51 protein-coding genes and 1 pseudogene (1 of these 52 only partly in view) are annotated in these 57468 nt (G+C 61.8%); 27 read left to right on the plus strand and 25 right to left on the minus strand.

The window, feature by feature from the left end:
* Window positions 1–92: 92 nt before the first annotated feature.
* Window positions 93–572: a GNAT family N-acetyltransferase gene (locus MF6394_RS27420; RefSeq protein ID WP_003193496.1), complete on the minus strand. Its 480-nt coding sequence runs from the start codon at window positions 570–572 to the stop codon at window positions 93–95.
* A 188-nt stretch (window positions 573–760) separates the two neighbouring features.
* On the opposite strand from MF6394_RS27420, the gene MF6394_RS27425 reads away from it, so the two are divergent.
* The 4 genes from MF6394_RS27425 to MF6394_RS27440 all read left to right on the plus strand — a co-directional run bounded on the left by MF6394_RS27425 (window position 761) and on the right by MF6394_RS27440 (window position 3128).
* The gene (locus MF6394_RS27425) at window positions 761–1957 is read left to right on the plus strand and encodes an MFS transporter (RefSeq protein ID WP_078467941.1); all 1197 of its coding nucleotides are present in this window, start codon (window positions 761–763) and stop codon (window positions 1955–1957) included.
* Window positions 1958–2042: 85 nt separating this feature from the next.
* Window positions 2043–2381, plus strand: coding sequence for a hypothetical protein (locus MF6394_RS27430; protein ID WP_003193500.1), 339 nt, complete (start codon window positions 2043–2045; stop codon window positions 2379–2381).
* Between the two features lie 51 nt (window positions 2382–2432).
* Window positions 2433–2699 (plus strand): hypothetical protein, encoded by a 267-nt coding sequence (locus tag MF6394_RS27435; RefSeq protein ID WP_032895690.1) that lies wholly within the window; start codon window positions 2433–2435, stop codon window positions 2697–2699.
* 48 nt (window positions 2700–2747) lie between these two features.
* Window positions 2748–3128, plus strand: coding sequence for a Rho termination factor N-terminal domain-containing protein (locus MF6394_RS27440; RefSeq protein ID WP_034135338.1), 381 nt, complete (start codon window positions 2748–2750; stop codon window positions 3126–3128).
* 117 nt (window positions 3129–3245) lie between these two features.
* Here the strand turns inward: MF6394_RS27440 and MF6394_RS27445 are convergent, their stop codons facing one another.
* From MF6394_RS27445 to MF6394_RS34370, 8 genes are all read right to left on the minus strand, one after another.
* Window positions 3246–4157: a PfkB family carbohydrate kinase gene (locus MF6394_RS27445; protein WP_069558678.1), complete on the minus strand. Its 912-nt coding sequence runs from the start codon at window positions 4155–4157 to the stop codon at window positions 3246–3248.
* Entirely contained in the window at window positions 4150–5616 is a 1467-nt protein-coding gene (locus MF6394_RS27450) for a purine-cytosine permease family protein (RefSeq protein WP_078467942.1), read from the minus strand. Before MF6394_RS27450 ends, MF6394_RS27445 begins: the two co-directional genes overlap by 8 nt.
* Before the next feature lie 188 nt (window positions 5617–5804).
* Entirely contained in the window at window positions 5805–6806 is a 1002-nt protein-coding gene (locus MF6394_RS27455; protein WP_078467943.1) for an ADP-ribosylglycohydrolase family protein, read from the minus strand.
* Entirely contained in the window at window positions 6803–7516 is a 714-nt protein-coding gene (locus MF6394_RS27460; protein WP_044267467.1) for a GntR family transcriptional regulator, read from the minus strand. Before MF6394_RS27460 ends, MF6394_RS27455 begins: the two co-directional genes overlap by 4 nt.
* 70 nt (window positions 7517–7586) lie before the next feature.
* Complete coding sequence (locus tag MF6394_RS27465) at window positions 7587–8147, minus strand: DUF1285 domain-containing protein (RefSeq protein ID WP_003193512.1); 561 nt, start codon at window positions 8145–8147, stop codon at window positions 7587–7589.
* Between the two features lie 15 nt (window positions 8148–8162).
* Window positions 8163–8768, minus strand: coding sequence for a DUF4823 domain-containing protein (locus MF6394_RS27470; protein WP_003193513.1), 606 nt, complete (start codon window positions 8766–8768; stop codon window positions 8163–8165).
* A 243-nt stretch (window positions 8769–9011) separates the two neighbouring features.
* Window positions 9012–9128 (minus strand): cytochrome c oxidase subunit CcoM, encoded by a 117-nt coding sequence (gene ccoM / locus MF6394_RS35060; protein WP_019817835.1) that lies wholly within the window; start codon window positions 9126–9128, stop codon window positions 9012–9014.
* Between the two features lie 143 nt (window positions 9129–9271).
* Window positions 9272–9433 carry a hypothetical protein gene (locus MF6394_RS34370; RefSeq protein ID WP_003193515.1) on the minus strand — a complete coding sequence of 54 codons (162 nt, stop codon included), beginning with the start codon at window positions 9431–9433 and terminating at the stop codon, window positions 9272–9274.
* A 133-nt stretch (window positions 9434–9566) separates the two neighbouring features.
* Between MF6394_RS34370 and MF6394_RS27475 the strand changes: the two genes are divergently transcribed.
* The 3 genes from MF6394_RS27475 to MF6394_RS27485 all read left to right on the plus strand — a co-directional run bounded on the left by MF6394_RS27475 (window position 9567) and on the right by MF6394_RS27485 (window position 12179).
* Window positions 9567–10439, plus strand: coding sequence for a LysR substrate-binding domain-containing protein (locus tag MF6394_RS27475; protein ID WP_078467944.1), 873 nt, complete (start codon window positions 9567–9569; stop codon window positions 10437–10439).
* Between the two features lie 91 nt (window positions 10440–10530).
* Window positions 10531–11001 (plus strand): RidA family protein, encoded by a 471-nt coding sequence (locus MF6394_RS27480; protein WP_044267479.1) that lies wholly within the window; start codon window positions 10531–10533, stop codon window positions 10999–11001.
* Window positions 10998–12179 (plus strand): aminotransferase class V-fold PLP-dependent enzyme, encoded by a 1182-nt coding sequence (locus tag MF6394_RS27485; RefSeq protein ID WP_078467945.1) that lies wholly within the window; start codon window positions 10998–11000, stop codon window positions 12177–12179. The genes MF6394_RS27480 and MF6394_RS27485 overlap by 4 nt, the downstream gene beginning before the upstream one ends.
* On the opposite strand, the gene MF6394_RS27490 is transcribed toward MF6394_RS27485, so the two are convergent.
* Window positions 12176–12517 carry a hypothetical protein gene (locus MF6394_RS27490; RefSeq protein WP_044267485.1) on the minus strand — a complete coding sequence of 114 codons (342 nt, stop codon included), beginning with the start codon at window positions 12515–12517 and terminating at the stop codon, window positions 12176–12178. The two genes, MF6394_RS27485 and MF6394_RS27490, sit on opposite strands and share 4 nt — an antisense overlap.
* Before the next feature lie 219 nt (window positions 12518–12736).
* Here MF6394_RS27490 and rapA point away from each other — a divergent pair, with 219 nt between their 5' ends.
* The 5 genes and pseudogenes from rapA (at window position 12737) to MF6394_RS27520 (ending at window position 19469) form a co-directional block, all read left to right on the plus strand.
* Window positions 12737–15583, plus strand: coding sequence for an RNA polymerase-associated protein RapA (gene rapA / locus MF6394_RS27495; RefSeq protein WP_069558674.1), 2847 nt, complete (start codon window positions 12737–12739; stop codon window positions 15581–15583).
* A 641-nt stretch (window positions 15584–16224) separates the two neighbouring features.
* Window positions 16225–17145, plus strand: coding sequence for a class I SAM-dependent methyltransferase (locus tag MF6394_RS27505; protein ID WP_047710767.1), 921 nt, complete (start codon window positions 16225–16227; stop codon window positions 17143–17145).
* 148 nt (window positions 17146–17293) lie between these two features.
* A complete protein-coding gene (pcsA, locus tag MF6394_RS27510; RefSeq protein ID WP_003191017.1) occupies window positions 17294–18010 on the plus strand; it encodes a phosphatidylcholine synthase in 717 nt (238 codons plus the stop codon).
* A 224-nt stretch (window positions 18011–18234) separates the two neighbouring features.
* A pseudogene (locus MF6394_RS34770) lies at window positions 18235–18327 on the plus strand (LysR family transcriptional regulator); the annotation flags it as partial.
* A 362-nt stretch (window positions 18328–18689) separates the two neighbouring features.
* A complete protein-coding gene (locus tag MF6394_RS27520; RefSeq protein ID WP_003191011.1) occupies window positions 18690–19469 on the plus strand; it encodes a TSUP family transporter in 780 nt (259 codons plus the stop codon).
* Here MF6394_RS27520 and nudC read toward each other — a convergent pair.
* On the minus strand, window positions 19437–20270 hold the full coding sequence (gene nudC / locus MF6394_RS27525; RefSeq protein ID WP_044273545.1) for an NAD(+) diphosphatase: 834 nt from the start codon (window positions 20268–20270) through the stop codon (window positions 19437–19439). The two genes, MF6394_RS27520 and nudC, sit on opposite strands and share 33 nt — an antisense overlap.
* 5 nt (window positions 20271–20275) lie before the next feature.
* The gene (locus MF6394_RS27530; RefSeq protein ID WP_003191008.1) at window positions 20276–21088 is read right to left on the minus strand and encodes a crotonase/enoyl-CoA hydratase family protein; all 813 of its coding nucleotides are present in this window, start codon (window positions 21086–21088) and stop codon (window positions 20276–20278) included.
* A gap of 184 nt (window positions 21089–21272) precedes the next feature.
* Between MF6394_RS27530 and MF6394_RS27535 the strand changes: the two genes are divergently transcribed.
* From MF6394_RS27535 to MF6394_RS27545, 3 genes are all read left to right on the plus strand, one after another.
* On the plus strand, window positions 21273–21827 hold the full coding sequence (locus tag MF6394_RS27535) for a UPF0149 family protein (protein ID WP_044273543.1): 555 nt from the start codon (window positions 21273–21275) through the stop codon (window positions 21825–21827).
* A gap of 252 nt (window positions 21828–22079) precedes the next feature.
* Window positions 22080–23336 (plus strand): 3-phosphoshikimate 1-carboxyvinyltransferase, encoded by a 1257-nt coding sequence (locus tag MF6394_RS27540; RefSeq protein ID WP_069557190.1) that lies wholly within the window; start codon window positions 22080–22082, stop codon window positions 23334–23336.
* 139 nt (window positions 23337–23475) lie between these two features.
* Window positions 23476–23865 carry a hypothetical protein gene (locus MF6394_RS27545; protein ID WP_078467947.1) on the plus strand — a complete coding sequence of 130 codons (390 nt, stop codon included), beginning with the start codon at window positions 23476–23478 and terminating at the stop codon, window positions 23863–23865.
* A 1-nt stretch (window position 23866) separates the two neighbouring features.
* Here the strand turns inward: MF6394_RS27545 and MF6394_RS27550 are convergent, their stop codons facing one another.
* Entirely contained in the window at window positions 23867–24466 is a 600-nt protein-coding gene (locus tag MF6394_RS27550) for an NAD(P)H-dependent oxidoreductase (RefSeq protein ID WP_078467948.1), read from the minus strand.
* 72 nt (window positions 24467–24538) lie between these two features.
* Here MF6394_RS27550 and MF6394_RS27555 point away from each other — a divergent pair, with 72 nt between their 5' ends.
* Window positions 24539–25141, plus strand: coding sequence for a TetR/AcrR family transcriptional regulator (locus MF6394_RS27555; RefSeq protein WP_078467949.1), 603 nt, complete (start codon window positions 24539–24541; stop codon window positions 25139–25141).
* Here the strand turns inward: MF6394_RS27555 and MF6394_RS27560 are convergent.
* Both MF6394_RS27560 and MF6394_RS27565 read right to left on the minus strand, forming a co-directional pair.
* Window positions 25131–25808 (minus strand): GNAT family N-acetyltransferase, encoded by a 678-nt coding sequence (locus tag MF6394_RS27560; RefSeq protein ID WP_078467950.1) that lies wholly within the window; start codon window positions 25806–25808, stop codon window positions 25131–25133. The genes MF6394_RS27555 and MF6394_RS27560 overlap by 11 nt on opposite strands.
* A 56-nt stretch (window positions 25809–25864) precedes the next feature.
* Window positions 25865–26749 (minus strand): LysR family transcriptional regulator, encoded by an 885-nt coding sequence (locus tag MF6394_RS27565; protein ID WP_078467951.1) that lies wholly within the window; start codon window positions 26747–26749, stop codon window positions 25865–25867.
* 113 nt (window positions 26750–26862) lie between these two features.
* On the opposite strand from MF6394_RS27565, the gene MF6394_RS27570 reads away from it, so the two are divergent.
* From MF6394_RS27570 to MF6394_RS27595, 6 genes are all read left to right on the plus strand, one after another.
* Window positions 26863–28095 carry an MFS transporter gene (locus MF6394_RS27570; protein ID WP_078467952.1) on the plus strand — a complete coding sequence of 411 codons (1233 nt, stop codon included), beginning with the start codon at window positions 26863–26865 and terminating at the stop codon, window positions 28093–28095.
* A gap of 38 nt (window positions 28096–28133) precedes the next feature.
* Window positions 28134–28844, plus strand: coding sequence for a FadR/GntR family transcriptional regulator (locus MF6394_RS27575; RefSeq protein WP_044273535.1), 711 nt, complete (start codon window positions 28134–28136; stop codon window positions 28842–28844).
* A 107-nt stretch (window positions 28845–28951) separates the two neighbouring features.
* Window positions 28952–30145, plus strand: coding sequence for an L-2-hydroxyglutarate oxidase (gene lhgO / locus MF6394_RS27580; RefSeq protein ID WP_047710755.1), 1194 nt, complete (start codon window positions 28952–28954; stop codon window positions 30143–30145).
* 56 nt (window positions 30146–30201) lie between these two features.
* The gene (locus tag MF6394_RS27585; protein WP_047710754.1) at window positions 30202–31527 is read left to right on the plus strand and encodes an MFS transporter; all 1326 of its coding nucleotides are present in this window, start codon (window positions 30202–30204) and stop codon (window positions 31525–31527) included.
* Between the two features lie 81 nt (window positions 31528–31608).
* Entirely contained in the window at window positions 31609–32460 is an 852-nt protein-coding gene (locus MF6394_RS27590; protein ID WP_034135509.1) for a CAP domain-containing protein, read from the plus strand.
* A gap of 173 nt (window positions 32461–32633) precedes the next feature.
* Window positions 32634–34838, plus strand: a complete 2205-nt coding sequence (locus tag MF6394_RS27595; RefSeq protein ID WP_069557194.1) for an ATP-binding protein — start codon at window positions 32634–32636, stop codon at window positions 34836–34838.
* Here MF6394_RS27595 and MF6394_RS27600 read toward each other — a convergent pair.
* From MF6394_RS27600 to MF6394_RS27615, 4 genes are all read right to left on the minus strand, one after another.
* Window positions 34817–35977, minus strand: coding sequence for a GGDEF domain-containing protein (locus tag MF6394_RS27600; protein WP_069557195.1), 1161 nt, complete (start codon window positions 35975–35977; stop codon window positions 34817–34819). The genes MF6394_RS27595 and MF6394_RS27600 overlap by 22 nt on opposite strands.
* Window positions 35978–36019: 42 nt before the next feature.
* Window positions 36020–38266 carry a 1,4-alpha-glucan branching protein GlgB gene (gene glgB / locus MF6394_RS27605; RefSeq protein WP_044273530.1) on the minus strand — a complete coding sequence of 749 codons (2247 nt, stop codon included), beginning with the start codon at window positions 38264–38266 and terminating at the stop codon, window positions 36020–36022.
* On the minus strand, window positions 38263–41610 hold the full coding sequence (treS, locus tag MF6394_RS27610) for a maltose alpha-D-glucosyltransferase (protein ID WP_078467953.1): 3348 nt from the start codon (window positions 41608–41610) through the stop codon (window positions 38263–38265). Before treS ends, glgB begins: the two co-directional genes overlap by 4 nt.
* 156 nt (window positions 41611–41766) lie before the next feature.
* Window positions 41767–43755, minus strand: coding sequence for an alpha-1,4-glucan--maltose-1-phosphate maltosyltransferase (locus tag MF6394_RS27615; RefSeq protein WP_044273528.1), 1989 nt, complete (start codon window positions 43753–43755; stop codon window positions 41767–41769).
* A gap of 204 nt (window positions 43756–43959) precedes the next feature.
* On the opposite strand from MF6394_RS27615, the gene MF6394_RS27620 reads away from it, so the two are divergent.
* Complete coding sequence (locus tag MF6394_RS27620; protein WP_032892035.1) at window positions 43960–44148, plus strand: hypothetical protein; 189 nt, start codon at window positions 43960–43962, stop codon at window positions 44146–44148.
* 14 nt (window positions 44149–44162) lie between these two features.
* Here the strand turns inward: MF6394_RS27620 and MF6394_RS27625 are convergent, their stop codons facing one another.
* Entirely contained in the window at window positions 44163–44654 is a 492-nt protein-coding gene (locus MF6394_RS27625) for an MgtC/SapB family protein (RefSeq protein WP_044273527.1), read from the minus strand.
* A gap of 123 nt (window positions 44655–44777) precedes the next feature.
* Between MF6394_RS27625 and MF6394_RS27630 the strand changes: the two genes are divergently transcribed.
* The 4 genes from MF6394_RS27630 (at window position 44778) to MF6394_RS27645 (ending at window position 48728) form a co-directional block, all read left to right on the plus strand.
* Complete coding sequence (locus MF6394_RS27630; protein ID WP_044273526.1) at window positions 44778–45017, plus strand: DUF3203 family protein; 240 nt, start codon at window positions 44778–44780, stop codon at window positions 45015–45017.
* Window positions 45018–45201: 184 nt separating this feature from the next.
* Window positions 45202–46611, plus strand: coding sequence for a cytochrome c oxidase accessory protein CcoG (ccoG, locus tag MF6394_RS27635; RefSeq protein WP_044273525.1), 1410 nt, complete (start codon window positions 45202–45204; stop codon window positions 46609–46611).
* A 155-nt stretch (window positions 46612–46766) separates the two neighbouring features.
* The gene (gene mapR / locus MF6394_RS27640; RefSeq protein WP_069557199.1) at window positions 46767–48176 is read left to right on the plus strand and encodes a GntR family transcriptional regulator MpaR; all 1410 of its coding nucleotides are present in this window, start codon (window positions 46767–46769) and stop codon (window positions 48174–48176) included.
* Window positions 48177–48239: 63 nt separating this feature from the next.
* Entirely contained in the window at window positions 48240–48728 is a 489-nt protein-coding gene (locus tag MF6394_RS27645) for a hypothetical protein (RefSeq protein WP_238597319.1), read from the plus strand.
* Window positions 48729–48740: 12 nt separating this feature from the next.
* Here the strand turns inward: MF6394_RS27645 and MF6394_RS27650 are convergent, their stop codons facing one another.
* From MF6394_RS27650 to MF6394_RS27670, 5 genes are all read right to left on the minus strand, one after another.
* On the minus strand, window positions 48741–49487 hold the full coding sequence (locus tag MF6394_RS27650) for an SDR family oxidoreductase (RefSeq protein WP_078467954.1): 747 nt from the start codon (window positions 49485–49487) through the stop codon (window positions 48741–48743).
* A gap of 54 nt (window positions 49488–49541) precedes the next feature.
* On the minus strand, window positions 49542–51638 hold the full coding sequence (locus MF6394_RS27655) for a putative bifunctional diguanylate cyclase/phosphodiesterase (protein WP_047710747.1): 2097 nt from the start codon (window positions 51636–51638) through the stop codon (window positions 49542–49544).
* Between the two features lie 351 nt (window positions 51639–51989).
* Window positions 51990–53531: an efflux transporter outer membrane subunit gene (locus MF6394_RS27660; RefSeq protein ID WP_078467955.1), complete on the minus strand. Its 1542-nt coding sequence runs from the start codon at window positions 53529–53531 to the stop codon at window positions 51990–51992.
* On the minus strand, window positions 53528–56635 hold the full coding sequence (locus MF6394_RS27665) for an efflux RND transporter permease subunit (protein WP_078467956.1): 3108 nt from the start codon (window positions 56633–56635) through the stop codon (window positions 53528–53530). Before MF6394_RS27665 ends, MF6394_RS27660 begins: the two co-directional genes overlap by 4 nt.
* On the minus strand, window positions 56632–57468 hold the end of the coding sequence (locus MF6394_RS27670; protein ID WP_047710745.1) for an MdtB/MuxB family multidrug efflux RND transporter permease subunit. 2265 nt of this gene lie beyond the right edge of the window; only the last 837 of its 3102 coding nucleotides appear in the window; its start codon lies beyond the right edge, outside the window; its stop codon occupies window positions 56632–56634. The genes MF6394_RS27665 and MF6394_RS27670 overlap by 4 nt, the downstream gene beginning before the upstream one ends.

The following is a 57468-nucleotide window of genomic DNA, read 5'->3' on the forward strand; positions in this document are numbered from 1 at the left end:
GTGTGTCAGTTAAAGCATGGCTGACTGATACACCGCATTCGCGAGCAAGCCCGCTCCCACATTCGATCTTTGGTGCCTATAGAAATGAGGTTTCAGCCCAGGGCGAAGTCGCGCAAGGCATCGCCTTCCATGCGATAACGCACCCATTCTTCCTGCGGCTGGGCGCCGATGGATTTGTAGAAGGCAATCGCGGGCTCGTTCCAGTCCAGCACGCTCCATTCAAAGCGCCCGCAACCGTTGTCGCAGGCGATCTTGGCCAGGTGACGCAACAACTTCTTGCCGGCCCCACCGCCGCGTTGCTCCGGGTTGATGTACAGGTCTTCCAGGTACAGGCAGTTGCTGCCCAGCCACGTCGAGTAGCTAAAAAAGAACACCGCAAAGCCAATCGGCAAGCCGTCGCGCAAGCAGATCAGGCCATGGGCCGTGGCGCCTTCGCTGAACAGGCTGCGTTCGATGTCCACCACGCTGGCGATCACTTCATGCCGGGCTTTCTCGTACTCGGCCAGCTCAGTGATAAAGGTCAGGATCTGCGCAGCATCGCTGGGCACGGCGGGGCGAATCTCGATGGTCATGGGCGAGCCTTGGGCAAATTCAAAGGCCACATACTAAGGCGATTTGATGGCCGTTTGCAGTGCAATTGATGCCGACGAGCCCGTTTCACTCCGGTGCGGGGTGATGCAAGCATCGGCAACCACAGAACAAAGCCTGCGCACGCCCATGGTAAACAATGGGCATAAATCCAACGATCAGAGACCTGCTCATGCACGCCACGCCACCAGTGGGCACCAAGACATTCGCGCTGTTCTGCCTAGCCAGCTTCCTGCTGTCACTGTCTTACGGTTCGACCTTTTTGTTGTCACTGCTGATCCATGCCCGTGGCGGTAATGAACACGACGCGGGCAGTGTCATTGCCACGGCGATGCTCAGCACTTTTGTGGCGGTCGTGTTTTCCGGGCACCTGGCTGATGCGCTGGGCGCGGCGCGAGCAATTGCGAGCACCGGCCTATTGTTGGTGGTGGCCTGCCTGGGGTTTGCCCTGACGCCGGGATTTGGCCAAGGCTTGATGCTGTTTGGATTGTCCCTTGGCTTGGGCTGGGGCGTGTTCTATACCCTGGGCCCAATCATCGTGACGCTGCTAGTGGAACCACGCCAGCGGGCCAAATATTTCGCCTTGCTCTCAGGCAGTATGTTGAGCGGCATAGGTTCCGGCCCTTTGCTGGGACGCGCCGCCACTGCGCTGGACCTGCCCCTGACCACCGCGTTCTATATCGCCGGGCTCGCCAGCCTCGCCGGGGTGGTGATGTTCTGGCGCATGGGCTCCCGGTTGCGACAGCACGCGAATATGCCAACCGCCAGGATTTCCTGGCGTGCAAGCCGTCGCGTACTGTCTTCCAAGGCGGCGTTCGCCATCCTGATGGTCGGCCTGGGTGGCTGCGTATTCGGGGGGCTGTCTTCGTTCCAGACCAGCTATGCCGTGGCTCATAAGCTCGACTATTCACTGTTCTTCGCGGGCTTCCTGACAGCAGCAATCACCAGCCGCTTGCTGATAGCCGGCTTCGTGGTCAAGCGCGATGCGTACCAGGCTGCCTGTGTGTTATCGGGGGTGATGTTCGGCGCGATCGCGCTGTTCGCGTTTGGTGTCAGCGGCAACCTCAGTTATGTGCTCGCCGCCGCCACGCTAGGGATCGGGTATGGCCTGACGTATTCAGTGATCAACGGCCTGGTGGCCAACGAAGCGCCCAGCGGCACCACTTCCCAGGCGTTGTTGTTGTTCAGCCTGGCGTACTTTATCGGCGTCTTCGGATTTCCCTGGCTCGCAGGCAAGATCATCGTCGACTTCGGCCTTGCGACAATGATGCTGAGCGTACTGGTGATCGCGGCCCTCAACTGGGCGATCACGGTGGCACGCTTGATAGCGCGCCGAGTATCAGCACACAAAGTGATACAGGTGAGCTGATACCGTTCGTCGCCCTCCCGGCACGATCAACAATCGCGGGCAGACCAATACAGGGTAAGGACATTAATCATATGGAGACACCCTGATGAAAAATTCCAAATTTGCTGCCCTCGCCCTCACCGGCCTCTTGTCTGCCGCGTCCCTGAGCGCCTTCGCGGCCAGCTCGACCACCGGCCCCACCGATCCAACGCCGGACGCCACCACCGAGTCGCAAAAATCCATGGGCACCGGCATGGACACCAACGGTGGCGCGATCATCGACAACAGCGCTGACCCACGCACCAAAGGCAACGACACCCAGCGCCAGGCACCGGCGGCCGTGGGCAACGGCAAGATGGGCCCAGGCACGAGCAACAATGAGCCGAAGATCAACAAGGGCGACGACTCGAACATTCCGGGCGCGCAGAAACAACCAGCGCCTTGATGCACCCTTGGTACGACCTACACCCGACCATTTCCCCGTGAAGAGGTACGCATGAACGTCGATAGAAACCTTGAAAAAGAAGTCCTCACCCGCCTGTTGCACGCTCACCCGCAAGGCTTGGGCAAGGAGGTGCTGGACAATTACCGCGGTGAAAAAGAGGTCGCCAGTGTCTTGGCGTTCCTGCAGGACCGCGGGCTGATCAAGGATGGGCATGTGACCACCGACGACGCCGGCGAATACGCGTTGAACCTGCCGATCAAGCTCACCGCTTCTGGTGTGGATGAGGCGCGCAAGCTCGACGCTCAAAGCACTCAGTAATCCATTTCTGGCCTGGCCCCGCGACTGGGGCCAGAAGGAGTTTTAGCGATGCCTCGTGGAAGCAAAGCCAAATACACCGACGAACAGAAACGCAAGGCCGCTCATATCGAAGACAGTTATGAGCACAAAGGGTTGCCCAAGGACGAAGCCGAAGCCCGTGCCTGGGCCACCGTGAACAAACAGTCTGGCGGCGGTGAGAAAACCGGCGGATCAGGCAGGCGCAAAGCACCGGCCAAGAAGGCCCAGGACCGGCAGGAATCAGCCAAGCGCGCCGCTGCCAGCCGTGAAGGCCACCCGCGCAGCAGTCGCGCTTCATTGGGTACGCAGACCAAGGAAAGCTTGATGAAAGAGGCGCGGGAAAAGAATATTTCAGGACGCTCAACCATGCGCAAAGATGAGTTGATCCAAGCCCTGAAAAAAGCAGGCTAAACGCAGAACCCATTGTGGGAGCGGGCTTGCTCGCGAAGGCGGTGTGTCAGTTAAAGCATGTGTTGACTGACACACCGCCTTCGCGAGCAAGCCCGCTCCCACATTTTTGGGCCTCGTTTATTGCGTCACTAATGCATCGACCTCAGCAGTGCCGGGCGAGGTCGCTGGCCCCCAGCGGGTTACCGCCAATGCCGCCGCTGCGTTCGCTCGACGCGCCGCCTCAACCGGTTTCAAGCCATTCGCCAACCCGGCGATAAATACTCCCGCATGTGCATCCCCCGCGCCATTGCTGTCCACGGCCTGAACCTTGAATCCCGGGACATGCTCGATCTGAGCCCCTCGCCCTACCCAGCAACCCTTTGGCCCATCACGCACAACCAGCAGTGCCTGCAAGTGCTGATTGAGCATAGGCAGCGCCTGACTCATATCCGCCGCCCCGGTAAACGCCAGGGCTTCAGGGCCATTGCTGGTCCAGATGTCGATACGCGGCAACAACGCGCGCATCAACGCGGAGTCCGGCGCCTTGACCAGCGGGCCTGGGTCGAACACCACCACGATCTCTCGCGGTAGCGCCTGCAACCAGTCAAGCAACGGCTGCGCCTTACCTTCAAGCAGCAAGCTGTAGCCACTGACGTATACGTAGTCATCGACACGCGGGACGATCTGAGCCAAATCGTCGGCGCTCAACTCACCCTCGGCGCCGAGATGGGAGATGAAGGTGCGTTCGGTGCTCGCTTCAGTCAGCGACACGCACAAGCCGGTATCTTTGCCAGCGCTGGCCGCCAAGGCCATTTCAATACCCTCGCCCTGCATCGCGGCACGCGCCAGCTCGCCAAAGCGCCCCTCGCCATGGCGGCCCAGGTAAACCACCGGCAACCCATTGCGCCGCGCCGCAGCCATTACATTGAAACCGCCACCCACTTGGAAACTGGCGGAGTTGGCCAGCACGTCACCGCCGCTTGCCGGCAGGGTGTCGAGGCCCATCACCAGGTCGACAATGACCTGGCCGGTATGCAGCAATCTAGACATTGGCGCTCTCTGCTAAAGCCGGACGACGGTCAGACGCCCCGCCCAATACTGCATATATGCCGCCCGCCACCAGGAAGGTCACGATCCAGCCCAAGCCGTTATGGCCCAGCCAGGAGTCGGACAGCGGCCCGGCAAACCAGATGTTTTCGGCGGTGGTGCCGATGGTGGTGAAGCTGAACCCCAGCACGATGGCCACGGCCCAGGCGCCAAATGCACGCCACTCCACACCGCCGCGATACCAGTAGGCACTGCTGGGGCTGACGTCCAGCAGGTCGGTGGGGCTGTAGTAATGCCGGTGAATCAAGTCGACCACGAAGATCCCGACCCACGCCGTGATCGGCACCGCCAGCAGCGAAATGAAGGTAATGAACGGGCCATAGAAGCTGTCGGCGATCAGCATGAAGTAGATGGAGCCGGCAAAGATCGCGACGATATCGACGATCACCGCATGCACGCGTTTGACCTTCAAGCCCAGGGTCAAGGTAGTGAGGCCGGCCGAATACACCGACAGGTTGTTCGACAGCAACAGCCCGCCGAACGCGGTGATCAGGTAAGGCACGGCCATCCAGGTGGGCAGCATGTCGCGGATCGCGATGATGGGGTCGGTGGCTGACGCCAGGTCATTGTTACCCACCGACAACAGGCCGCCGAGGGTGATCAACAGCACCAGCGGGATACCTGCGCCAAATGCAGCGGAGGCCACCAGGCGTACGGCCTTGACGCTGCGGTGCTGGTAACGCGACATGTCTGCACCGGCGTTGGCCCAACCGATACCGGTACCGGCAGCCATGGTGCCCACGCCAATGATCATCGCGCTCAACGGAGCCGGGGTGGCGTTGAACACCGCGCTCCAGTCGATGGTGGCGCACAGAAAGCCGCCCACCAGAATGTTCAAGCCGCCGAAGACGTAGGTCGCCCACTTCTGAATCACCAGCAGCGTGGCGTGGCCCAGGCCCGATACGGCCAGGGTCAGCAGCACGAAGATGGCAATGAAGATCAGGGTAAGCACCGGTGCGCTTTTCGCCTCCACGGCCGAGCCGAACAGGATGGAGCTTAACGACAACAACACGAAGGCTGCGGTGGTGGTGTTGACGGTTTCCCAACCCAGGCGCGACATCAGCGACACCAAGGTCGGGCCGATATTGCCGCGCACCCCGAAGATGGCGCGGGACAAGGTCAGGCTGGGCGCGCGACCACGGCGGCCGGCGATGGAGATGATGCCCACCACGGCAAATGAGCCGGCGGCGCCAAGAATCGCGACGATGATCGCCTGCCAGATGGCCAGGCCACGAAACGCCACCAGCGTCGCACCAAGGGGCAAGCCGAGGATGCTGATATTGGCGGCGAACCACACCCAGAACAATTGCAGCGGATGACCTTTGCACTCGCTTTCCGGGACCGGCTCAATGCCGCGTGTTTCCAATTGCCCGGCGCTTTGGCCGGAAGAGGGGCTGCTCATGAAAGGGTGCTCCTGGTGCCTGTATTGTTGTGGTTGTGGCAGCGAGTCGAATCTTTATCCGGTCTTCCTGACCCAACGCTTTTTAATGTGGGAGCTGGCTTGCCTGCGATTGCGGTGGGGCAACCAGCTCATCCGCCACTGGAAAACCGCTATCGCAGGCAAGCCAGCTCCCACAATTAGTTCCGTGTTTATCGCAAGGCCAATAAGGCTTTGACCAGCGGCTGCAAGTCCAAGCCATTGACTCGCTTGACCTGTTCAACCAACGCCTCAGGCCAGCACTGCATGCCCAGGCACGCCCCCAGCATGGCGCCGAGCATCGCGGCAATGGTGTCGGTGTCGCCGCCCAGGCTGGCCGCCAGGCACAGGGCTTCGAAAGCGTTCATGTCGCCAGACGCCACTTGCTGCGCCAAGGCAAACGACACCACCACCGATTCCTGGGAAGCCACCGAAGTACCAATCAACTCGTAAAGCAGGTCGGCAAACAACGCTTTATCGCCGCTGCCGACGCTTAGAGTGCGAGCCCAACTAATGCGGGTAGAAATGCGTCCGCCCGCGATCCAGTGACCATGGCTTTCGGCCTGGCGGGCAATCTGGGTCCCGATATTCAAGGCTTCCCCCAGGTCCACGCCATTGATGCCAGCCGAGACCACCGCCGCCACGGCCGCAGCGCTGGAAATACCCAGGCTGGTGTTATGGGTGACCTGGCACGCCTGGATCACCGCCTGGATAAACCGCCCCGGGTCGCCGACATCGGCGGCGATGCCCACCGGGGTGATGCGCATGGCCGCGCCATTGGTGGTGCCGTAGCGCCCGGATTCCTCCGGGGTATGGCCGGCGAGGATCATGTCGATAGCGCGCTTGGTGGACGGCCCGAGCAAGTCCTGGGAGCCTTTGGCGCGCATGCCCGCTTCCCAATCGATCAAGCGTTGGGCAAGCACAGCGGGCTGGATCTGGCCCTGGCCTTGCACCAGTAACTCGGCGACCAGGATGGCTTGCTCGGTGTCATCGGTGATGGAGCCGGCAGGCATGTTCGGTGCAATGGGCTGGTCGGCGTCGGCGTCTTCCAGAGCGGTGATGGCACCGAAGCGCTTTTGTACCTGCTCGCGGCTCAAGGATTGGGTGGGCATACCCAAAGCATCGCCCAGGGCCAGGCCATAGAAGGCGCCAAGGGCGTGATTTTCGCGGGTCATTTCGACGCTCCAAACTGCAGATGCAGGCGAAAGTGCAGCGGGTCGAGCAGGCTTTCGACATGCTCCATGAAACGCTCGCGACGATCATAGGTGGTGCGCGCAGCCTTGAGAAATACTGTGCCGCTGGGACGCCCGAGTAATTCGGCATCTTCATCACTCAGCGGCTCGGCACCGATCCACTGATCGCCCTCGGCCCCGACGTAGCCGTAGGCGGCCAGGGTGATGGTCAAGGAGTTATCGATCAGGCCAATGCGCGGCAGGCTTTCCAGGTCGCCAACGGCCGGCATCAGCGAGCGTTCCAGGGACACCGCTGTGCCGTCTGCGGTGCGCCGAAGGCGGTCGAGGGTAATGAACTGGTCGGTGCCGAAACGGCTGAACAGATCCGGGCGCGTGACGGCCTCGAAACGCAGGATGTCGGTGCTTACCTGGGCGCCCGTATCGGCCAAGGCCTGAGCCCAACCGCTGCGTTGGTCCAGCACCATGCCGTCAAAGGTGACGATCGAGCCGACCCCACTCTGGGTGGCGATGTAGTTGCGACGCTTGAGTTCGGCCAGCGCCTCACGCAGCGTGCCACGACTGACCGCAAATTCCTCGGCCAGTTGATGCTCGCCCGGCAACAGGAAGCCGTCGGCCATGACCCCACCCTCGATACGGCGGATGAGTTCATCGACGACGCGTTTTTTCTTATCAAATCGAACATGTCTAATCATGTACAAATTGATAACCGAAAGCGCGCGTTTACCGCAAGAGGATTATTTCAGGCTGAAGACAAAATCCGCCTCAGGGCTCCAGGCCAATGGGGAAAAACTCCCCGCTGCTCCATACGCCAAGCCAGTTCTGACCGTTGATCGGACGGCTCACGGCCAGCTCCACCAACTGGTAAAAAGCGTTGCGATGCACGAGGGCTTCAAGATTGGTGCGAACGCGCACGTAGGGTGCGGGTTCCTGGGTGACGGGGTCGATCACCACCCGCAGCGGGTGTTCGAGGCCTGCCTCGACCTGTTCATCGACATTGGTGGTAAAGCGCAAAACCTGGCTTTCGCCCTGCCCTTGCACGTCCAGGGTCACGGCGACAAAGGGCGCATCATCGACCTGGATGCCGACCTTCTCCACTGGCGTCACCAGGAAATAATCATCGCCATCGCGGCGGATGATGTTGGAGAACAGCTTGACCATCGGCTTTCGCCCGATGGGCGTGCCCTGGTAGAACCAGGTGCCGTCACGGGCGATACGCATGTCGATATTGCCGCAGAAAGCCGGGTTCCACAGATGCACCGGTGCCGGCCCTTTGCCCTTGGGCAGTTGGGCCAATAAATCATTGGCCTTGGCGGAATCGGTCATGACGGGCTCCTCTGTTTACTGATTGCTCATGCCCAGTAAACCGCGGGCATATTGCGCCAGGGGACGGGCAATCAAATCTTGTGGCGATGTGTCGTGGAACGTCAGTAAACCGCCACGACTGCGAATACGTGCAGTATCAATCAAATACTGGGTGCTGGTCTCGATCAACATGACTTGGATCACCCCGCTGTCCAGGCCAAGGCGGTCCAGAGCTTGTTGGTCGGTCCACTCGTCGGCGTTGCCGATACGGTCATCGGCTGCCGCAAAGCGGCAATACAGCAGGTAGTGAGCACCGGCGTCGCGGGCTTCGGCCATGGCCTGTTCCAGCCCTTCCGGCTGACGGGCGCGACGCACCATGGGGAAATATTCGACGAAGCCATTGAATGCTTCCTCGGCCACCACATTGGGCCGCGGGTAAGCGCTGCCCGGCGGCACGAAGGCGCCTTGGGCGATAAACACAAAGGAATCCGGCTGTATGCGCACCGAGGCAGTACGCCGCGTATCGCTGTGGTCGAGCAGCCCGGCATCGCTCATCTGATAGCGGGTGCCTTCGGCCATATCACTGACGGTCATGCAACCGCCCAGGGCCAATGACGCCAGCAGCAAAACCAGACTACGCATCCTAATCCTCCAGAGGCCGGTGACAGGAAACCGGCGAATGGGGCGTGGGATGCAGGTTCTACGCCAGTTCGAGCAGCGCATGACAAATGTGGGGCTTGCCTGCGATGCGCATAGGTATCTACACAACGTCGCTACGACGCTGGACCTGTGGCGAGGGAGCTCTTCATCCATCAATTGACAGACAAAAAAAGGGCGACCGAAGTCGCCCAAAATGCCTTGCGTGCTCATGTAACCCGGAAAGACTTAAGGTTTTTTACGCTTGTTCGCGTCTTTCCAGATAAAAAATCCAAACCCTACAAAAAACAGCACCATGAGGCTAACAGTCAGCACTCCGGCGAAAACCACATTATCGAAAAACATGACCGGCCTCCTGCACTTGCCCTGTTGCGATAGGGCTAAGTTAATGGAGAAGGCACAGTGGGAAATTGACCAGGATCAATGTCGCCCACAACGGGGCGTAAAGAAGGGGAATAACTGACCTGCATCAACGGATGCAGGGTGTTTCAACGCTTTTTCGGTTTGTTCTTGGGCTTTTTCTTGGGTTTGCCCAGGGGCATGGCTTGTTCGAAGGCTTGGCGCACTTCATTCAAGCGTTTGTCATTGAGGTCGTGCACGCGCTTGGCGCGTTCGGCGTTCAGGTCGATCAGCTTGTCGTCATCACTCATGGCTTGGCTTACGTCGTGGCGGTAATGCCTCAATAATGCGGCCTGCCTCGCCCGACGGCAATTAAGCGAGCGACAAAATGCAGGCCATCGACCAGAATCGGCGCTTTCTACCCTGCCCAGGAGGCGCATCCAAGTGGCCTTGCACAACGACCTTCCGCCACTGTTGGCCCTGCGCGCCTTCGAAGCCGTGGCGCGGCACTTGAGTTTTATCAAGGCGGCCAACGAGTTGTCGGTGACCCAAAGTGCGCTGAGCCACCAGGTGCATAAGCTCGAACACCACTTGGGCAAGCCACTGTTTATCCGGCGAACCCGTGCGATTGACCTGACGTTGGCCGGGCAAGCGTACTACGAGCAGATCCGCCCTGCCCTGGACGCTATCGCCGCTGCGACGCGCAACCAACGGGGTGCGCCCAGCGCCAATGTGTTGCGTATCGGCTTGCTGGCGTCCTTTGCCACGTTGTGGCTGGCGCCGCGCCTGGCCGAGTTTCTACAACGCTACCCGCATATCCAGGTGGAGTTGCTGCCCGCGATTCAATTGGCCAATGTCGCCACGGCCGAGGTTGACCTGGCCATCCGCTACGGCAAGGGCGACTGGCCCGATGTGCACGCCACGCGCCTGATGGCCGAAACCCTGTCACCCGTATGCAGCCCTGCATTCAAAGCCCGGCAGGTCGCCAGTGGCCCGTTGTTGATGGCGACCTCGCACCGTCCTTTCGAGTGGACCGATTGGTCCGCCCATTACCAGGTCAACCTCGATCGCCACCCCCGCGTGATGCTGCATGACTACAACATCGTGGTCGAAGCGACCGTGGCCGGCCAGGGGATCGCCATGGGCCGCCATCGCCTGATCGAACGCAGGCTCCAGGACGGCAGCCTGGTGGAGGTTTTTGACTGGCCGCCCTATCACAGCGACATCGGCTATTGGCTGATCGCCCCCCAGGGCCCGCTCAGTGAGACGGCTGAATGCTTCAGCCAGTGGCTGAAGCAGGCGTGTGCCGACGCGTGAGTTTTTTCGATACGTCGAGTGAGATCTATCCGTTTGTCGCCCCTCGCCACCGCCAACATGCTGGAACCTTCTGACACCAGAGGGTTTCACCATGACCGACTCCATCCGCCAGCGCGTACACGCCCTCGGCCTGACACTGCCCACGCCCAGCCAACCCGCGGCCAACTACATCAATCATGTGAGCAGCCAGCATCAACTGTTCATCTCCGGGCAAATTCCCATGCTCGATGGCAAACCCGCCTACCTTGGCCGCCTGGGTGACTCCCTCAGCGATGAAGACGGCGCCCAAGCGGCAGAACTGGCGGCACTGGGCCTGCTGGGGCAACTAAGCGATGCGCTGGGCGATGACCTGTCACGGGTGGTGCGCGTCCTGCGTCTGGGCGTGTTCATTGCCAGCAGCGCCGATTTCCAGCGCCAGAGCGTGGTCGCCAATGGCGCCTCGAACCTGCTGGTCAACGCCCTCGGCGACAAGGGTCGACACGTGCGCACTGCCGTAGGGGTCTGCAGTTTGCCGGCTGGCGTCGCCGTGGAGGTCGATGCCATTTTCGAGTTGCAGCCATGAGCCCGCTGCAAGTGCAGCACTTGCGAGAGGCCACGCCCGGTTGCCAATCCGGCATCGTGCACTTCAATCACGCCGGGGCATCCTTGCCCAGCCAGGCGACGCTCGACGCCATCATCGACCAGCTGCAACGCGAAGCGCGCGACGGCCCGATGGAGGCCGGCGAACAAGGTGCCGTCTTAGTGGAAAAGGCCCGCCGAGCCGCCGGGCAACTGCTCAATGCGCCCGCGTCGTCGATTGCCTTCGCCAGCAGTGGCTCCACGGCCTGGAGCATGGCCTTCCAGGCGCTGGGGCCGTGGCAACCGGGCGATCGAATTCTAGTGGGGCGCCATGAATGGGGCGGTAACCTGGCGAGCATGGAACTGGCCGTTCAAGCCGGGGCGCGGGTGGAGGTCATCCCGTGCGATGCCAGCGGCGCCGCCTGCCCTGTGGCACTGGAGGCAATGCTCGATGCCAAGGTGAAGCTGATCGACCTCACCTGGCTGCCGGCCAACGGTGGTTTGATCAACCCGGCCCAGGCCATCGGCGATGTGGCCAGGCGGCATACCATTCCCTACTTCATCGACGCGGGCCAAGCCGTCGGCCAGCTGCCGGTGGATGTGCAAGCGTTGCAGTGCGATGTGCTCAAGTCCGCCGGCCGCAAACACTTGCGCGGGCCTCGCGGTACCGCACTGCTGTACATCCGGCCGGAGTTTCTCCCGCACCTGAACCCGGCCCAACGCGACGTATTTTCAGCGCCCTGGACCGCCGAAGGCTTCGACCTGCGCAACGACGCGCGACGCTTTGAAACCAGCGAAGTGTCCTTCGCCCTGCTAGCCGGCCTGGGCAATGCGTTGCACGAGATCAATCAACTGGGGAGTGAGCGGGTATGGCAAAGAGTCTTGCAGACCAGCGCGCGAATCCGCGAAGCACTGCGTCAGATACCGGGGATCAGCTTGCACGACTTGGGCAACACGCATTCAGGCTTGATCGCGTTCAACCTGGCCGGCTGGGATAGTTTTGAACTCAAGCAACGCCTGGGGTTAAAGCGCATCAACATCGGCGCCAATGGCGTGGCCTACACCCCGCTGGACATGCAAGCGCGTGGGTTGAGCAGCGTTGCGCGCATCTCCGTCAGCCCGCTTAACACCAATGACGAGATTGAGTTGCTGGTGAAGGCCTTGCGCGAACTGAACGGTTAAACCTCGATATCCACCCACAGGCCCTGGCGCGGCGCGTCTTCGATCAGCGGCGCCACGGGCACGGTGTTATCAGCGTTGAGCAAGTCGCCGGGAATCGGCAAATGCTGCTGCGCGTCGTCGTCAGCTTCGCGCCGACGCTTGTGTTGCTCCTGCTGGCGCCGCTGCTCTTCGCGCAACAGAAAGGTCGATTGCTCGGCATCGCCTTTTTTCAGGTCGATCGTGCTCTCGTTGGAACCCGCTTGAACGGGCACCACCGGCGGGATATCCGGCTTCTGGCGTGCCGGGTCGAGTTGCGACGTGACCGGCACAACACTGACGGGCAGCATGGGTGGCAGCATGATAATTATTCTCCTGATCAACAGGCTGTCGGCGGGTGGCAGGGTGACTTGAGCACCCGCGTGCCAAGCTGTGACTCAGTCGACACTCTCAAGTGCCCGCCATCCGTCGATTCAATTTCCGCCGGCCCGTATAAACAGCGTAGTTTTTGTCAGAGTTCTTGGGCGCCGGGCCGTGTTCCGTTAACATAGTCGGCTTTTTCACGGCGGGAGTCAGGCAGCATGGCGCAGCAGTATCAACCGGGGCAACGCTGGATTAGTGACAGCGAAGCAGAGCTGGGGTTAGGCACCGTTCTGGCACAGGACGGCCGCTTGTTGACCGTGCTCTATCCGGCCACTGGCGACACGCGCCAGTATGCGCTACGGAATGCGCCCCTCACTCGCGTGAGGTTTTCGCCGGGTGACACCATCACCCATTTCGAAGGCTGGAAAATGACCGTACAGGAAGTCGACGACGTCGATGGCCTGCTGGTCTACCACGGCCTCAATGGGCAGAACGAGCAGGTCACCCTGCCGGAAACCCAACTGTCCAACTTCATCCAGTTCCGCCTGGCCAGCGACCGTCTGTTCGCCGGGCAGATTGACCCGCTGGCGTGGTTCTCACTGCGCTACCACACCCTGGAACACACCAGCCGCCAGTTGCAGTCCTCGCTGTGGGGCTTGGGTGGCGTACGCGCCCAACCGATTGCCCACCAACTGCACATCGCCCGCGAAGTCGCTGACCGTATCGCGCCACGCGTGTTGCTGGCGGACGAAGTGGGTTTGGGCAAGACCATCGAAGCAGGCCTGGTGATCCATCGCCAACTGCTCTCGGGCCGCGCCAGCCGCGTACTGATCCTGGTCCCGGAAAACCTGCAGCACCAATGGCTGGTGGAAATGCGCCGCCGCTTCAACCTGCAGGTTGCGCTGTTCGATGAAGAGCGCTTTATCGAAAGCGATGCCACCAACCCGTTCGAAGACACCCAGCTTGCACTCGTTGCGCTGGAATGGCTGGTGGACGACGAGAAGGCCCAGGATGCGCTGTTTGCCGCCGGTTGGGACTTGCTGGTGGTCGACGAAGCCCACCACCTGGTGTGGCACGAAGACAAGGCCAGCGCCGAATACTCGCTGGTCGAACAACTGGCCGAGGTGATTCCCGGCGTGCTGTTGCTGACCGCTACCCCGGAACAATTGGGCCAGGACAGCCACTTTGCGCGCCTGCGCCTGCTGGACCCGAACCGCTTCCACGACCTGCAAGCCTTCCGCGCCGAGAGCGAAAACTATCGCCCGGTGGCCGAAGCCGTGCAGGAGCTGCTGGACAAGGGCCGCCTGTCGCCGACCGCACACAAGACCATTCAAGGCTTCCTCGGCGACGAAGGTGAAGCCCTGCTCACCGCCGTCAACGATGGCGACACCGAAGCCAGTGCCCGCCTGGTGCGTGAGCTGCTGGACCGCCACGGCACCGGCCGCGTGCTGTTTCGCAACACCCGTGCCGCGGTGCAAGGCTTCCCCGAGCGCAAGCTGCACGCCTACCCGCTGCCGAACCCGGACGAATACCTCGAACTGCCCCTGGGCGAACACGCCGAGCTGTACCCGGAAGTCAGCTTCCAGGCGCAACCGGACATCGAGGAAGAGAACCGCTGGTGGCGCTTCGACCCACGGGTCGAGTGGCTGATCGACCAGTTGAAAATGCTCAAGCGCACCAAGGTCCTGGTGATCTGCGCCCACGCCGAAACCGCCATGGACCTGGAGGACGCCCTGCGCGTGCGCTCCGGCATTCCGGCCACGGTGTTCCACGAGGGCATGAACATTCTGGAGCGTGACCGCGCCGCGGCTTATTTTGCCGATGAAGAGTTCGGTGCCCAGGTGCTGATCTGCTCGGAAATCGGCAGTGAAGGCCGTAACTTCCAGTTTTCCCATCACCTGGTACTGTTCGACCTGCCGTCCCACCCCGACCTGCTGGAACAGCGCATCGGGCGTCTGGACCGGATCGGCCAGAAACACGTGATCGAACTGCACGTGCCCTACCTGGAAACCAGCCCGCAAGAACGCCTGTTCCAGTGGTACCACGAAGCGCTCAATGCCTTCCTCAACACCTGCCCGACCGGCAACGCCTTGCAGCATCAGTTCGGCCCACGCCTGCTGCCCTTGCTGGAAGCTGCCGACGACGGCGAGTGGCAAGCCCTGATCGACGAAGCGCGTGCCGAGCGCGAGCGCCTGGAGCAGGAGCTGCACACCGGTCGCGACCGCTTGCTGGAACTCAATTCCGGCGGCGCTGGGGAAGGTGATGCGCTGGTCGAGGACATCCTCGAACAAGACGACCAGTTCGCCCTGCCGATCTATATGGAAACCCTGTTCGACGCGTTCGGCATCGACAGCGAAGACCATTCGGAAAACGCGCTGATCCTCAAGCCCAGCGAAAAAATGCTCGACGCCAGCTTCCCCCTGGGCGACGACGAAGGTGTGACCATCACCTACGACCGTAACCAGGCGCTGTCGCGCGAAGACATGCAGTTCATCACCTGGGAGCACCCGATGGTGCAAGGCGGCATGGACCTGGTGCTGTCCGGCTCCATGGGCAACACCGCCGTGGCGCTGATCAAGAACAAGGCGCTCAAGCCAGGCACCGTATTGCTTGAGCTGCTGTATGTCAGTGAAGTAGTCGCCCCGCGCTCCCTGCAACTGGGCCGCTACCTGCCACCGGCCGCCTTGCGCTGCCTGCTGGATGCCAACGGCAATGACCTGTCGGGCCGCGTGTCGTTCGTGACCTTGAATGACCAGCTGGAAAGCGTGCCACGGGCCAGCGCGAACAAATTCGTGCAGGCCCAGCGTGACCAACTCACACCGCGCATCAACGCCGGTGAAGAGAAGATCGCCCCGCGTCACGCCGAACGCGTGGCCGAAGCCAAGCGTCGCCTCGCGGCAGACACCGACGAAGAACTGGCGCGCCTGACCGCGTTGCAAGCGGTCAACCCGACCGTGCGCGACAGCGAGCTGATAGCCCTGCGCAACCAACGCGAGCAAGGCCTGGCCATGCTCGATAAAGCCGCGTTGCGACTGGAAGCAATTCGAGTGTTGGTGGCGGGTTGATAATCCGCTGAACATAAAAGGCCCGCGCAATGCGGGCTTTTTTTTATTGGCCTTGCAGGCCTCATCGCGGCATAGGTATCTGAAGCGATCGACAGTAACCACGATGCGAAGCGAGCCGCTCTTGATCTTGCTCTTGATCTGCTTGTGATCTTGATCTCAGGCGCCCCGTTAAACCACGCTGGCCGAACGCAGGCTTGAATTCGTGGGTAACCCGGCAGGACGCCGGGTTAGCCGCCCCGCGCCATGGATGGCGCGTGGCGGCGGCCCACGGATTCAAGCCTGCGTTCGGGCACACCGAGCCTAAGCGAGGTGCCGAGGGGTGGGGCAAGAGCGTTTTGCTTACTTTTGCGCTGTTCAAAAGTGAGCCGCCGTCAGGGCGGAACCCTAAGTGGCCGTTACCTAAATAACGGATATGTACCCGATCCAACTGTGTTGACTGTCAGGCCGCCTTCGCGAGCAAGCCCGCTCCCACAGTTGGATGGTGGGGTGTCAGGTAGAGAAGTGTCGGCTGGTAGGCCGCCATCGCAGGCAAGCCAGCTCCCACAGTTGGATCGCGGGGTGTCATCCCCCTTCACAGACCAGCCACCCTCCCACCCAATTGTGTTTAAAATGCCGCCCGCCCCGATGACCGACGCTTAACGATGACCCCAGACGCCCTCGCTACCCTGCACGCCCACCTGCTCACTGCCCTGGCTGACGCGCCTGCAGAAACCCGGCGCCTGTTCCATGGCCGTGGCCGCTGCTGGCCAGGCCTGGAGCAACTCACCGTGGACTGGCTGCAAGGGGTCGTGCTGGTCGCCCTGTTCAAAGAAACCGAGCACCTGCAAGCCCTGAAGCACACCCTGTTGCAGATCGAATGGAGCCGTTTCGGCGTGCACACCGTGGCCCTGCAACACCGCTACCTGCCGCAAAGCACCACCGAATGGCTGGTGGGCGACGCCATCGATGAACTGACCATCACCGAAGGCGGCCTGCGCTACCTGATCGACCTGGGCAAAAAACAGAACAGCGGGCTGTTTCTCGACATGCGTTACGGGCGCAACTGGGTGCGCGAACAGGCCAAAGGCCAACGCGTGCTCAACCTGTTCGCCTATACCTGCGGCTTTTCCGTGGCGGCCATCGAAGGCGGCGCCGACCATGTGGTGAACCTGGACATGGCCCGTGGTGCCCTCAGCCGTGGCCGCGACAACCATCGCCTGAATGGGCATGACCTGAGCCGGGTGAGCTTCCTGGGTCACGACCTGTTCAAGTCCTGGGCCAAGGTGACGAACAACGGCCCTTACGACCTGGTGATCATCGACCCGCCCTCCTTCCAGAAAGGCAGTTTCCTCCTGACCAAGGATTACCAGCGCGTGCTGCGCCGCCTGCCGGACTTGCTCAGTGCCCACGGCACCGTGCTGGCATGCATGAACGATCCGGCCTTCGGTGAAGATTTCCTGATCGACGGCGTGACCCGCGAAGCACCGGGCCTGCGCTTTGTGCAGCGGCTGGAAAACCCACCGGAATTTCCTGATATCGACCCCCAGAGCGGGTTAAAGGCACTGGTGTTCCGTCAGGGCTGATGCCCAAATGTCCTACGCTTGCTACGCTAACGGATACGCCGGGCGGTGAACCTTATCCTCCCCTTCCCGGTCGATACCTGCATTCCCTGGCCAGACTCGACGGCGCTACGTCGTCGGCTGCCCCGTTTGACCTTTTGGAGAACCGCCCGTGATATCGACCCTGCATGTAGCCAGACTCAAAGCCTGGGGCGCCCACGGCTTTACCGCCACCGGTGTGGTACTGGCCTTTTTGGCCACCCTGGCGCTGCTGGAAAACTCCCCCAAGGCGTGCCTACTGTGGCTGGGCCTGGCACTGGTGGTGGATGGCGTCGACGGCTCGCTGGCGCGACGGGTGAATGTCAGCACGGTGCTGCCCAGCTTTGACGGCTCGGTGCTGGACCTGGTGATTGACTACCTCACCTACGTATTCATTCCTGCACTGTTTATCTACCGCTACATCGACCTGCCCGATTTCACCCACCTGTTTGCGGTGTCGGTGATCCTGGTGTCGTCGCTGTTCTGCTTTTGCAACGTGAACATGAAGAGCAAGGACAACTACTTCGTCGGCTTCCCTGCCGCCTGGAACGTCGTTGCCCTGTGCGTCTATATCATCCAGCCGGATGCCTGGGTCACCTTGCTGACCGTGATCGGCCTGGCGCTGCTGACCGTGACGCCGATGAAGTTCCTGCACCCGTTCCGGGTCAAGCGCTTCATGCCGATCAACATCGCGGTGACCACCATCTGGCTGCTGTGCAGCTTCCTGATGGTGGTGGATTATCCCAACACCAACCCTTGGACATTCGGCTTGTGGTCGCTGATGTCGGCCTACTTCCTGGGTATCTGCATCTGGCGCACGGCCGTGGAATGGCTGGGCGCGCACAAATAACGCTCTAGAACGCCCCGTTGTCGTGGGGTACGACATCGGGGAACACCGCCGCTACCTGCCACTGTTCAGCGATCTTTGCATGCGCATGGACTCTGAACAGATCCCAGAAGGTGTGGGTTTGACCATTGACCCGCCCTTCTGACTGGACCGCGCCAAACTCACCTTCAGCCACCACCTGCCTGATCGCGACATACTCCTTGTCGCTCACCGCCAACGCTTGCTCCATGGTCGCCGAGCACGGCGGGTTTTCGGCGGCAGGACGAGTGCTGGGCATCCCCAAGTCGCGCCTCAGCGCACGCGGCGCGGCGCTCGAACAAGGTGTCTACCCGCTCCCACAGGGGTTTTGTGCCAAGCGCTGATTTTGTCGGCAATGCATAACCAATGTGGGAGCTGGCTTGCCTGCGAAAGCGGAGGTTCAGTTGAATTTTCATTGACTGACACACCGCCTTCGCGAGCAAGCCCGCTCCCACAGGGGTTCTGTGCCAGGCGCAGATTTTGTGGGCAATACATAACCAATGTGGGAGCTGGCTTGCCTGCGATAGCGGTGGTTCAGTTAAAGATTCAGTGACTGACAGGCCGCCTTCGCGGGCAAGCCCGCTCCCACATTTGCATCGCCTAGACCCGCCACATCGCAGTAAGATGCTGGCTTTCTGCGGCCCTCCAACAATAAGCCCTGCCCATGCCTTTCGAACTCAGCGTTGACCTCACTACCCTGGCCATCCTGGCCGTTGTCGCTTTTATCGCCGGTTTTATCGACGCCATCGCCGGCGGTGGCGGTTTGTTGACCACGCCTGCCCTGCTCACCGCTGGCATGCCGCCGCATCTGGTACTGGGCACCAACAAACTCAGCTCCACCTTCGGTTCGGCCACCGCCAGCTTTACCTTCTACCGCCGCAAGCTGTTCCACCCACGCCAATGGGTGCACGCCATCGTCGGTACGTTGATCGGTGCGCTGACCGGCGCGGTCGTCGCCCATTACTTGCCCGCCGAAACCCTGAACAAGATGCTCCCGGTGATCGTCTTCGCCTGCGGTGTGTACCTGCTGTTCGGGGGCACGCCCAAGGCGCCACTGGACGCCGAGGCACCGATCAAGAAGAAATGGCAAGCCACCCAGGGCTTCGGCCTGGGCTTCTACGACGGCGTGGCAGGGCCCGGCACGGGGGCGTTCTGGACGGTCAGCACGATGCTGCTGCACCCCATCGACCTGGTGAAGGCCAGCGGCGTGGCGCGCAGCATGAACTTCGTCAGCAACGCGGCGGCGCTGACGGTGTTCATCATCAATGGGTCGGTGGACTGGATTGTCGGCCTGGCGATGGGGGTGTCGGTGATGTGTGGCGCGTTCTTTGGCGCACGCAGCGCGATCAGCGGCGGCGCCAAATTCATTCGCCCGGTGTTTATCACCGTGGTGCTGGGCCTGACCGTGCGCCTAGCCTGGCAGCACTGGTTCAGCGTGGCCTAAACGGCGGGCCAGGTAGAGGTCGATGAGGTAACGCGCAATCGAGCGTGACGCCGGCAACGGCGGCAGCTCGTGGATATTGAACCACTGCGCATCTTCGATCTCGTCGGCCTGGGGCACGATATCGCCACCGGCGTATTCGGCATGAAAGCCCAGCATCATCGAGTGAGGGAACGGCCAGCATTGGCTGCCCATGTACTGGATGTTCTTGACCTCCACCTGCACCTCTTCGCGCACTTCACGGATCAGGCAGTCTTCAGCAGACTCACCCGGCTCGGCAAAACCGGCCAGGGTGCTGTAGACCCCCGTGACGAAACGCGGCGAACGCGCCAGCAGGATCTCATCGCCACGGGTCACCAGCACGATCATGCTTGGCGAGATACGCGGGTAGCTGCGCAGGTCGCAGGCCTGGCAATACATCGCCCGCTCCCTCGGCACCTGCACCATCGCCTGGCCACAACTGCCACAAAAGCGGTGCTCCCGCGCCCAGGTGCCGATCTGCGCGGCGTAGCCCAGCACCTTGTACAGGGTGTGATCGCCTTGCAGCATAAAACCACGCAAACCCTGCCAGCTGCACCCTTGCACCTCTGCCGGCGCGTTGAGCTCCAACAGGTACACCGGCTCGCCATCAAGGTGACCGATACCGTGTTCGGCAAACACCGACAGGTCCTGGCGCTTGAGCCATTCGCGCGGGAACAGCGGACCATTGGTGTCGTGTAAAAAGCCTTCGCGGCTGCGGGCGACGGCCCAGCCGCCAGGGGCGTCGTTGTCGAGCAGCGTTGTAGTAATCCAGCCTGGGGTCATGTCAGTCAATCCACGAATTCGGGTTTCTGCTTACTCATGTGGGCCGCGATGGCCACGCGCAGGTCGTTGGATTGCAACATAGCCGAGTTCCAGGTGGCAACGTATTCCAGGCCATCATTGACTGTGTGGTCACGCATGTAGCTGATCATGGCCTTGGTGCCGGTCACGGCAATCGGCGACTTGGCGGCGATTTGCTGGGCCAGGTCCATGACACCCGCCAGCAGGCTTTGCTGATCAGCAAACACGCGGTTGACCAGGCCGATGCTGCGCGCTTCTTCAGCGCCGAACTGACGGCCGGTGTAGGCCAGTTCACGCAGCATGCCGTCGCCGATAATGCGCGGCAGGCGTTGCAAGGTGCCGACGTCGGCAGCCATGCCGATATCGATTTCCTTGATCGAGAATTGCGCATCCTCGGCGGCATAGCGCATGTCGCAGGCACTGATCAGGTCGATGGCGCCGCCGATGCAGTAGCCCTGGATCGCCGCCAGCACGGGCTTGCGGCAAGTGTCCACAGCGTTGAACGAGGCTTGCAGCTCAAGAATCTTGCGGCGCAGCAGGCGCGCATTGCGCCCCACGTCCTTGCCAAAATCATTGGCGATCGAGGCCAGCATCATCAGGTCGATGCCCGAGGAAAAGTGCTTGCCGGCACCGCTGAGCACCACGGCACGCACGGCGTCGGTTTCGTCGATCCATTGGAAGATGTCGATGATTTCGGTCCAGAACGCCGCGTTCATGGCGTTGATCTTTTCCGGGCGATTGATCTGCACATGGGCAACGTTGCCGCTGAGTTCGACAACGAAGGCTTGGTATTCGGACATGGCAGTGATCCCTGACTGGCGATTGAGAAAGGCCAGACTATATCAAGGGTGCGCCACGGCGCATCGGCCAAAAGCGGGACTGGCACCGGCGCAGGAAAAGACGCTGGATAAAACCCCGTACACACGCCATCCTTCGCGCTTTAAGCCGCCCCAACCGCGGCGCTCGACGTTTAAAGGACATGCCATGCAACTTCATCCCCTCGCCCCTGCCGATTTCGACGCCATCGAGGCCATCTTGCTGCAATACGGCGACGACCACTCGGTGCTGAACATGGCCGAACTCGACGGTTACTTCACCGCGCTGGTCTCAAGCCCCGCCCAAGTGGACGTGGCCGAGTGGTTCCCGGCTATCTGGGGCGGGCAGAACCCCGAATGGGACAACATGGACGAAGCCCAGGCTTTCCTTGATCTGTGCGTGCGTCATATGAATACCCTGGCCGCGCAGTTGGCCACCGACGCCCAGGCATTCAAGGCCCGTTTCGATGACACCGAGCATCAGGGCCAGGTGGTGACCCTTGCCGAGGAATGGTGCTTTGGCTATGTGCGCGGCGTGGCGATCGCCAACTGGCCGCCATTGCCCGCTGTACAAGCCGGGCAACTGGAGCGGATTTCCTGGTGCGCCGAGCAGGACAATTTCGAGCTGCCGGCAGACCTGGATGTAAACGCCCATCAACAGCGGGTCAGCGAGATCGAACCGGCTGCGCGTGCGCTGCATGACTACTGGCTGAGCCAGCGTTAAGGCAGGCAAACCTTTTTTGTAGGAGCGAGCTTGCTCGCGAAAAACTTCCAGGCGCCGCGTTCATTCAGGAAGCCCGCTTTATCGTTGGCGTTTTTCGCGAGCAAGCTCGCTCCTACAGTTAGGGCAAGTCCCTCACACATTTGGGCACGCAGATCACCCGCTCACTCGACAAGCATGGCGTGTTTGCCTGATGATTCGGGTCCGCACGTCGGCCACTCCACGCCACCTCGCCTTGACCAGGAGCCTTGTACCTTGAGTTCGCAGAAAACCGTGACCGTTACACCGCCCAACTTCCCCCTCACTGGCAAGGTCGCGCCCCCCGGCTCCAAATCCATTACCAACCGCGCGCTGTTGCTGGCGGCATTGGCCAAGGGCACCAGCCGATTGAGCGGTGCGCTCAAAAGCGATGACACGCGCCACATGTCGGTCGCCCTGCGGCAGATGGGCGTTACCATCGACGAGCCGGACGACACCACCTTTGTCGTCACCAGCCAAGGCTCGCTGCAGTTACCGGCACAACCGTTGTTCCTCGGCAACGCTGGCACCGCCATGCGTTTTCTAACGGCTGCCGTGGCCACCGTGCAAGGCACCGTGGTGCTGGATGGCGACGAGTACATGCAAAAACGCCCGATTGGCCCGCTGCTGGCTACCCTGGGCCAGAACGGCATCCAGGTTGACAGCCCGACCGGTTGCCCACCGGTAACCGTGCACGGCGTGGGCAAAGTCCAGGCCAAGCGTTTCGAGATTGATGGTGGCTTGTCCAGCCAGTACGTATCAGCCCTGCTGATGCTCGCGGCGTGCGGCGAAGCGCCGATTGAAGTGGCGCTGACCGGCAAGGACATCGGCGCCCGTGGCTACGTGGACCTGACCCTCGATTGCATGCGTGCGTTCGGGGCCCAGGTGGACGCCGTGGACGACACCACCTGGCGCGTGGCCCCCACCGGCTATACCGCCCATGATTACCTGATCGAACCCGACGCTTCCGCCGCCACTTATTTGTGGGCCGCAGAAGTACTGACCGGTGGGCGTATCGACATCGGTGTAGCCGCGCAGGACTTCACCCAACCCGACGCCAAGGCCCAGGCCGTGATCGCGCAGTTCCCGAACATGCAGGCCACGGTGGTGGGCTCACAAATGCAGGACGCGATCCCGACCCTCGCGGTGCTCGCCGCGTTCAACAACACGCCCGTGCGTTTCACTGAACTGGCGAACCTGCGCGTCAAGGAATGTGACCGCGTGCAGGCGCTGCACGATGGCCTCAACGAAATTCGCCCGGGCCTGGCGACCATCGAGGGCGATGACCTGCTGGTCGCCAGCGACCCGGCCCTGGCTGGCACCGCCTGCACCGCACTGATCGACACCCACGCCGACCATCGCATCGCCATGTGCTTTGCCCTGGCGGGGCTGAAAGTCTCGGGCATTCGCATTCAAGACCCGGACTGCGTGGCCAAGACCTACCCTGACTACTGGAAAGCCCTGGCCAGCCTGGGCGTTCACCTAAACTACTAACACAGCCACCTGTAGGAGCGAGCTTGCTCGCGAAAAACGCACAGGCTCCGCGTTTCTTCAAGACACACGCGTTATCGTTGACGTTTTTCGCGAGCAAGCTGGCTCCTACAGTTGCAGTGACACCTTGCCGGGAGCGTCAATGACCCTTCGCCAACCCTGCCCACCCGGCGCCTGTGTCTGCAACCGTGAACAACTGCTGCAAGCGCCCGAAGCTGACCTGCGCATTCTCCAACTGACGCGACAGCAGGAAAAAATCCTGCTGGAGCGCCTGGAAAACCTCAAGAGCCTGCAAGACCTCGAACACCTGCAACAGCGGATGTACGACCAGTTGGGCATCCGCGTACACATCGCGCCAGGGCATACTGAGGTCAAGAGCATGCGCGGGATCCAGATCGTCATCGACGAACTGCCGGGCATGTGTCGCAAGACCCGCCAGTCCATCCCCGCGTCCATTCGCCGAGGCCTGGAGAAAAACCCTGAGATTGCCTACCGCTTGCTGGACGCCCACGACCTGTTTCGCGACGTCTGAATTATCCCGCCACGGCTTCTCGCTCGAACAACTCTTGCCCCACCGCCCGGGCCTTGTGCAAGTGCGCCTGGGCCGTGCCACTTTCCGAGTCCAGCAACAACGCGGAGGTGAGTACCCGCGCCCCGCAATAATCAAAGATGCCGTAGTCGATCTGGGTGTTCATGGACTTGGCATAACCGTGTCGGTCAAAGGCACTTTCGTCAGCCGCCCCCAGGGCCAGCAGATGCACCTGCAAATGCCGCAGTTTCTTCTGCACCGGTGTATCGGGGCTGTAATCAATCGCCCAGCCATTGACGAATACGCGGTCTACCCAGCCCTTGAGCAATGCAGGCATCGACCACCAGTAGATGGGAAACGCCAGCACCAGCGCATCGGCGCGGTCGATGCGAGCTTGTTCGGCCAGCACGTCGGCTGGCGGCGTGGCGCGGGTACGGTGAACCTGATGATCGGCGGCGGTATAGCGCGGGTCGAAACCTTCGGCGGCAAGGTCGGCCATTTCAAAGGTGTGACCAGAGGCGGTCAAGCCCGCGCCCACCTCGGCGGCCACGCTATGGGTGAGGGATTGTGGGTCGTGATGGGCAACAACGATCAGTGCGTGCATGACTTTGACTCCGTTTCGGCTTAATCTACTTTTAGTAAGTTACGTCGAATAAGTTACTTTTGGTATATAAGCATGTCAAGCAGTGAATCCCCTGCCCCACGTCGCCGTTTATCTCGTGAAGATCGCCTGCGTCAGTTACTCGACGTGGCCTGGCAATTGGTGCGTGACGAAGGCACCGACGCCCTGACCCTGGGCCGCCTGGCCGAGCTGGCGGGTGTCACCAAACCGGTGGTGTACGACCACTTCGCGACGCGTGCGGGGTTGCTGGCCGCGTTGTATGCAGACTTCGACGCGCGCCAGGACCAGGTATTTGCCAATGCCATCGCCACCAGCAACGCGACCCTTGAGGACCGCGCGTGGGTCATTGCCTCGTCGTATGTCGATTGTGTGCTGTTGCAAGGTCGGGAAATCCCCGGCGTGATTGCCGCCTTGAGCGGTTCGCCGGAGTTGGAAGCGTCCAAGCGTGAATACGAGGCGATCTTCCTCGATAAATGCCGGGACGCGCTGTCGCCCTTCACCGCTGGCGGCAGCATTTCCCAGGCCGGCCTGCGCGCCATGCTCGGCGCGGCGGAAGCGCTGTCCCACGCGGCGGCCAATGGTGAAATCAGCCGCGAGGAAGCTCAGCAAGAGCTGCTGGAGACTATCCTCGGGATGGTCAGGCGCGTCAGGCCGTAGGCAGACGGCTCTGGACGAACAGTTGCGCCTTGCGCGCCAACTGGTCCAGGTGCCGGTCGCGCTGTTTCTCTGCGTCGACCATGGCGCGCTTGCCGTGTTTTTGCAGCAGGTAGGTGTGGATCTGCCGCACTTCCAGCGAACTGTAGATCGAGGCCACATCCAAAACCCCCATCAGCCCATCGGTGCCGTAGTTGCGGGTGTTCATCACAACCTGGGTGCCCCGCGCACCGCGCACCTGGAACCCCATGGCTTCGAACACCGCAACCTTCTCTACCGCACAGGCCAGTTCGGCGTGGGGATAACGCACCAACACCTCATCCAGCATGCTGCGTGCCACACCCTGGCGACGAAAGCCGGTCTGCACCGCCATAAACGCGATGCCACAGGCGTGCGGATCATCCTTCACCGGCAGATACAGGCAAAAGCCCACCACCGCGTCGTCTTCCATCGCCACGACCAACTCCACCGCAACGCCTTTTTCGCCATTCAGCGCCTCAAGGTACAGGTGCACCTCAAACCCGATGGCGTACTGGTAGATGTTGTACAGCAGGTTGCTCGGTGCCAACGCCACGCTGCTGATGTCGGTGAGGTTGTCTACCACCATCTGCAGGATCTGGCTGTTGATCGGTTCGGGGCACGGTGTGGTGTAGCGGGTAAGGCTGAACATGCAAATTCCTGGGGTTTCGCGTCAAGGCAGCGGCGATTGTACCTGTTGCGGGCCGCTTATGGCCCGCACACCTCGCGCAAACAGGTGCGCAGCCAGCGATGGGCCAGGTCGGCGTCCTGTCGCGGGTGCCACAGCATCGCCACGGTAAACGGCGGCAACGTCACCGGCAGCTCAAAGCAGTGCAAGCCTCGAGGCGGCACGGTGATATAGCGCTCAGGCACGCTGGCGATCAGGTCGGTGCCCCGCGCCAGGGCGATGGCCGTGTTGAAACCGGCGACCACAATGCTGACCTGCCGAACCAGACCTTGCGCCTCAAGGGCATCGTCGATCTGGCCACGGTCCTGCCCGCGCCGCGACACATAGACGTGTTGTCCCTCGGCGAAACGTGCTGCGCTGAGGGGGCCGCGGCTCAGCGGATGGCCCTCGCGCACCACGCCCACCAGGCGGTCACGGAACAGCGCCTGGGTCAGCACCTCCGGGCTGGCGCCCACATCGACCACACCGGTTTCCAGGTCAACGCCACCGTCGCGCAGCAACGCACTGTGCTTGTCGCTCTTGTGCACGAAACGCAAGCGCACCCCTGGGGCGTCCTGGGCGATACGCGCGAGCAATGCAGGGCCGAAGCGTTCGACGAACTCCTCACTGGTGCGCAAGGTGAAGGTGCGTACCACTTCACCCAAATCCAGGGTGTGCGCGGGGCGCAATACGGCGTGGGCGTCCTGCACCAATTGGCTGACCTGCTCGCGCAGTTGCAACGCCCGGGGCGTCGGCACCAGGCCGCGGCCGGCACGCACCAGCAACGGATCGCCCGTGGCCGCACGCAAACGCGCCAGGGCCCGGCTCATGGCCGAAGGGCTCAGGCGCAAGCGCTGGGCGGCGCGAGCGACGCTGCCTTCGGCAAGCAGCACGTCCAGGGTGATGAGTAAATTGAGGTCGGGCATGCGGGCTCCTTATCAGGCGTTCGGTGCAGCTATAACCTGCAACCCATGCGTCTTCCGCCATGTTAGGCGACGCCGTAGATTTGTGACAGGTGCATTTACTCAAGGAAACGCGCATGCAAACCTCCACACGCGGCGGCCTGGTCGCTTTGTCGTTGTCCATGTTGCTGGCCGCCCTGGGCACCAGCATCGCCAATGTCGGCCTGCCCAGCCTGGCGCACGCCTTCGGGGCCTCGTTTCATGCCGTGCAGTGGGTGGTGCTGGCCTACCTGCTGGCCATCACCGCGGTGATTGTCAGCGCCGGGCGCCTGGGCGACCGTCTGGGGCGCCGGCGCTTGCTGCTCGCCGGCTTGCTGGTGTTTGCCCTGGCCTGCGCCGGCTGTGGCATCGCGCCAACCCTGCCCTGGCTGATCGGCGCACGGGCATTCCAGGGCCTGGGCGCGGCGATCATGATGGCGATGACCCTGGGCATGGTGGGTGACACCGTCACTAAAGAAAATACCGGCCGAGTCATGGGCCTGCTCGGCACCATGTCGGCACTCGGCACGGCCATGGGGCCAAGTGTCGGCGGGGTATTGCTCAGCCTGTGGAGCTGGCGCGCGCTGTTTTTGATCGGCCTGCCCTTGGCGGGCGTGGCTGCCGCCCTCGCCTACCGTTATTTGCCGGTGGATGCTGACCGCCGCGACGCTTGGCCAGGCGATACATTTTGGGCGCCCCTGCGCGATGCGCCGTTGCGCGCCGGCTTGGCCATGAGTGCTCTGGTGTCGGCGGTGATCATGGCCACGTTTGTGGTGGGCCCGTTCTACCTGTCCCGTGGCCTGGGCCTCGATCCCGCCTGGATGGGCTTGGCCATGGCCGTGGGGCCTGCGGTCGCGGCGCTTACCGGTGTACCGGCGGGTTACCTGACCGATCGCCTCGGCAGCCAACGCCTGACCCTTGTGGGATTGGGCGTGATGCTCTGCGGGGCCTTGTTGCTGTCGCAGGCGTCCGGGCTTGGCGTTTATCTCGCGGCCCTGATCGTGTTGACGGCCGGCTACAGTCTGTTCCAGGCGGCCAACAACACGGCGGTGATGAGCGACATACAGGCGACCCGCCGAGGCACGGTGTCCGGCCTGCTGAATCTGTCGCGCAACCTGGGCCTGATTTTCGGCGCATCGGCCCTCGGCGCGGTGTTCGCCCGCGTCACTCCGGATGTCAGTCACGCCGCGCCTGATGCGGTGGTTGCCGGCTTGCACGCGACCTTTGCCGTGGCAACGGGTTTGCTGCTGGTGGCCGCACTGATCGCCTGGAAACGTGCGCAAAGGCCGAGCAGCGCGAAGCAGACAAATATTGACAAGCTAAAATCGTAACGACTATTGTCTGACAACCTGATCACCAAGGTTTTCCCATGCTTGAGCTCCAGCGCCCCGATTCGCTTGTCGTACGGGTTGTCAGCGCCATTCGCGCAGAAATCGAATCCGGCCAACTGGCCCCGGAGTCGCGCCTGCCGACCGAACAGCAACTGGCCGAACAACTCAACGTCAGCCGTTCCGTGGTGCGTGAAGCCATTGCCCAGCTCAAGGCCGACGGTGTGCTCACCGCCCGCCGTGGCCTGGGCTCGTTTATTTCGCAGACCCCTGCGGGCACGGTGTTTCGGTTTCCGCAACCCAACGGTCGACGACCTGACCTGGCGCAGATGTTCGAAGTGCGCCTGTGGATCGAAACCCAGGCCGCTTCGATTGCCGCCCAGCGCCGCGACAGCGCCGACCTGCTACGCATGAAAAGCGCGTTGCAGGCCATGCAGGACAACCGCGACAACTTTGAAGCCGCAGCCCTGGCCGATGTGGAATTCCACCGCGCCATTGCCGACGCCAGCAAAAATGACTACTTCGTGGCCTTCCATGACTTCCTCAGGAGCCAGTTGGCCAGTGCGCGTAAAACCGCGTGGGAAAACTCGGCCTCGCGCTTTGCCACCGGTTCGGCCGACGCGACCCAGGAACACCAACAGCTCTACCAGGCCATTGCCGATGGCGACGCCCAATGTGCGGCTGCCTGTGCCGAGGCGCACCTGCGTGCCGCGGCGCGGCGCCTGCAACTGGAATTACCGACCACGAATTGATCCGTACTGTTTGCAGCGTGTCCCCGGACACGCCATTTTTTTAACAAAAACATTAGTCTGACAACCTGATAAGCAGACTGAAATGTTCAGCCTTAGGTAACCCTGCAATGATTCATGACTTTTGCATTATCGGCGGCGGCATCGTCGGCCTGGCCACCGCCATGGAGCTGCTCAAGCGCCAACCTGGCGCGTCGCTGGTGATCCTGGAAAAAGAGTCGGTGCTGGCCAAGCACCAGACCGGCCACAACAGCGGCGTGATCCATGCCGGCATCTACTACGCGCCCGGCAGCCTCAAGGCCGATTTGTGCAAGCGCGGCGCCGAAGCCACCAAGCAGTTCTGCCGCGAACACGGGATCAAATTCGAGGTGTGCGGCAAGCTGCTGGTGGCCTCAAGCCCGCTGGAAATGCAACGCATGGAAGCGCTGTACGCCCGTGCCCAGCTCAATGGCATGCAGGTCGAGCGCTTGAATGCCGAACAACTGTGCCAGCGTGAACCGAACATCGTCGGCCTCGGCGGCTTGTTTCTCGATGCCACCGGGATTGTGGATTACCGCCAGGTGTGCGAGACCATGGCCCAGGTGATTCGTCGCAACGGTGGGCAGATCTGCCTGGAACGCACCGTCACTGCCATCCACGAAAACACCGATACGGTCACCGTCAACACCGAGGGCGAGACTTGGCAGGCCCGCCACCTGGTGGTGTGCGCCGGCTTGCAGTCGGACCGCCTGGCACGCCTGGCCGGCATCCGTATCGACCATCAGATCATCCCGTTTCGTGGCGAATACTTCCGCCTGCCCGCCGCCAAGAACAACATCGTCAACCATCTGATCTACCCGATCCCCGACCCGGAGCTGCCCTTCCTCGGCGTGCACCTGACCCGCATGATCGACGGCAGCGTCACCGTCGGCCCCAATGCCGTGCTGGGCCTGGGCCGCGAGAACTACCGCAAGTTTTCGGTGAACTGGCGCGACGTGGCGCAGTACGCTAGCTTCCCGGGTTTCTGGAAAACCCTCTGGCAAAACCTCGGTTCGGGCACCACCGAGATGAAGAACTCCTTGTTCAAGTCCGGCTACCTGGAGCAGTGCCGCAAGTACTGCCCGTCCCTGACCCTCGATGACCTGCTGCCCTACGAGGCCGGTATCCGTGCCCAGGCAGTGATGCGCGACGGCAGCCTGGTGCACGACTTTCTGTTCGCCCAAACCTCACGAATGCTGCATGTGTGCAATGCGCCCTCGCCGGCCGCCACCTCAGCCATGCCCATCGGCGCGATGATCGCCGACCGCCTGTTCCACCCCCAGTAAGACCGCACCGCCCGTTCACCCAACAATAACTACAAAGACCCAGAAGGAAGTCCAGCATGTCGGCATCCGCCTCCATCCCCGGTACCGAAACGCCCGAACAAACCCGCAAGCGCCTGCGCAAAGTCGCCGCGGCCACCATCTTCGGCTCGATGCTGGAGTGGTACGACTTTTACCTGTACGCCACCATGGCGGCGATTGTGTTTTCGAAGATCTTCTTCGATAACAGCGACCCGAAGACTGCCACGCTGATGGCCTTTTCGACCTTTGCCATCGGCTTTATCGCCCGCCCTTTTGGCGGCATCCTGTTTGGCTACCTGGGCGACAAGTTCGGGCGCAAGCAAGTGCTGGTGCTGACCTTCTGCCTGATGGGCGTATGCACCACCTTGATTGGCTTGATTCCCAGCTACGCCTCCATCGGCATCTGGGCCCCGATCTTGCTGGTGTTTATCCGCATCATCCAGGGCCTGGGCGCCGGTGCCGAGCTGTCGGGCGCGGCAGTCACCTCCTACGAACATGCCTCCCAAGGCAAGCGTGGCAGCCAGGGCGCATGGCCGGCATTGGGCCTGAACCTGGGCCTGTTGCTGTCCTCGCTGACCATTTACCTGCTGACCATCAACGGCAACGAGTTCCTGCTGGCCGGCGGCTGGCGCATTCCGTTTATCTGCAGCATCGTGCTGGTGGGCGTCGGCCTGTGGGTGCGCAACAGCATTCCCGAAACTCCGCAGTTCGAAGCGCTGAGCACGGAAAAAGCCAAGGCCAAGCCATCCCCCCTCAAAGCCTTGTTCAAGAACGACCTCAAGGGGCTCGCCGTGGTGTTTTTTGTCGCGATTGGCTACAACGCCTTGAGCTACATCTTCAAGACCTTCTCCCTGGCGTACCTGACACAGTTCAAAGGCGTGGACGTGCATGTCACCTCGCTGTCGGTGACCATCGCCAGCCTAGTGGCCATCGTCGCCGTGCCCTGCTTTGGCTGGCTGTGTGACAAGTGGAGCAGCAAGACCGTACTGATGCTCGGCGGGCTGTGCTCGCTGTTGTTCGCCTACCCGTTCCTGGCCCTGCTCAACAGTGGTGAAAGCCTGATGATCTACCTCGCCATCGGTGTGGGCACCGGTATCCTCGCGCCGATGATGTTTGCGCCCCAGGGCTCGTTCCTGAGCCGGCAGTTCCCGACGCAAACGCGCTCTTCGGGTTTTGGCACCGGGCGGGAAATCGGCACCGCCATTGCTGGTGGCCTGGCACCGCTGGGCGCACTGTCGATGGTAGCGGCCTCGGCCACCCACTCCACCGATGGTGTGGTGGTGATCCTGGCGATTTCTGCCTTGTTGGTGGTGGTGTTTGCCCTCTGCGATCAGGGCGCGAAACACTCGGCATTCAAGAACTGAGCAAAAAAGTTCGGACCAACGGGTGCATGGATGCACCTGGATCGCGCATCATGGGCACTTTCAAGCTCAAGGGTAACGTCCATGCGCGTTCTGTCATTGATGATGGGTCTTACGACGCTGGCCGCCACTACGGTGTTCTGCGCCAGCGCGATGGCGAATGAAGAAAGTCAGTTAGTCCAACAGATCAACCAATACCGCAGCCAGGTACAACGCTGCGGTGACCAGGGTTCCCAGGAGCTGCCACCGCTGGCCAGCGACACACGGCTGGTATTGCCGGCCTCCAATGTCGGCGATTTGCAGCAGTCGCTGGCGCGGGCTGCGTACCCGATGGTGAACGTGCAGGCCATCAGCCTGTCCGGGCCCAAGGATGCCGAGGCCGCGATGAAAGCGGTACGCGAAAGCTTCTGCCGCGTAGTGCTCGATCCGCAATTTGTCGACATCGGCGTCAGCAACAGCGGCCAGGACTGGCGCATCGTGCTGGCCCGCCCGCTGCTGACCAGTGGCCTGGGCGACTGGCAAACCGAAGGGAGAAAACTGCTCGACCTGATCAACACCGCGCGTGCCGAGCCGCGCCAGTGCGGCACCCAGGCGTTCACCGCGACCACACCGCTGTCGTGGAACGACACGCTGGCCAGCGCGGCCAACAGCCACACACGCAACATGGCCAACGGCAACTTCTTCGACCACCTGGACCACGACGGTCGTACGCCCGGTGACCGCGCCGAACTGGCCGGGTATATCGCGAAGAACATCGGCGAAACCATCGCCGCCGGCCTCGACACGCCGCGCAAGGTCGTCGACGGTTGGCTCGCCAGCCCCGGCCACTGCGCCACCCTGATGAACCCGCAATTTCGCGACTTGGGCGCCGCCTACGCGATGGACCCCAAGAGTGACGCGGGCATCTATTGGACGGGTTTATTCGGCACGCAGTGAAGGTTGGGCGCCGGCCCAACCCGGCCAACAATGACGGCGTGCAAATAGACAATGAAATCAAAGTGCTATCAGGGAGATAATCGCGCTGAACTGAATGCGGTCATTCCGGTCTGTTGCTAGTCGGTCGGGCTCTTCAAAGCTAAACAATACGTGGCAAGCAAGGTGTGAACCCAATGATGAATTGGCTGCAAGGCAGCAGCGAAATGGCAGAGCGGGTTCGTCAGCATGATTGGGCCAGCACGCCCCTGGGGCCGCTTGAGCACTGGCCCGATGTGTTGAAGACAACCGTTGCGCTGTCCTTCGCGTCAAGTTTCCCCCAGGCCATCGTCTGGGGGCCTCAGTTGATTACCCTCTACAACGATGCGTTCACGCCGATCCTGGGCAGCAAACCCGACGCTTTGGGCCGCCCGTTCAACGAGATCTGGCACGAGGTGTGGGACGATATCAGCCCTATCGCCGACGCTGCGTTCGACGGGCACGCCACTTATATCGAAAACTTCCCGCTGTTGATCCAACGCAACGAAGCGCCGGAACAAGCCTATTTCACCTTTTGCTACAGCCCGATTCGCAACGCCCAGGGCGTGGTGGTCGGTCTGCTCGACACGGTGACCGAAACCACTGCCACGGTGTTCCTGGCCCGTCGTCTTGAAGTGCTGGACGCCATTAGCAACTGCGTGACCAACGCCACCGACGCCGAAACCATCATGACGTCGACCACCCGTTTGTTGGCCCAGCACCTGCAGGTATCCATCTGCGCCTACGCCGACATGGACGAAGATCAAGACGGCTTCTCCATTCGCGGCGACTGGTCGGCGCAAGGCTCGCCGAGCATCATCGGCCATTACAGCCTGGCGGCGTTTGGCGAGTGCGCGGTCAACTGCTTGCGTGCCGGCGAGCCACTGGTGATACGCAATAACCTGATCGAGTTGCCGCCCCAGGATGCCGCAAGCTTCCAGGCGCTCGGTGTGACAGCCACTATTTGCATGCCCTTGATCAAAGACGGGCGGCTCACCGCCCTGATGGCCGTACACGACAAAGTGCCGCGTTTTTGGTCGTCCTACGACATCGCGCTGTTGGGCGAAGTCACCGAGCGTTCCTGGGCGCACATCGAGCGCGTGCGCGCCGACGCCGCCGTGCGTAAGGGCCTGGCCGCCTATGCGGAACTCAATGCCAACCTCGAGCAGCGCGTGAATGAGCGTACCCGTGCGCTGGCCGAAGCCGAAGCTGCACTGCGCCAGTCACAAAAACTTGAGGCCATCGGCCAACTGACCGGTGGCGTCGCCCATGACTTCAACAACCTGCTGACCATTATCCGCTCATCCGTGGATTTCCTGCGCCAACCGGGCCTGTCCGAAGAGCGTCGGCAACGTTATATGTGCGCGGTGTCCGACACCGTGGAGCGGGCCAGCAAGCTCACCAGCCAACTGCTCGCCTTTGCCCGTCGCCAACCGTTGAACCCGCAGGTCTTCGATGTCGGCCAGCGCGTGCAGAACATCGGCGAGATGCTCGAAAGCGTCACCGGCGCACGCATTCATGTGCAGGTGCAATTGCCTGATCAGCCCTGCTATGCGCGCATCGACCCCAGCCAGTTCGAAACCGCGCTGATCAACATCGCCCTCAACGCCCGCGATGCGATGGACGGCCAGGGTACCCTGACCCTGAAGGTTGCCGGGCAGCAAACGCTGCCACGTATCCGCGGGGATGCCGAGTCGTGCATGCCCTACATCGCCATTTCCCTGGCCGACACCGGCCCCGGGATTCCCAGCGATACCTTCGAGCGCATCTTCGAGCCGTTCTTCACCACCAAGGCCGTGGGCAAAGGCACGGGCCTTGGCCTGTCGCAGGTATTCGGCTTTGCCAAGCAGTCAGGCGGCAATATCGATGTGGCCAGCACCCTGGGCCACGGCACGGTGTTTACCTTGTACCTGCCGCAAGTCGAAGGCGAAGCGGCGCCGGAACAAGACTCGCATACAGATTTGCCAGCGCCGCAAGAGGCGGCTCATCAGCACGTGCTGATCGTCGAGGACAACCTTGAGGTAGGACGCTTCGCCAGCCAGATCCTCAAGGACCTGGGTTACCAGACCACGTGGGCGACCAATGCCGAACAGGCGCTGAACCTCGCCGGCACAGACGTCCAGGGGTTCGATGCGATTTTCTCCGACGTGGTGATGCCCGGCATGACCGGCGTGGCCATGGTCAAGCTACTGCGCCAGCGCCGCCCGGACCTGCCCGTGGTACTCGTCTCCGGCTACAGCGAGGAACTGGCGGACAGCGGCTATGAAGGCTTTGAATTCCTCGCCAAGCCCTACTCCGCCGACCAGGTTGCGCGAGTGCTGGCAAAGGCGATGAGCAAGGATCAGTCGACGACCGCCACCTGATTGCGGCCCGATGCCTTGGCCTGGTACAGGGCCTTGTCGGCGCTGTTCATCAAGCCGTTCAAATCCAGATGCTGAGCGTGGGTGGATGCCACGCCCAGGCTGGCGCTCACCCCCTGGACCGGGTCGGCGGGCAAGTCACCAATTTTCTGGATCAACTGCTCGGCAATGCCGCGCGCGGTTTCCAATGAGGTATTGGGCAGCAACACGGCAAACTCCTCGCCTCCCAGGCGACCGTAGATATCGGTCTGGCGAAAGGATGCGCTGATCACCGCGCCAATCTGGCGCAACACCTGGTCACCGGCTTGGTGGCCGTAGGTGTCATTGATGGCTTTGAAGTGGTCCATGTCCATCATCAACGCACACAGCGGCTGCTGCTCGCGCAGGCACTGGGCGTAAAGCAACTGGGCTTGCTCGTAAAACGCCCGACGGTTCATCAGCCCGGTCAGTTCATCGGTCTGGGCGGCGCGGGTGGAAATATGATGAGCGCGCTCCATCTGCCGCGTCAGGCGAAAGGCTTTCTCCAGGGCATCGGAGAGTTTGTGCGTCGCCCCGACCACAAACGAGGCAAACACCAGCACCGCCAGCGCCACGCCGACTTGCATCGGCGACGGCTGGAGCAGCATCCATACCGTACAGGGAAGCAACACCAGCGCCATGGAACCCAGCGTCATGTAGCGATAGGCCGAATAACAGGACACCGCACTGACCGACATGCCCACGGTAAACAGCATCACCAACACCTGGGATAAACGGTCATCCACCGGCATCACCGCCAGCGCCCCGCCGCCCCAAATCCCCGCCGACAGCATCAGCGTGACCCAGTAGCGGCGTTCCCAACGGGCGGGTGTGCGTCCCGCGTCCGGGCAGCGAAACCATTGCACGAACAGGTGCAGGCGCACCAAGGACGAGCCCGCCAGCACCACCAGCCACACCAGGATGACCTGATGATCGAACCGATCCCAGCACAGCCAGCAGAGCATGACGGCGCCCAGGTAGCTGCCGAAGATAGCCGAGAATGATTGACGAAACAGCTGGTGCAAACGGTCGGTTCGCACCTGCTCTTCGATTTGCTGACCCTGATCTTGCCCGAGGCTATTCATGGGATTGGCCTGTGTGAACGGCGACGACAAAGGCGCCATTGTGGCACCTTGCCAGCAAGCCGAACAGCAGCATCCGCCGCGCTAGAGCGTTTCATGCTCCTCGGGCCGCAAAATCAGCACACCCAAGGGCGGCAAGTTCAGCGACAACGACACCGGTTGCCCATGGCGCGGCTCATCCTGGGTAGATACCGCGCCGCCATTGCCGTAATTGGAGCCGGCGTAGGTGTCGGCATCACTGTTGATCACCTCACTCCAACGCCCGCCAAACGGCACACCGACTGCGTAGCCTTCGCGAGGCACCGGGGTGAAGTTGGCAACCACCAACACCGGTTTGCCATCCTTGCTCCAGCGCAGCCAGGCGTAAACGCTGTTGATCGCGTCATCACCGATCAGCCATTGGAAACCCTGGGGCGCATCGTCCTGTTCGTGCAACGCAGGTTCTTCGCGGTACAGGCGGTTCAGGTCGCCCACCAGCTTCTGCACGCCACGGTGCTCGGGGTACTGCAGCAAATACCAATCCAGTTGCTGGTCGTGGTTCCACTCGCGCCATTGGCCAAATTCGCAGCCCATGAACAGCAGCTTCTTGCCGGGGTGCATCCACATGAAACTGAGGTAGGCGCGCAAGTTGGCAAATTTCTGCCAGCGGTCGCCGGGCATCTTGTCGATCAGCGAGTGCTTGCCGTGTACCACCTCATCATGGGAAATCGGCAGGATAAAGCGCTCGGACCAGGCATACACCAACCCGAAACTCAGCTCGTTGTGATGATGGGCGCGGTACACCGGATCTTGCTGGATGTAATGCAGAGAGTCGTGCATCCAACCCATGTTCCATTTGTAGTTGAAGCCCAGGCCACCCTGTTGGGTCGGCTGGCTGACGCCAGGCCAGGCCGTGGACTCCTCGGCAATCACCAAGGCGCCCGGCGCTTCAAGGGCGACCACGTCGTTCAGGTGCCGCAAGAAGTCGATGGCTTCCAGGTTCTCGCGACCGCCATGGCGGTTGGGCACCCATTCACCGGCCTTGCGTGAATAATCGCGATACAGCATGGAGGCCACGGCGTCCACGCGCAGGCCGTCCACATGGAAATGCTTGAGCCAGTGCAAGGCCGACGCGAGCATGAAACCGTGGACCTCGGTGCGGCCCAGGTTGTAGATCAGCGTGTCCCAATCCTGGTGAAAACCTTCCAAGGGGTTGGCGTATTCGTACAGTGCGGTGCCGTCAAATTGCGCCAGGCCGTGGGTATCGGTGGGGAAATGCGCTGGCACCCAGTCGAGGATCACACCGATATCGGCCTGATGGCAGGCATTGACGAACCAGGCAAAGTCTTCCGGCGAGCCAAAGCGTGCGCTGGGGGCAAACTGGGATAACGCCTGATAGCCCCAGGAGCCACCGAAGGGGTGCTCCATGATCGGCATCAGTTCGATATGGGTGAAGCCCAATTGTTGAACGTAAGGAATCAGCCGCTCGGCCAGCTCACGCCAGCCATATTGCCGGGCCACTTCACCGGCCTCGTCCAGCTCGCACTGCCAGGACCCCACATGCAGCTCGTAGATCGACAACGGCGCGGTGGATTTCTGCTTGTCGCCCCGCGATTGCATCCACTCATGGTCCTGCCAATCCACTTGCAAAGGTGCGGCGACCTTGGAAGCGGTGTCCGGCGGCAGTTGGGTGGCCAGCGCCACGGGGTCGGCCTTGAGCGGCAGAATGCCGTGGGCGCCGAGAATTTCATACTTGTAGGCCGCGCCCGGCTGCAGGCGTGGGATGAAGATTTCCCACACGCCCGATGGATGGCGCAGGCGCATCGGGTGGCGGCGCCCGTCCCAGATATTGAAGTCGCCCACCACCGAAACCCGCCGTGCGTTCGGCGCCCAGACGGCAAAGCGCACGCCCTGCACGCCGTCGACGCTGACCACCTGAGCCCCCAGGCAGTTGCCCAGGTCACGGTGATTGCCTTCGGCAAACAGGTACAGGTCCATTTCCCCCAGCAGCAATTGGCTGAAGCTGTAAGGGTCTTCGGTGATCTGCTCACCGCCGGCCCACTGGATTTTCAGCAGGTAGGGCTGGCGCGTGCGCAAGTGCCCGACAAACAGGCCCGGCACCTGGGTGGCGTCGAGGCTGCCAAACGGCTCGCCCGTGTCACGCGCCAGCACCTGAACACTTAGGGCCTCCGGCAGGAACGCGCGGATAAACTGGCCGCCCTGCTCGTCATCATGGGGCCCCAGGATCGAAAAGGGATCGGGGTGCTCGGCGCGCACCAGCGCATCGACGTCCTTGGACGCCGGCAATGCAGTCAACTTGGGCTGCAGCGGTTCTCTCTGTGTAAAACTCATGACGTCTCCCCACCGCGTACAGGTTTCGATATAGGTGTCAGCCCACTCAGCAAGCCGTGCAGCCCTTGCAGGGGCACCGGCAGCCAGGTCGGGCGGTTTTCTGCTTCGTAGGCCACTTCGTACGCGGCCTTTTCCAGGCTGAACAAGGTCAGCGCTGCGTCGTGGCCGTTGGCATCCTGCCAGTCATGCGCCAGTGTAGACGCAGCGGCCTGATAAGCCTGGGTAAATGCTACGCGGGCTTCATTCAGGTAGCGGTCGGTCACGCGTTTGCGCGCTGCGTTCGCTTCTGGCGTGTGATCCACCCCTTGCACATTCAGCGCCATGGCCGCCGCATAATCGAAGGAACGCAGCACACCGCTCACATCCTTATAAGGGCTGTGCTTGCCGCGCCGCTCATGCAGCGGCCGCGCCGGCTCGCCCTCAAAGTCGATCAAGTAGGCATCGCCCTTGACCACCAATACCTGGCCCAGGTGCAAGTCACCGTGGACGCGAATACGCAACCCGCCCGCCGTGGCTTTGGCCAACGCCTGAACATGCGAGGCGATGGCTTTTTTCTGCGCCAGTAATTCACTGACCAACGCCTGGTCGGCGGGGTTCAACTGGCTTTGATGAAGCTTGAGCAACTGCAGGGCACGGTCGATCTGGGCCCCGACATCCTTGGCCCAGGCTTGGGTGTCCTTGGCCGTGGTGACTTCGGGCTTGAAGGCTTTATCGCTCGTTGGCGCACCCAATACCACGTGCATTTCACCCAGGCGCTGACCGAGCAAACCGGCAAAATCCGCCAACTCGCCGAGGGCGTTGTAGTGCTGTTCCTGTTCAGAGATCGCGTCGGCCAGCTCATCGCGGATCGCCCGCTCCAGGTTGTTCTGGGTCCAGCTCCAGGCATCGCCCTGGTTGCTCAAGTAACCCTGGGCAATCATCAGCAGGTTGTCCTGCCCCTGCCCGTCGCGGCGGCTCATAAAGCCCAGCAGCGGCGAAATGTGCGGGTAGCCGGCGGCGGTCAGGTAGGCGCTCATTTCCAGCTCCGGGTGCACGCCGGCGCTGACTTTACGAATCAGCTTGAGCACCAGGCTGTCACCGACCACCACCGAGCTGTTGGATTGCTCGGCAGACAAATAACGCACCGGCGATTCACGGGTCAGTTGCAGCGCGGCCAAGTGTTCAGTCGCCTCAAACCGTAGATCGCCGTCAGGGGTACTCAGCACGGTAGCGGCCTGCATGGCCTGGATCACCTCAAGGATAAAATGCTCAAGGCTGAAGGCATCGGTCACCAAACCCACCTGGCGGGTGCGTCGCACCCGGGCCAACGCCAATTGCTGGGGCAAGGCGCTGGTGAACTGGTCTTCGCCAAGGAAGCCCAAGGGCAGTTGGTAGCGGTTAACCTGGCCAGCACTGGTCACTTCGATCTCACTGAGCAACACCGGATGCTGCGGGTCGCCAAAACGCACGCCGTAGGCGATGTGCACCGTGTCGATTGCCGTGTCTTTGCCGGCAAACCAGCGACGCTTGGGCAGCCAGGCCGGCAATGAAGTGTGCTCCAGGCCGGTGCGGCAAGGTTCTTCCAATAACTCTTCCATGCGTTTTTTCAGTACTAAAGTGGTGAAGTCGGGCATGCTTTGCGCCGGTTCCACATGCCAGCTGGGCATCTGGTTTTCCGCGGCCAGCACGAACCAATAGAAACCATAGGGCGCCAGGGTCAGCAGGAAATTCAGCTGGCCGATCGGCGGGAAGGCATTACCGCCGAGCATCTCCACCGGCACCATGCCTGCAAAGGCCGACAGGTCCAGCTCCGCCGCCTGAGCGCTGCGCGACACGTTGGCCACGCACAGGATGATCTCGGTGTGGCCGTCTTCACCGGTGTATTCACGGGTGTAAGCCAGGATGCGCCGGTTAGCCGGTGACAACATTTTCAGGCTGCCACGGCCAAACGCCTTGGATTGTTTGCGCACTGCGAGCATGCGCCGGGTCCAGTTGAGCAATGAGTGCGGGTCCTGGGCCTGGGTCTCGACGTTGACCGACTGGTAGCCGTATTGCGGGTCCATGATCGGCGGCAGCACCAGGCTGGCCGGGTCGGCACGGGAAAAACCGCCATTGCGGTCGATGGACCATTGCATGGGCGTGCGCACGCCGTCACGGTCGCCCAGATAGATGTTGTCGCCCATGCCGATTTCATCGCCGTAGTACAAGGTCGGCGTGCCGGGCATCGACAGCAACAAGCTGTTAAGCAGTTCCACCCGCCGACGATCACGCTCCACCAGCGGCGCCAGGCGCCGTCGAATGCCCAGGTTGATGCGGGCGCGGCGGTCTGCGGCGTAGTAGTTCCACAGGTAGTCACGCCCTTTGTCGGTGACCATTTCCAGGGTCAGCTCATCATGGTTGCGCAGGAAAATTGCCCACTGGCAATTGGCGGGAATCTCCGGGGTCTGGCGCAGAATGTCAGTGATGGGGAAGCGATCTTCCTGGGCCAACGCCATGTACATACGCGGCATCAGCGGGAAGTGGAATGCCATATGGCATTCATCGCCGTCGTCGCCCTTTCTGTCTCCAAAGTACAGCTGCGTGTCTTCGGGCCACTGGTTGGCTTCGGCCAGGAGCATGCGGTCGGGGTAATGGGCGTCGATCTCGGCGCGGATCTGCTTGAGGACGTCGTGGGTTTCCGCCAGGTTCTCGTTGTTGGTGCCGTCCCGTTCGATCAAATAGGGAATGGCGTCCAGGCGCAGGCCATCGATGCCCAGGTCGAGCCAATAGCGCATTACCGACAGCACCGCTTTCATGACCTGCGGGTTATCGAAGTTGAGGTCCGGTTGGTGCGAGTAAAAGCGGTGCCAGAAGTACTGGCCGGCCACCGGGTCCCAGGTCCAGTTGGACTTTTCGGTGTCGAGGAAAATAATGCGCGTGCCGTCGTATTTCTGGTCATCGTCCGACCACACGTAGAAGTCCCGTGCGGCCGAGCCTGGCTTGGCCTTGCGCGCACGCTGGAACCAGGGGTGCTGGTCGGAGGTGTGGTTGATCACCAGTTCAGTGATCACCCGCAGCCCGCGTTGGTGGGCTTGGGCAATAAAGCGCTTGGCATCGGCCATCGTCCCGTAGTCGCTGTGCACGCCGCGGTATTCGGCAATGTCGTAGCCGTCATCACGGCGCGGCGAGGGGTAGAACGGCAGCAGCCAGATGGTGTTCACGCCCAGGTCAGCGATGTAGTCAAGTTTGGCGATCAGCCCGGCAAAGTCGCCAATGCCGTCGTTGTTGGAGTCGAAATAGGATTTGACGTGAACCTGGTAGATCACCGCGTCTTTGTACCAGAGCGGGTCTTTGATAAAGGTGGCTGCCTTGGGTTTCTTGGCCATTGCAAACTCCTGGAAAACTCAACATTTTGCTAACTGAACTCGGTACATGTGGGAGCGGGCTTGCTCGCGAAAGCGTTGTGTCAGCCAATGAATCTATGCATTGATCCACCGCTTTCGCGAGCAAGCCCGCTCCCACCATTTCGATCCTCATCAGACTCAGGGTGTGCTGATGCGCCAGATGCCGAACGGCATCTGCGGTTCCAGCCGGGTCCATTGGGTCTTGCCGTACCAGGTCCAGCGGTGGCCGTTCATCAAGTCTTCGCCCTGGGTCTGGGCATCGTCGGGCAAGCCCATCTCCCACAGTGGCAATTCGAAGTGGGCTTCTTGGGCGTTGTGCGGATCGAGGTTGACGGCGACCAGAATGAAATTGCTGCCGTCTTCGCTGCGCTTGCCGAAATACAGGATGTTGTCGTTCCAGGCGTTGTAGAGCTTGAGCCCCAGGTGCGTGTGCAACGCCGGGTTCTGGCGGCGGATGCGGTTGAGCTGGGCGATCTCGGCGATGATGTTGCCGGGCGCGGTGAAGTCGCGGGGGCGTATCTCGTACTTCTCCGAGTCCAGGTATTCCTCTTTGCCCGGCACCGGCGCGGCTTCGCACAACTCAAAGCCTGAATACATCCCCCACAAGCCCGAGCCCATGGTGGCCAGCGCGGCACGGATCAGGAAGCCTGCGCGGCCGGATTCATGCAGGAAACCGGGGTTGATATCTGGCGTATTGACGAAGAAGTTCGGGCGGTAGCACTCACGCCAGGGCGACTGGTTCAGTTGGGTGAGGTACTCGCTCAGCTCAGCCTTGGTGTTACGCCAGGTGAAGTAGGTGTAGCTCTGGGAATAGCCGACCTTGCCCAGGCGCGCCATCATCGCCGGGGTGGTGAAGGCTTCGGCGAGGAAGATCACCTCCGGGTACTTGGCGCGCACGTCGCTGATCAGCCATTGCCAGAACGGCAGGGGCTTGGTGTGCGGGTTGTCGACGCGAAAGGTCTTCACGCCCTCTTGCACCCAGCCCACCACGATATCGCGCAGTTCGGTCCACAGGCTCGGGATGGCATCGGCCGCGTAGAAATCGACGTTGACGATGTCCTGGTATTTTTTCGGTGGGTTTTCCGCGTACTTGATCGTGCCGTCCGGGCGCCAGTTGAACCAACCCGGATGCTGCTTGAGCCAGGGGTGATCCTGGGAGCACTGGATCGCGAAGTCCAAGGCGATTTCCAGGCCGTGGTCGGCAGCGGCCTGGACCAACCGACGAAAATCATCGCGCGTGCCCAACTGCGGGTGGATCGCCTCGTGACCGCCCTCCTCACTCCCGATGGCATAGGGGCTGCCAGGATCATCGGGGCCGGCGGTGAGTGAATTGTTCTTGCCCTTGCGATGACTGCGGCCGATGGGGTGAATCGGCGGAAAGTACAGCACGTCAAAACCCATGTCATGGATCATCGGCAAGCGCGCGTGCACGTCGTTAAACGTGCCGTGCCGCGCCGGATCGTCGGTGATCGAGCGCGGAAACAGCTCGTACCAGCTGGCAAATTGTGCGGCCTCACGCTCCACGTCAATCGGGTACGCGGGGCTGACGCTCAAATAGGCACGATGGTCGGCCTGGGTCATCAGGTGTGCACTGTCTTCGTGCAGGAACAACGCCACCTGCTCGGTTTCCAGCAGGCCGGAGAGCTCATGGTGCAACAACATCAAGCGGTCGCGCAGTTCGTTGTCACTGCGTTCGGCGGCCTGCAACACCAGGCTGCGGCCCTCCTGCAACTCCAGGCTGACTGGCACGCCAGCTTCATGCTTCTTGCGCAGTTCGTAACAGAAGCTGGCAAAGGTGTCGATCCAGGCTTCGATGCAATACTCATGGCGGCCTTGGCGGGCGACGGTAAACGCGCCCTCCCAACCATTGTTGCCGATATCCAGCATGACCACGCTGTGCCAGCTTTCATCTCCCAGGGCGCGCCAGCGGATCAACACCGCCAGTTTATCGTGGCCATCGGCAAACACTTTGCTGGTCACATGGACCCGCTGGCCCACCACCGCCTTGACGGCAAACTCACCGTTGTCGATGACCGGCATGGTGCTTTCGATCGCGATCCTGGGTAACAGCAGCGCCTGGGACAGCGGCAGCACGGAGTCTTCTGGAACCAGTGTTTCAGCAGTCATCGAGCATCTTCCCCTTACGCCCTGTGGACGCTCTTGGCTTGATCCGAATTCAAAGGCGGCGGCGCTCTCCCCGAGCGTGGCCGTTTAAGGTCCGAGCCTGGGCGCGCAGCAAAAGTTCAGGTGGATATCCCGCCACTGGGCAGGGAATCAATTGCCCCAGGCCGCGGTCCACCGCTAGAGCAAAGCACAAAGGAGGCCACACCGATGAATATCCCGATCCCCCCTGAACCTGAAGATCCGAATATCGACAACCCGCCTCTGCCGCCCGGCGAACCGGCGCCCGTTCCGGAGAAAGAACCGCCAGAAAACGACCCACCGCCCGTGGAGGAGCCGCCGACCACTATGCCGCCGGTAATAGGGATCCAAGCCTGGCATTCGCCAAGCATCCAGTGATCCATGATGCGGCATCATTTTTCCAACATTTTGACGATTCTGGGCATGATGCTGAACACCGCCAGGGCCAGCAGGGTACTGAGTACCGCGGTCGATTCACGGCCCATGCCCGCCGCCACGCCAATGGCGGCGGTCATCCACAACCCGGCTGCCGTGGTCAGACCCTTCACATGCTGGCCCTCCTCGTCTTCCTTGCCCTTGAGGATGGTGCCGGCACCGAGGAAGCCAATGCCCGCAATCACCCCCTGAACCACACGGCTCATGGCATCTGCCTGGTTGCCGGACATTTGCGGCACCAGCACGAACAGCGCGGCGCCCAGTGCCACCAGCATATGGGTGCGCACCCCGGCCGCCTTGCCCTTGTGCTCACGTTCAAACCCCAGGATGCCGCCGAGGATCGCAGCGATCAGCAGGCGCACGGTCACTTGGGTGAGTTGCCTGGCATCGCCGATGTCCGCGAATTCGGCTTGCAGGGTTTGCCATACCACATGCCACCAGGCGTCCATGGATACACTCCTTTTTATTATGGGTAGATAAAGGGTGGACAGCGCAGACCGCCAGTCAGTTGCCTGGAACCTGCCTCCATAGGTGCCGCCTAAGGCTATATAGCCCATAGAAAGGAGATCGCCATGACCCTGCGCATCGACAACCATTTGTGCTACTTCAAGCTCGGCGTGGACGGCCAGGAGCAAAGCCTGCCAGCCACCCGCGTGAAGATCCTTACCGACAATGACAAAGCCATGTCCTATGTGGACCTGGCGGGCGAGCGGATCTATATCACTGAAGCGGAAGCCGACGCGCTGACGGTTGAAGGGGCCACGGATGGCCGTAACCATGTGAAGGCGCAAGAGCCTGGTTCGGTGATTTGATTGATCTGCATCATCGAATCCAATGAATCCCTGCACCCCTATGCCCTGGGGGTGCAGCACATTGACGCACAAGAACGCGCCAGGCCTATCTGATCCGGTTTTTATCGCTCCACCTGAGTCTGTTATGTAAACAGCCCGTCGCCCATAGTTCATCGGCCTGATGGAGGCTGATGAGCGAACGACCATGAGCGAACGAATCCCAACCGTGGAAACCTTTGAGCCCATTCACCCAAAGAAGGTGAAGGCCAAATCCAGCGACAACCTGATCCATACCCGCAGTTTTACCGGGCTGTTTCGCACCTTGCGCGTGGGCGGTGCCGGCCTGCTGTTCCTGGCTTTTTTCGGCACCGTGTGGCTGAACTGGGGTGGGCGCCAAGCCGTACTGTGGGACCTGGCCGAGAGCAAATTTCATATCTTTGGTGCGACGTTCTGGCCTCAGGACTTCATCCTGCTCTCGGCGCTGCTGATCATCTGCGCCTTCGGCCTCTTTGCAATCACGGTGTTCGCCGGCCGCGTCTGGTGCGGCTACACCTGCCCGCAAAGCTCGTTCACCTGGCTGTTCATGTGGTGTGAAAAGGTCACCGAGGGTGAACGCAACCAACGCATCAAGCTGCAAGCCGCGCCCTGGAGCCTGAACAAGCTGGCACGGCGCTCGGCCAAACACACGATGTGGCTGGGTATCAGTGTGTTGACCGGGCTGACGTTTGTGGGCTATTTCACCCCCATCCGCCCCTTGGCCGCCGAATTGCTGACGTGGCAGATGGGCGGTGTGAGCCTGTTCTGGGTGTTGTTTTTCACGGGCGCCACCTACCTCAATGCCGGTTGGCTGCGCGAAGCGGTGTGCATGCACATGTGCCCCTATGCACGGTTCCAGAGCGTGATGTTTGATAAAGACACCCTGACCATTTCCTACGACGCCGCCCGTGGCGAGCAGCGTGGCCCGCGTAAGCGTGACGTGCAGCCAGCCGAAGTTGGCCTGGGCGATTGCATCGACTGCCAACTGTGCGTGCAGGTATGCCCCACCGGCATCGACATCCGCGACGGCCTGCAAATGGAATGCATCGGCTGCGCGGCCTGCATCGACGCCTGTGATTCGATCATGGACAAAATGGGCTATGCCCGTGGCTTGGTCAGTTACACCAGTGAGCATCAATTGCAGGGGGGCAAGACTCACCTGCTGCGGCCACGCCTGATCGGCTACAGTGCCGTGCTGCTGGTGATGATCGCGGCGTTGGTGGTGGCCCTGATTGAACGGCCGATGGTGTCGCTGGATGTCACCAAGGACCGTGGTATGTTCCGCGAAAACAGCCAGGGCTTGATCGAGAACATCTACAGCCTCAAGGTGATCAACAAGACCCAGCAGCGCCAGGACTACCGCCTGGAACTGGTGGATGCCGAGGGCTTCCAGTTGCAAGGCAAGACCCAGGTCAGCCTGGCGCCCGGGGAAATTGTCGATGTACCGGTGTCGGTGGCGTTGCTGGCGGACACACCCGCCAGCAGTTCTCAAACTATCCGTTTTAAAGTGACGGATGTGGATGAGCCGTGGATTTATACCGCTGCCGACAGCCGCTTCGTTGCGCCCTTGAATCGCTGATATTTCATCAACAATAACGATCAAATGTGGGAGCTGGCTTGCCTGCGAAAGCGGTAGTGCAGTAACAGATGCAGTGACTGACACACCGCCTTCGCAGGCAAGCCAGCTCCCACAGTTCGCCCTGCGTACACATTCAAAAAGCAAATTAGGCCGCCATGAAACGCTACGAAAAATTCGCCGACGACATCGCAGAACTGATCCGCTCCGGCGTCCTCGGCCCCGGCCAGCGCGTGCCATCGGTGCGCTATGCCAGCCAGGCCTACGGCGTCAGCCCGTCCACCGTGTTCCAGGCCTATTACTTGCTGGAGCGTCGTGGCCTGATTCGCGCACGCCCCCGCTCTGGCTACTTCGTCAACACCCATGCGCCCAGCCCGTTTTCCGAACCGGTGGTGAGTGAGCAGGTGCATGAGTCCACCGATGTGGGCGTGAGCGAGCTGGTGTTCTCGGTACTGGACTCGATCAAAGACCCCAACACCGTACCCTTCGGTTCGGCCTTCCCCAGCCCCATGCTGTTCCCGCTGCCACGCCTGGCCCGCTCACTGGCCAGTGCCAGCCGCGAAATGGACCCACGCCTGGTGGTCACCGACATGTCGCCAGGCAACCCGCAACTGCGCCGCCAGATTGCCCTGCGCTATATGGTCGGCGGCCTGATGCTGCCGATGGAGGAGCTGCTGATCACCAACGGCGCCCTCGAAGCGCTCAACCTGTGCCTGCAGGCCGTGACCGAACCGGGCGACCTGGTCGCCATCGAAGCGCCGGCGTTCTACGCCTGCTTGCAAGTGCTTGAACGCTTGAAGCTCAAGGCCGTGGAGATTCCGGTGCATCCGCGTGACGGTATCGACCTGAGCGCCTTGGCCCAAAGCCTTGAGCGCTATCCGATCAAGGCCTGCTGGACCATGACCAGCTTCCAGAACCCCATGGGCGCCACGCTGCCTGAGGAGAAAAAACAGGCGCTGGTGGAACTGCTGCGCAGCCATCAAGTGCCGTTGATCGAAGATGACGTCTACGCCGAGCTGTATTACGGGCAACAAGCGCCGAAACCGGCCAAGGCCTTCGATACCGAAGGGTTGGTAATGCACTGTGGCTCCTTTGCCAAGAGCCTGGCGCCCGGTTACCGGGTGGGCTGGGTCGCCGCCGGGCGCTTCGCACAGAAGGTGGAGCGGCTGAAATTGATGACCTCACTGTGCCCGTCGATGCCGGCCCAGGCGGCGATTGCCGATTACCTGCAACACGGCGGCTATGACCGGCACCTGCGCAAACTGCGCTACGCCCTGGAAGAACAGCAAAGCGCCATGCTGGCGGCCATCGCCCGCTACTTCCCGGCACAGACGCGGGTCAGCCAACCTGCCGGAGGCTATTTTTTGTGGTTGGAATTGCCGGAGCAGACCGACTCGCTGAAATTGTTCCAGATGGCCCTGGCCCAGGGCATCAGCATTGCGCCGGGGCCAATCTTTTCCGCGACCCAGCGCTTCAGAAACTGCATACGCTTGAACTATGGCAGCCCGTGGAGCGAAGCCTCGGAGAAGGCCATGGAGACATTAGGGCGGATTGTGCGCTCGTTCTGAATGGAACCTACCGTCGCGTCTTAACGACTCAGAGGCCTCCACAGACCGAATAAAGAGACCTGCGTGATTACCTGGAAAAACTGCCCACTGCCAGCAAGTGCCCCCCTTAACCTGAAGCCTTTTCCCGTCCCTCACCACTACATGCGCTGGGCGGAACAACAGCAGATGCGTCAGATGAAAGGTCCGAGCGGGCGCCCTGCCGGTGATCATCGCTCGGCAGAGGCGATCATCGAGCACAGTAGCGTGACGAAAAACTTCCTCAAGGGCTGCGATTTCTATCAGGTCGTCGATGACCTCAAGCGACAGGTCGGCGACTGGACGCAAGCCAATCCAGACCCGCAGGCCAGAGCTGATGCGGCCTACGATCTGGATAAAGTGTTGCGTTTTCTCGATAACGTCGATGATCGAACCCTCACTGGCAGCGATAGCCGCAATGGCCATATCGAGGGTTTTTCCAACTGCGGCTATGGCGTGGTGAAGCACTCCGAAGCCGACCTGCTCCGGCAGTTCTCCTGGTACGGCTACGAGGTGCTGCGCACGCTGCGGACCTGATCGGCCAACGCCTTAACGGCCGCCGCCCAGGTCAATGAACGTTCCGGTGGAATACGACGCCTTGTCCGACAGTAACCAGATAATCGCCTCCGCCACTTCATCCGGGCGCCCGCCCCGCGCCATCGGGATTCCGGACTCCAGCTTGCTGACCCGGTCCGGGTCGCCGCTCAGGGCATGGAAGTCGGTAAAGATATAGCCAGGGCGTACCGCGTTGACACGGATACCCTCACCTGCGACCTCTTTCGATAAGCCGATAGTGAAGGTATCCAGCGCGCCCTTGGAGGCGGCGTAGTCGACATACTCGCCCGGCGAGCCCAGCCGCGCCGCCACCGACGACACGTTGACGATACTGCCGCCCTGCCCGCCATGCCGTGGCGACATGCGCAGCACCGCGTGCTTGGCACACAGAATCGGGCCCAACACATTGGTCTTGAGGATTTTGAGGATACGAAACTCGGACATCTCATCAACCCGTGACTTGTGCCCCACGGTGCCAGCGTTGTTGACCAGCGCAGTGACCCGCCCCAACTCCGCATCAACACGATTGAACAGGCCGATCACTTCATCCTCGATGCTGACATCGGCCCGCACGGCAATCGCCTGGGCCCCCAACGCACGCACCTGTTCAAGTACACGGTGGGCCGCGTCTTCATCCGCCTGGTAGTTGATGCAGATGCGATAGCCCTGGCGAGCCGCGAGCAATGCTGTCTGGGCGCCAATGCCACGGCCGCCCCCCGTGATGATGACGACTTTGTCCATGGCTGCGGCCTCCTGATTCAACCGGATGTTTAGGGTTGGATCCAAGAATACCTTTCACTTAATGCTTTTGTCAGGCGCTACCGGCTCTTCGGTGCGACGGATATTGGCCATAAAGCTGTCGGCTGGCAACGGGTGCCCCAACAAGAAACCTTGCAAGGCGTCACATCCCAGGCGGGTGAGGAAGTCCTGCTGCATATCGGTCTCCACGCCTTCAGCGACAATCCGCAGGCCCAGGGCCTGGCCGAGGGCCACGATGGCCGAGACGATGGCCGCGTCGTCGCTGTCGTGTTCCAGGTCACGCACAAAACCGCGGTCGATCTTCAACTCGTTGGCCGGCAGGCGCTTGAGGTACATCAGGCTGGAGTAACCGGTGCCGAAGTCATCGATGGACAGGTCCACGCCCATGTCCGAGAGCTGCTGCAACACCGTCATGCTCGCATCGGCATCGCTCATGGCGGTGGTCTCGGTGATTTCCAGCGTGAGGCTGTTGGCCGGCAAGTGGTGACGCTCCAGCGCCGCCGCTACGCTGTTGACCAGCCCGGCATGGCAGAACTGCAGCGCCGACAGGTTGACGGCGATGCGCCAGCTCTCATAGCCCTGGGCGTACCACAGGCGCATCTGGCGGCAGGCTTCATCGAGTACCCACTCACCGATGGGAATGATCAGCCCGGTTTTCTCCGCCAGTGCAATAAACGTAGCGGGCATCAGCAAGCCCTGTTGCGGATGCTCCCAGCGCAACAGCGCCTCGGCCCCCACGGCAACACCGCTGACGGCGTCGAACTTGGGTTGGTAATGCAAACGAAACTGCCCCTGCTCCAGGGCATTGCGCAGGTCTTGCAGCAATTGCAGCTGTTTGCGCGCGTTGGTGTTCATCGACACATCGAAGAAGCTATAGCCGTTCTTGCCCATGCCCTTGGCGTGATACATCGCCGCGTCGGCGTTCATCAGCAGTTCCTGGGGGTTATTACCGTTGCCCGGGAACATGGCGATACCGATGCTGGCCGAGATTTGCAGCTCATGGTCGGCCACCGTGAACGGGCGGTTGATCAGGCTCACCTGGCGCTCGGCCAAGCCCATGGCATCGTCGGGCTGGGTGAGCTGCACCAGCAACACGAACTCATCACCGCCGATGCGGGCCAGGGTGTCCTGGCTGCGCAAATCCTCGCGCAAGCGCAAGCCGACGTCGCGCAACAACTGGTCGCCCAGGTGATGGCCAAAGGCATCGTTGACTGGCTTGAAACCATCCAGGTCGATAAACATCAAGGCAAAGCAACCGCCCCGCTCGTTTACCGCCTGGATGCCTTGTTGAATGCGATCAGCCAGCAACGTGCGGTTAGGCAGGCCGGTGAGCATGTCATGCAGGGCCAGGTGGGTGAGTTCCTGGTTGGCCAGGGTCAGGGAATCGGTGAGCACGGCGGTGCGCGCTTCCAGGCGCGCATCCAGCACCGAGGTCAACAGCGCAATGACCAGCACCGCCAGCGAAGTGACCAAGACCAGGTTATCCAGGCCCTTGCCGCTCAGGCCGGTCAATGCGGCGCCGCAGAAGCTGCCATCGGCAAAGCGTGCCGCAGCCATCCCGGTGTAGTGCATCCCCACGATAGCCACGCCCATCACCACGGCGGCGCCACCCCGTGCCAGCCGTACATAAGGTGTGTTGCGCCGCAGGTTGAAGGCAATCCACAGCGCGGCGCCGGAAGCCACCACCGCGATCATCAACGAAGCGCCGAACAAGGTCGGGTCGTAATCAATCCCCGGCGTCATACGCATCGCGGCCATGCCGGTGTAATGCATGCTGGCGATACCGGCGCCCATCACCAGCGCGCCCAATGCCAGTTGCCAGGCCGGTAAGCGTGGCTGGCTGACCAGCCATAACGCAAACCCGCTGGATAGCACGGCGATCAACAGCGAGAACAGGGTAATGGCCACGTCAAAGCCCAAGGCAAACGGCAGGCGCAGGGCCAACATCCCGATAAAGTGCATGGACCAGATGCCGACCCCCATCGCCACTGCGCCACCCGTGATCCACAGGTAAACAGCCCGCCCCTTGGCCGTCGCGATACGCCCGGCCAGGTCCAACGCGGTGTAGGACGCCAGGATGGCCACGCACAGGGAAATCACGACAAGGGAGGTTGAATAGCTACCGATCAGCATGGCACGTCTCGCAGGCGACCGGCGCAAAAGCCCGTGCCGGGTGGCAAATGGGCGATTGTAGCGAGTATGAATCTCGGGTAGGTGATTAATTAACCCGTTGGCCATGACGCCGTTTCTGGCGTCAATCGGCTGGCTTCATCAGGGTGTTTTCAACATCAAAATGCGGGGCTTGCGCAAGTCCCCTGTGGGAGCGGGCTTGCCCGCGAAGGCGGTGTGTCAGTCACCCCATCTGCTACTGCACTAACGCTTTCGCAGGCAAGCCAGCTCCCACAGGGAACGGTGCTTAACTGGCTGACATTGGGGCAAGCCCACACGTTGGGTCTTGCTCCCACAGGATGCGCGGCGCACCGGTCACTCCTTTTCAGCCAGGGACGTCTGGCCGTCCCAGCCTCCGCCCAACGCGGCGATCAACTGCACACTGGCCACCAGGCGCGATTGCAGCAAGGTCAACACCGTACGCTCGTTACTCAGGGCCGTTGCCTGCACCGTGACCACGTCCAGGTAGGCAATCAACCCGGCCTTGTACTGGTTTTCGGTCAAGCGCAACGATTCACGCGCGGCTTCCAGCGCTTCATTGCTGACCACCGCCTCGTCGGCGAGCACCTTGAGCTGCACCATGTAGTTTTCCACCTCACGGAAACCGTCCAGCACGGTCTGGCGGTACTTGGCCACGGTCTCGTCGTAGCTGGCCACGCTGCGGTCGACTTCCGCCGAACGCTGGCCGCCATCGAACAAGGTCATCGCCAGTTTCGGCCCCACTGACCAGAAACGGTTCGGCAGGCTGATCCAGTCCTCGTACGTACTGCTGGAATAGCCGCCCTGCAGGCTCAGGCTGAGGTCCGGATAATAAGCCGCCTTGGCCACGCCGATATTGGCGTTGGCGGCGATGACCGAGCGCTCGGCCGAGGCGATATCGGGGCGGCGCTCCAGCAATTGGGACGGCAGGCTCACCGGTATCTGCGGCAGGGCCGGGATGTCGTTGCTCACAGCCAGATTGAAGTTAGCCGGCGCCTCGCCGATCAACACCGCAATGGCGTTTTCCAGCTGGGCGCGCTGCCAGATCAGGTCAATCAGGCTGGCCTGGGTGGTCTTGAGCTGGGTTTGCGCCTGGGCGATGGCGTCCTTGCCGGCCACACCGGCACGGTATTGGTTTTCGGTCATTTTCAACGAACGCTGGTAGGTGTCCAACGTGGCTTGCAGCAGGCGCGTCTGTTCGTCCATGACCCGCAATTGCAGGTAGCTTTGCACCAACTCCGACTGTTGGCTCAGGCGCATTGCGGCCAGGTCGGCCGAGCTTGCCTCGGCACTGGCTTCGTTGGCCTCCAGGCCACGGCGTAACTTGCCCCAGATATCCGCCTCCCAGCTCACACCCAACTGGGCATTGAGGGTGTCGCGAATCCCGCTGCTGGAACTGCTAAGGCTGGCACTGCTGCTGCCGGTGCCCTGGCTGGCGCGGGTTTTGCCAACGCTCAGGTCAACGCTGGGGTAAAACGCCCCGCGTGAGCTGCGCACCAATGCCTTTGCCTGACGAAAACGCGCTTCGGCCTGGGCGACGGTCTGGTTGGAGGCGTTGAGGCGTACCACCAGGTCGTTGAGTTGACGGTCACCGTACAGCTCCCACCAGGCGCCGCGGGCCAGGGAGTCGCTGGGGTTGGCCTGGCGCCAGCCCTGGGCCTCCTTGAACTGCACCGGCTCGATGACCTCCGGGCGGTTGTAGTCAGGGCCGATGGCGCAGGCGCTGAGCAACATAGCCAGTCCCACTGTAGGAGCGAGCTTGCTCGCGAAAGCCGTCAACGATAACGCGTTCATTCTGGATGAGCGCGGCGCATGGGCGTTCTTCGCGAGCAAGCTCGCTCCTACAGGGGTTGCAGGGGCGTTGGTGGGGTCGGTCATAGCGCAGTGTCCAGGGCAGCATCGGTACGCACGCCGCGCCAGGCATTGAAGCGGTGGCGCGCGCGGTCGAGGTAAAGGTAAACCACCGGGGTGGTGTAAAGGGTCAGGATCTGGCTGAACACCAGGCCGCCAATGATGGTCAGGCCCAACGGGTGACGCATTTCCGCGCCATCGCCGCTGCCGAGCAGCAACGGCAAGGCACCGAGGATCGCGGCCAGGGTAGTCATCAGGATCGGCCGCAGCCGCAAGAGGCAGGCGCTGCGGATCGACTCCAGCGGGCTCATGCCGTCGTTGCGCTCCAACTGCAGCGCGAGGTCGATCATCAGGATCGCGTTTTTCTTCACCACGCCGATCAACAGGAACAAACCCAGCAAGGAAATCAGGCTGAACTCGCCGCCTAGCAGGTAGATCGCCAACAACGCACCGACACCGGCCGACGGCAGCGTAGACAGGATGGTCAGCGGGTGAATGTAGCTTTCATACAAAATACCCAGCACCAGGTACACCGCCACCAGCGCGCCGAGAATCATGAACGGCTGGCCTTTCTGAGTCGCGGCGAACGCATCGGCGGTGCCGGCCATCTTGGCGATCACATCTTCGGGCAGCCCGACCTTGGCAATCGCACGCTCGATGGCCGCCGTGCCCTGCTCCACCGTGACGCCGGGCGCCATGTCAAAGGCGATATTCTCCGAAGCGAACTGGCCTTCATGGCTGACGCGGTCATCGGCCAGGCTGTTTTCATAATGAGCAATGGTCGACAACGGCACCCGTGCGCCGTCGGCGGTGATCACCTGCATCTGGTTGAGGGTGATCGGGTCCTGGGCGTATTTGGGATTGACCTCCATCACCACCTGGTACTGGTTGAGGCTGTCGTAGATGGTGGAAATCTGCCGCTGACTGTAGGCGTTGTTGAGCACCGCCGTGACCATATCCATGTCGATGCCCAGGCGCTTGGCCTGGTCGCGGTCGACAATCAACGTCACCTGGGCCGCGCCGCGGCCTTCGCGGGCGTCGATGGCAGTCAGCTCCGGCAACTCACGCATCGCCGCCACCACTTTCGGGTACCACAGGCGCAACGCGGCCAGGTCGCCGCTTTGCAGGATGTAGGAATATTGCGCGCTGGTCTGGTCGCGGCCGCCCCCGAACTGCAGGTCCTGGTCGGCCATGAGGAACAAGCGCCCGCCCGGCACCAGCGGCACCTCCTTGCGTAGGCGCTCGATCACTGCCTGGGCGGAGATGTTGCGTTCGCCAAGCGGCTTGAGGCGCACCAGCATCACCGCATTGTTAGTGCCTTGGTTGCCACCGATAAAGCCGGCCACGCTGAGCACCGCCGGGTCCTTGAGCACCGCCTGGCGAAAGATCTCCATCTTCGGCTGCATCACGCTGAACGACAGGCCATCGTCGCCGCGCACAAAACCGATCAACTGGCCGGTATCCTGCTGGGGCATGAAGGTTTTGGGCACCACCACGTACAGCGCGATATTCACGCCCACGGTGACCAACAGGCTGAGCAAGGTCAGGCGCCGATGGCGCAACACCCAATCCAGGCTGGTGGCGTAGCCGGCGACCATGCGGTCGTTGACCTTCTGGCTCCAGCGCTGCAAACCGGTCTGCCGCTCCTTCACATGCGGCTTTAGCCAACGGGCACAGAGCATGGGCGTCAGGGTCAGCGAGACAATCAGCGAGACGATGATCGCCGCCGACAAGGTGATGGAAAATTCACGGAACAGGTTGGTGACAATGCCGCCCATAAACAGGATGGACAAGAACACCGCCACCAGCGACACGTTCATCGACAGCAAGGTAAAGCCGACCTCCTGGGCGCCCAGGTAGGCGGCTTTCATCGGTGGCACGCCCTCGTCGATGTGCCGGGAAATGTTCTCCAGCACCACGATGGCATCGTCCACCACCAGCCCGGTGGCGAGGATCAGCGCCATCAGCGAGAAATTGTTCAACGAAAAGCCGTACAGGTACATCACCGCAAAGGTGCCCACCAGCGACACCGGCACCGCCAGGGTCGGGATCAGCGAAGCACGGAAGTTACCCAGGAACAGGTACACCACCAGGATCACCAGCCCCACGGCAATCAGCAGGGTCATTTCCGCCTCATGCAGGGTGGCGGTGATCACGGGTGAACGGTCCATGGCCAGGCTGAGCTTGACGCTGGACGGCAACACCGCCTGCAAGGCCGGCAACTGCGCCTTGATCTGCCGCACGGTTTCGATGATGTTGGCACCGGACTGGCGGTTGATCACCAGCAACACCGCCGAATCATTGTTGAAGAAGCCGCTGTTGTAGCGGTCTTCCACCCCATCGGTGATCTTCGCCACGTCTTTGAGACGCAGGGCCGCGCCATCCTGATAACGAATCAGCAGGGGTTCATAGTCCTTGGCTTTCTCCAACTGATCGTTGGCCTGGATCTGCCAGTTTCGCTCGCTGTCTTCCAGGGAGCCTTTGGGCCGGCGCTGGTTGGCGTTGGCGATGGTGTTGCGCACATCGTCCAGGGCGACGCCGTACTGATCGAGGGCCTTGGGTTCCAGTTCGATACGCACCGCCGGCAGCGAACTGCCGCCGATCTGCACTTCGCCCACGCCCGGCACCTGGGACAGGCTCTGGGACAGGATGGTCGAGGCCAGGTCGTACAACTGGCCCTTCTGCAACACGTCGGAGGTCAGCGACAGCACCATGATCGGCGCCTGGGACGGGTTGATCTTCTTGTAGGTGGGCATGCTGCGCATGCCGCTGGGCAGCAGGTTGCGCGACGCGTTGATGGCCGCCTGCACTTCCCGGGCCGCGCCGTTGATGTCGCGGTCGGAATCGAACGCCAGAATCACCCGGGTAGAGCCCTGGCTGGAGGAACTGCTCATGGTGGTGATACCGGCAATCGCGCCGAATGAGCGCTCCAGCGGCGTGGCCACCGTAGACGCCATCACCTCGGGGCTGGCACCGGGCAAGCTGGCCGACACCACGATCACCGGGAAGTCGATCTGCGGCAATGGCGACACCGGCAGCAAGTTGAAGCTGACGCCACCGAGCAGCATGATCGCCAGGCTCAGCAGCATAGTGGCTACCGGCCGGCGGATGAAAGGTCCGGACAGGTTCATGGCTCAACCGGCTCCAGGCGTTGCGGCTCTTTGCGCCAGCGCCGGCCAAGACGATCGAAGTACAGGTAGATCACCGGCGTGGTGAACAGCGTCAACACCTGGCTCACCAGCAAGCCACCGACCATCACCAGGCCCAGGGGCTGGCGCAGTTCGGCGCCGGAGCCGCTGGCGAGCATCAACGGCACGGCACCGAACAAGGCGGCCAGGGTGGTCATCAGGATCGGCCGGAAGCGCAGCAGCGCCGCCTGGTAGATCGCCGTCTGCGGGTCCAGGCCCTGGTTGCGTTCGGCGTCGAGGGCGAAGTCGATCATCATGATCGCGTTCTTTTTCACGATACCGATCAGCAGGATGATGCCGATGATCGCGATCATGCCCAGGTCATTGCCGCTGAGCAGCAACGCCAACAAGGCCCCCACTGCCGCCGATGGCAAGGTCGAGAGGATGGTGATCGGGTGGATATAGCTCTCATAGAGCACACCGAGCACGATGTACATGGTGACCACCGCCGCCAGGATCAACAGCAAAGTGCTCGACAACGAGGCTTCAAACGCCTGGGCCGCGCCCTGGAACTGGGTTTGCACGCCCACCGGCATGCCGATGTCCTTCTGGGTCTGGTTGATCAGCTCCACGCCTTTGCCCAGCGCCACGCCGGGCGCCAGGTTGAACGACATCATCACCGCCGGGAACTGACCGATATGGGCAATTGCCAACTGTGCCTGGCGCTGTTCCACATGGGCCAGGCTCGACAGGCGTACTTGGCCACCGTCGGTGGTCTTCACATGGATCTGGTTGAGGGCCGCCGGGCCGAGGGTTTCGCCGGACTGGGCCTGCAA

It is taken from the genome of Pseudomonas sp. MF6394 (assembly GCF_002018845.1).
Lineage (GTDB): Bacteria > Pseudomonadota > Gammaproteobacteria > Pseudomonadales > Pseudomonadaceae > Aquipseudomonas > Aquipseudomonas lactis.

What these genes read in the sequence shown, in the direction of transcription:
- MF6394_RS27615 (WP_044273528.1), bottom strand. Translation starts at nt 43,755, where the DNA reads ATGACTGCTGAAACACTGGTTCCAGAAGACTCCGTGCTGCCGCTGTCC.
- MF6394_RS27485 (WP_078467945.1), top strand. Translation starts at nt 10,998, where the DNA reads ATGAGCCCGCTGCAAGTGCAGCACTTGCGAGAGGCCACGCCCGGTTGC.
- MF6394_RS27450 (WP_078467942.1), bottom strand. Translation starts at nt 5,616, where the DNA reads ATGAGCAGCCCCTCTTCCGGCCAAAGCGCCGGGCAATTGGAAACACGC.
- MF6394_RS27620 (WP_032892035.1), top strand. Translation starts at nt 43,960, where the DNA reads ATGAATATCCCGATCCCCCCTGAACCTGAAGATCCGAATATCGACAAC.
- MF6394_RS27560 (WP_078467950.1), bottom strand. Translation starts at nt 25,808, where the DNA reads ATGTTCAGCCTTACCCGCTACACCACACCGTGCCCCGAACCGATCAAC.
- MF6394_RS27545 (WP_078467947.1), top strand. Translation starts at nt 23,476, where the DNA reads ATGACCCTTCGCCAACCCTGCCCACCCGGCGCCTGTGTCTGCAACCGT.
- MF6394_RS27420 (WP_003193496.1), bottom strand. Translation starts at nt 572, where the DNA reads ATGACCATCGAGATTCGCCCCGCCGTGCCCAGCGATGCTGCGCAGATC.
- MF6394_RS27440 (WP_034135338.1), top strand. Translation starts at nt 2,748, where the DNA reads ATGCCTCGTGGAAGCAAAGCCAAATACACCGACGAACAGAAACGCAAG.
- nudC (WP_044273545.1), bottom strand. Translation starts at nt 20,270, where the DNA reads ATGACCCCAGGCTGGATTACTACAACGCTGCTCGACAACGACGCCCCT.
- MF6394_RS27465 (WP_003193512.1), bottom strand. Translation starts at nt 8,147, where the DNA reads ATGACCGATTCCGCCAAGGCCAATGATTTATTGGCCCAACTGCCCAAG.
- MF6394_RS27555 (WP_078467949.1), top strand. Translation starts at nt 24,539, where the DNA reads ATGTCAAGCAGTGAATCCCCTGCCCCACGTCGCCGTTTATCTCGTGAA.
- MF6394_RS27660 (WP_078467955.1), bottom strand. Translation starts at nt 53,531, where the DNA reads ATGACCGACCCCACCAACGCCCCTGCAACCCCTGTAGGAGCGAGCTTG.
- MF6394_RS27630 (WP_044273526.1), top strand. Translation starts at nt 44,778, where the DNA reads ATGACCCTGCGCATCGACAACCATTTGTGCTACTTCAAGCTCGGCGTG.
- MF6394_RS27650 (WP_078467954.1), bottom strand. Translation starts at nt 49,487, where the DNA reads ATGGACAAAGTCGTCATCATCACGGGGGGCGGCCGTGGCATTGGCGCC.
- MF6394_RS27625 (WP_044273527.1), bottom strand. Translation starts at nt 44,654, where the DNA reads ATGGACGCCTGGTGGCATGTGGTATGGCAAACCCTGCAAGCCGAATTC.
- MF6394_RS27480 (WP_044267479.1), top strand. Translation starts at nt 10,531, where the DNA reads ATGACCGACTCCATCCGCCAGCGCGTACACGCCCTCGGCCTGACACTG.
- MF6394_RS27505 (WP_047710767.1), top strand. Translation starts at nt 16,225, where the DNA reads ATGACCCCAGACGCCCTCGCTACCCTGCACGCCCACCTGCTCACTGCC.
- MF6394_RS27460 (WP_044267467.1), bottom strand. Translation starts at nt 7,516, where the DNA reads ATGATTAGACATGTTCGATTTGATAAGAAAAAACGCGTCGTCGATGAA.
- MF6394_RS27590 (WP_034135509.1), top strand. Translation starts at nt 31,609, where the DNA reads ATGCGCGTTCTGTCATTGATGATGGGTCTTACGACGCTGGCCGCCACT.
- MF6394_RS27430 (WP_003193500.1), top strand. Translation starts at nt 2,043, where the DNA reads ATGAAAAATTCCAAATTTGCTGCCCTCGCCCTCACCGGCCTCTTGTCT.
- lhgO (WP_047710755.1), top strand. Translation starts at nt 28,952, where the DNA reads ATGATTCATGACTTTTGCATTATCGGCGGCGGCATCGTCGGCCTGGCC.
- rapA (WP_069558674.1), top strand. Translation starts at nt 12,737, where the DNA reads ATGGCGCAGCAGTATCAACCGGGGCAACGCTGGATTAGTGACAGCGAA.
- glgB (WP_044273530.1), bottom strand. Translation starts at nt 38,266, where the DNA reads ATGAGTTTTACACAGAGAGAACCGCTGCAGCCCAAGTTGACTGCATTG.
- MF6394_RS27600 (WP_069557195.1), bottom strand. Translation starts at nt 35,977, where the DNA reads ATGGCGCCTTTGTCGTCGCCGTTCACACAGGCCAATCCCATGAATAGC.
- MF6394_RS27435 (WP_032895690.1), top strand. Translation starts at nt 2,433, where the DNA reads ATGAACGTCGATAGAAACCTTGAAAAAGAAGTCCTCACCCGCCTGTTG.
- treS (WP_078467953.1), bottom strand. Translation starts at nt 41,610, where the DNA reads ATGGCCAAGAAACCCAAGGCAGCCACCTTTATCAAAGACCCGCTCTGG.
- MF6394_RS27490 (WP_044267485.1), bottom strand. Translation starts at nt 12,517, where the DNA reads ATGCTGCCACCCATGCTGCCCGTCAGTGTTGTGCCGGTCACGTCGCAA.
- MF6394_RS27520 (WP_003191011.1), top strand. Translation starts at nt 18,690, where the DNA reads ATGCCTTTCGAACTCAGCGTTGACCTCACTACCCTGGCCATCCTGGCC.
- MF6394_RS27565 (WP_078467951.1), bottom strand. Translation starts at nt 26,749, where the DNA reads ATGCCCGACCTCAATTTACTCATCACCCTGGACGTGCTGCTTGCCGAA.
- MF6394_RS27665 (WP_078467956.1), bottom strand. Translation starts at nt 56,635, where the DNA reads ATGAACCTGTCCGGACCTTTCATCCGCCGGCCGGTAGCCACTATGCTG.
- MF6394_RS27655 (WP_047710747.1), bottom strand. Translation starts at nt 51,638, where the DNA reads ATGCTGATCGGTAGCTATTCAACCTCCCTTGTCGTGATTTCCCTGTGC.
- MF6394_RS27585 (WP_047710754.1), top strand. Translation starts at nt 30,202, where the DNA reads ATGTCGGCATCCGCCTCCATCCCCGGTACCGAAACGCCCGAACAAACC.
- MF6394_RS34370 (WP_003193515.1), bottom strand. Translation starts at nt 9,433, where the DNA reads ATGAGTGATGACGACAAGCTGATCGACCTGAACGCCGAACGCGCCAAG.
- MF6394_RS27595 (WP_069557194.1), top strand. Translation starts at nt 32,634, where the DNA reads ATGATGAATTGGCTGCAAGGCAGCAGCGAAATGGCAGAGCGGGTTCGT.
- MF6394_RS27570 (WP_078467952.1), top strand. Translation starts at nt 26,863, where the DNA reads ATGCAAACCTCCACACGCGGCGGCCTGGTCGCTTTGTCGTTGTCCATG.
- MF6394_RS27535 (WP_044273543.1), top strand. Translation starts at nt 21,273, where the DNA reads ATGCAACTTCATCCCCTCGCCCCTGCCGATTTCGACGCCATCGAGGCC.
- MF6394_RS27530 (WP_003191008.1), bottom strand. Translation starts at nt 21,088, where the DNA reads ATGTCCGAATACCAAGCCTTCGTTGTCGAACTCAGCGGCAACGTTGCC.
- ccoM (WP_019817835.1), bottom strand. Translation starts at nt 9,128, where the DNA reads ATGTTTTTCGATAATGTGGTTTTCGCCGGAGTGCTGACTGTTAGCCTC.
- MF6394_RS27470 (WP_003193513.1), bottom strand. Translation starts at nt 8,768, where the DNA reads ATGCGTAGTCTGGTTTTGCTGCTGGCGTCATTGGCCCTGGGCGGTTGC.
- MF6394_RS27455 (WP_078467943.1), bottom strand. Translation starts at nt 6,806, where the DNA reads ATGACCCGCGAAAATCACGCCCTTGGCGCCTTCTATGGCCTGGCCCTG.
- MF6394_RS27425 (WP_078467941.1), top strand. Translation starts at nt 761, where the DNA reads ATGCACGCCACGCCACCAGTGGGCACCAAGACATTCGCGCTGTTCTGC.
- MF6394_RS27445 (WP_069558678.1), bottom strand. Translation starts at nt 4,157, where the DNA reads ATGTCTAGATTGCTGCATACCGGCCAGGTCATTGTCGACCTGGTGATG.
- mapR (WP_069557199.1), top strand. Translation starts at nt 46,767, where the DNA reads ATGAAACGCTACGAAAAATTCGCCGACGACATCGCAGAACTGATCCGC.
- MF6394_RS27575 (WP_044273535.1), top strand. Translation starts at nt 28,134, where the DNA reads ATGCTTGAGCTCCAGCGCCCCGATTCGCTTGTCGTACGGGTTGTCAGC.
- MF6394_RS27550 (WP_078467948.1), bottom strand. Translation starts at nt 24,466, where the DNA reads ATGCACGCACTGATCGTTGTTGCCCATCACGACCCACAATCCCTCACC.
- ccoG (WP_044273525.1), top strand. Translation starts at nt 45,202, where the DNA reads ATGAGCGAACGAATCCCAACCGTGGAAACCTTTGAGCCCATTCACCCA.